Origin of the sequence: Mesorhizobium sp. CO1-1-8 (genome assembly GCF_020164875.1) — a bacterium.
Taxonomy (GTDB): Bacteria; Pseudomonadota; Alphaproteobacteria; order Rhizobiales; family Rhizobiaceae; genus Mesorhizobium.
On the sequence record NZ_JAIUGZ010000006.1, the window covers coordinates 345,488 to 401,013 of the forward strand.

General features: G+C 63.5%; 59 protein-coding genes (2 of these 59 running past the window's edge). 32 read left to right on the plus strand and 27 right to left on the minus strand.

The genetic code is table 11. From position 1 onward, the window contains the following. Window positions 1-1,410 carry the 5' portion of a sensor histidine kinase gene (locus tag LB558_RS15295; protein WP_318011644.1) on the minus strand. Its footprint begins 375 nt before the window's first position, so only the first 1,410 of its 1,785 coding nucleotides appear in the window; its start codon is at window positions 1,408-1,410; its stop codon lies beyond the left edge, outside the window. An 82-nt stretch (window positions 1,411-1,492) separates the two neighbouring features. Beyond that, window positions 1,493-2,194, minus strand: a complete 702-nt coding sequence (locus LB558_RS15300) for a response regulator transcription factor (RefSeq protein WP_013528337.1) — start codon at window positions 2,192-2,194, stop codon at window positions 1,493-1,495. Window positions 2,195-2,537: 343 nt separating this feature from the next. Between LB558_RS15300 and LB558_RS15305 the strand changes: the two genes are divergently transcribed. From LB558_RS15305 to LB558_RS15320, 4 genes are all read left to right on the plus strand, one after another. Next, the gene (locus tag LB558_RS15305; RefSeq protein ID WP_224698299.1) at window positions 2,538-4,163 is read left to right on the plus strand and encodes a phosphoenolpyruvate carboxykinase; all 1,626 of its coding nucleotides are present in this window, start codon (window positions 2,538-2,540) and stop codon (window positions 4,161-4,163) included. A gap of 86 nt (window positions 4,164-4,249) precedes the next feature. Next, a complete protein-coding gene (arfB, locus tag LB558_RS15310; RefSeq protein ID WP_224698300.1) occupies window positions 4,250-4,687 on the plus strand; it encodes an alternative ribosome rescue aminoacyl-tRNA hydrolase ArfB in 438 nt (145 codons plus the stop codon). Window positions 4,688-4,777: 90 nt separating this feature from the next. Continuing rightward, window positions 4,778-5,251, plus strand: coding sequence for a peptidoglycan-binding protein LysM (gene lysM / locus LB558_RS15315; protein WP_224698301.1), 474 nt, complete (start codon window positions 4,778-4,780; stop codon window positions 5,249-5,251). A gap of 101 nt (window positions 5,252-5,352) precedes the next feature. After that, window positions 5,353-5,997: an alpha-ketoglutarate-dependent dioxygenase AlkB family protein gene (locus LB558_RS15320; protein ID WP_224698302.1), complete on the plus strand. Its 645-nt coding sequence runs from the start codon at window positions 5,353-5,355 to the stop codon at window positions 5,995-5,997. On the opposite strand, the gene coaA is transcribed toward LB558_RS15320, so the two are convergent. The 9 genes from coaA to hisB form a co-directional block, all read right to left on the minus strand. Next, window positions 5,984-6,943 carry a type I pantothenate kinase gene (gene coaA / locus LB558_RS15325; protein ID WP_027039969.1) on the minus strand — a complete coding sequence of 320 codons (960 nt, stop codon included), beginning with the start codon at window positions 6,941-6,943 and terminating at the stop codon, window positions 5,984-5,986. The two genes, LB558_RS15320 and coaA, sit on opposite strands and share 14 nt — an antisense overlap. 23 nt (window positions 6,944-6,966) lie before the next feature. Next, window positions 6,967-7,290: a phosphoribosyl-ATP diphosphatase gene (locus LB558_RS15330; protein ID WP_224698303.1), complete on the minus strand. Its 324-nt coding sequence runs from the start codon at window positions 7,288-7,290 to the stop codon at window positions 6,967-6,969. Window positions 7,291-7,362: 72 nt separating this feature from the next. Further along, complete coding sequence (gene hisF / locus LB558_RS15335) at window positions 7,363-8,157, minus strand: imidazole glycerol phosphate synthase subunit HisF (protein ID WP_224698390.1); 795 nt, start codon at window positions 8,155-8,157, stop codon at window positions 7,363-7,365. Next, window positions 8,154-8,990: an arginase family protein gene (locus LB558_RS15340; protein WP_224698304.1), complete on the minus strand. Its 837-nt coding sequence runs from the start codon at window positions 8,988-8,990 to the stop codon at window positions 8,154-8,156. Before LB558_RS15340 ends, hisF begins: the two co-directional genes overlap by 4 nt. Further along, on the minus strand, window positions 8,987-9,736 hold the full coding sequence (gene hisA / locus LB558_RS15345; RefSeq protein ID WP_224698305.1) for a 1-(5-phosphoribosyl)-5-[(5-phosphoribosylamino)methylideneamino]imidazole-4-carboxamide isomerase: 750 nt from the start codon (window positions 9,734-9,736) through the stop codon (window positions 8,987-8,989). Before hisA ends, LB558_RS15340 begins: the two co-directional genes overlap by 4 nt. A gap of 4 nt (window positions 9,737-9,740) precedes the next feature. Further along, a complete protein-coding gene (locus tag LB558_RS15350) occupies window positions 9,741-10,031 on the minus strand; it encodes a DUF1330 domain-containing protein (RefSeq protein WP_013528347.1) in 291 nt (96 codons plus the stop codon). 5 nt (window positions 10,032-10,036) lie between these two features. After that, entirely contained in the window at window positions 10,037-10,687 is a 651-nt protein-coding gene (gene hisH / locus LB558_RS15355) for an imidazole glycerol phosphate synthase subunit HisH (RefSeq protein WP_224698306.1), read from the minus strand. A gap of 1 nt (window position 10,688) precedes the next feature. Beyond that, on the minus strand, window positions 10,689-11,165 hold the full coding sequence (locus LB558_RS15360) for a DUF2628 domain-containing protein (protein WP_224698307.1): 477 nt from the start codon (window positions 11,163-11,165) through the stop codon (window positions 10,689-10,691). A gap of 4 nt (window positions 11,166-11,169) precedes the next feature. Further along, a complete protein-coding gene (gene hisB, locus LB558_RS15365; protein WP_127259441.1) occupies window positions 11,170-11,769 on the minus strand; it encodes an imidazoleglycerol-phosphate dehydratase HisB in 600 nt (199 codons plus the stop codon). Between the two features lie 242 nt (window positions 11,770-12,011). Here hisB and hslV point away from each other — a divergent pair, with 242 nt between their 5' ends. The 6 genes from hslV (at window position 12,012) to LB558_RS15395 (ending at window position 17,386) form a co-directional block, all read left to right on the plus strand. Beyond that, window positions 12,012-12,563 (plus strand): ATP-dependent protease subunit HslV, encoded by a 552-nt coding sequence (gene hslV, locus LB558_RS15370; RefSeq protein ID WP_127259440.1) that lies wholly within the window; start codon window positions 12,012-12,014, stop codon window positions 12,561-12,563. After that, window positions 12,553-13,068 (plus strand): GNAT family N-acetyltransferase, encoded by a 516-nt coding sequence (locus LB558_RS15375; RefSeq protein WP_224698308.1) that lies wholly within the window; start codon window positions 12,553-12,555, stop codon window positions 13,066-13,068. The genes hslV and LB558_RS15375 overlap by 11 nt, the downstream gene beginning before the upstream one ends. Then, complete coding sequence (locus LB558_RS15380; protein WP_224698309.1) at window positions 13,065-14,225, plus strand: hypothetical protein; 1,161 nt, start codon at window positions 13,065-13,067, stop codon at window positions 14,223-14,225. Before LB558_RS15375 ends, LB558_RS15380 begins: the two co-directional genes overlap by 4 nt. Window positions 14,226-14,276: 51 nt before the next feature. Continuing rightward, a complete protein-coding gene (locus LB558_RS15385) occupies window positions 14,277-14,876 on the plus strand; it encodes a DUF2585 domain-containing protein (protein ID WP_224698310.1) in 600 nt (199 codons plus the stop codon). A gap of 4 nt (window positions 14,877-14,880) precedes the next feature. Then, window positions 14,881-16,194: an ATP-dependent protease ATPase subunit HslU gene (gene hslU, locus LB558_RS15390; protein WP_224698311.1), complete on the plus strand. Its 1,314-nt coding sequence runs from the start codon at window positions 14,881-14,883 to the stop codon at window positions 16,192-16,194. A gap of 232 nt (window positions 16,195-16,426) precedes the next feature. Next, a complete protein-coding gene (locus LB558_RS15395) occupies window positions 16,427-17,386 on the plus strand; it encodes a DUF1402 family protein (RefSeq protein WP_224698312.1) in 960 nt (319 codons plus the stop codon). A gap of 148 nt (window positions 17,387-17,534) precedes the next feature. Here LB558_RS15395 and LB558_RS15400 read toward each other — a convergent pair whose 3' ends face one another. From LB558_RS15400 to LB558_RS15410, 3 genes are all read right to left on the minus strand, one after another. After that, the gene (locus tag LB558_RS15400; protein ID WP_224698313.1) at window positions 17,535-18,773 is read right to left on the minus strand and encodes an NAD(P)/FAD-dependent oxidoreductase; all 1,239 of its coding nucleotides are present in this window, start codon (window positions 18,771-18,773) and stop codon (window positions 17,535-17,537) included. Then, complete coding sequence (locus tag LB558_RS15405; protein ID WP_027161041.1) at window positions 18,770-19,084, minus strand: MocE family 2Fe-2S type ferredoxin; 315 nt, start codon at window positions 19,082-19,084, stop codon at window positions 18,770-18,772. The genes LB558_RS15400 and LB558_RS15405 overlap by 4 nt, the downstream gene beginning before the upstream one ends. Before the next feature lie 98 nt (window positions 19,085-19,182). Beyond that, window positions 19,183-20,274, minus strand: coding sequence for a fatty acid desaturase family protein (locus tag LB558_RS15410; protein ID WP_224698314.1), 1,092 nt, complete (start codon window positions 20,272-20,274; stop codon window positions 19,183-19,185). A gap of 170 nt (window positions 20,275-20,444) precedes the next feature. Here LB558_RS15410 and LB558_RS15415 point away from each other — a divergent pair, with 170 nt between their 5' ends. The 9 genes from LB558_RS15415 (at window position 20,445) to LB558_RS15455 (ending at window position 28,703) form a co-directional block, all read left to right on the plus strand. Then, window positions 20,445-21,476 carry a LacI family DNA-binding transcriptional regulator gene (locus LB558_RS15415; protein WP_224698315.1) on the plus strand — a complete coding sequence of 344 codons (1,032 nt, stop codon included), beginning with the start codon at window positions 20,445-20,447 and terminating at the stop codon, window positions 21,474-21,476. Between the two features lie 300 nt (window positions 21,477-21,776). Beyond that, a complete protein-coding gene (locus LB558_RS15420; RefSeq protein WP_024502009.1) occupies window positions 21,777-22,718 on the plus strand; it encodes a sugar ABC transporter substrate-binding protein in 942 nt (313 codons plus the stop codon). A 112-nt stretch (window positions 22,719-22,830) separates the two neighbouring features. Continuing rightward, entirely contained in the window at window positions 22,831-23,907 is a 1,077-nt protein-coding gene (locus LB558_RS15425) for an ABC transporter permease (protein WP_127260810.1), read from the plus strand. A 2-nt stretch (window positions 23,908-23,909) separates the two neighbouring features. Beyond that, window positions 23,910-24,677 carry an ATP-binding cassette domain-containing protein gene (locus tag LB558_RS15430; RefSeq protein WP_127260811.1) on the plus strand — a complete coding sequence of 256 codons (768 nt, stop codon included), beginning with the start codon at window positions 23,910-23,912 and terminating at the stop codon, window positions 24,675-24,677. Between the two features lie 118 nt (window positions 24,678-24,795). Beyond that, on the plus strand, window positions 24,796-25,791 hold the full coding sequence (gene iolG, locus LB558_RS15435; protein ID WP_224698316.1) for an inositol 2-dehydrogenase: 996 nt from the start codon (window positions 24,796-24,798) through the stop codon (window positions 25,789-25,791). 34 nt (window positions 25,792-25,825) lie between these two features. Beyond that, the gene (locus LB558_RS15440; protein WP_224698317.1) at window positions 25,826-26,620 is read left to right on the plus strand and encodes an SDR family oxidoreductase; all 795 of its coding nucleotides are present in this window, start codon (window positions 25,826-25,828) and stop codon (window positions 26,618-26,620) included. 91 nt (window positions 26,621-26,711) lie between these two features. Next, window positions 26,712-26,975 (plus strand): type II toxin-antitoxin system Phd/YefM family antitoxin, encoded by a 264-nt coding sequence (locus tag LB558_RS15445; protein ID WP_224698318.1) that lies wholly within the window; start codon window positions 26,712-26,714, stop codon window positions 26,973-26,975. Further along, entirely contained in the window at window positions 26,972-27,394 is a 423-nt protein-coding gene (locus LB558_RS15450; RefSeq protein ID WP_224698319.1) for a type II toxin-antitoxin system VapC family toxin, read from the plus strand. The genes LB558_RS15445 and LB558_RS15450 overlap by 4 nt, the downstream gene beginning before the upstream one ends. A gap of 217 nt (window positions 27,395-27,611) precedes the next feature. Further along, complete coding sequence (locus LB558_RS15455) at window positions 27,612-28,703, plus strand: 3-deoxy-7-phosphoheptulonate synthase (RefSeq protein WP_224698320.1); 1,092 nt, start codon at window positions 27,612-27,614, stop codon at window positions 28,701-28,703. A gap of 198 nt (window positions 28,704-28,901) precedes the next feature. Here LB558_RS15455 and LB558_RS15460 read toward each other — a convergent pair whose 3' ends face one another. Further along, complete coding sequence (locus LB558_RS15460) at window positions 28,902-29,537, minus strand: LysE family translocator (RefSeq protein ID WP_224698321.1); 636 nt, start codon at window positions 29,535-29,537, stop codon at window positions 28,902-28,904. Between the two features lie 128 nt (window positions 29,538-29,665). Here LB558_RS15460 and LB558_RS15465 point away from each other — a divergent pair, with 128 nt between their 5' ends. After that, a complete protein-coding gene (locus LB558_RS15465) occupies window positions 29,666-30,367 on the plus strand; it encodes a helix-turn-helix transcriptional regulator (protein WP_224698322.1) in 702 nt (233 codons plus the stop codon). Between the two features lie 12 nt (window positions 30,368-30,379). Here LB558_RS15465 and LB558_RS15470 read toward each other — a convergent pair whose 3' ends face one another. Further along, entirely contained in the window at window positions 30,380-31,489 is a 1,110-nt protein-coding gene (locus LB558_RS15470) for a Gfo/Idh/MocA family protein (RefSeq protein WP_224698323.1), read from the minus strand. 155 nt (window positions 31,490-31,644) lie between these two features. On the opposite strand from LB558_RS15470, the gene LB558_RS15475 reads away from it, so the two are divergent. From LB558_RS15475 to LB558_RS15530, 12 genes are all read left to right on the plus strand, one after another. Then, window positions 31,645-32,490 (plus strand): MurR/RpiR family transcriptional regulator, encoded by an 846-nt coding sequence (locus LB558_RS15475; protein WP_164754402.1) that lies wholly within the window; start codon window positions 31,645-31,647, stop codon window positions 32,488-32,490. A gap of 140 nt (window positions 32,491-32,630) precedes the next feature. Continuing rightward, the gene (locus LB558_RS15480; RefSeq protein ID WP_224698324.1) at window positions 32,631-34,601 is read left to right on the plus strand and encodes a bifunctional 5-dehydro-2-deoxygluconokinase/5-dehydro-2-deoxyphosphogluconate aldolase; all 1,971 of its coding nucleotides are present in this window, start codon (window positions 32,631-32,633) and stop codon (window positions 34,599-34,601) included. Beyond that, window positions 34,598-36,448 (plus strand): 3D-(3,5/4)-trihydroxycyclohexane-1,2-dione acylhydrolase (decyclizing), encoded by a 1,851-nt coding sequence (iolD, locus tag LB558_RS15485; RefSeq protein WP_224698325.1) that lies wholly within the window; start codon window positions 34,598-34,600, stop codon window positions 36,446-36,448. The genes LB558_RS15480 and iolD overlap by 4 nt, the downstream gene beginning before the upstream one ends. 63 nt (window positions 36,449-36,511) lie before the next feature. Beyond that, window positions 36,512-37,429 (plus strand): myo-inosose-2 dehydratase, encoded by a 918-nt coding sequence (gene iolE / locus LB558_RS15490; RefSeq protein ID WP_224698326.1) that lies wholly within the window; start codon window positions 36,512-36,514, stop codon window positions 37,427-37,429. A 57-nt stretch (window positions 37,430-37,486) separates the two neighbouring features. Beyond that, entirely contained in the window at window positions 37,487-37,699 is a 213-nt protein-coding gene (locus LB558_RS15495; protein ID WP_224698327.1) for a DUF3329 domain-containing protein, read from the plus strand. Window positions 37,700-37,876: 177 nt separating this feature from the next. Next, window positions 37,877-38,689: a 5-deoxy-glucuronate isomerase gene (gene iolB, locus LB558_RS15500; RefSeq protein ID WP_224698328.1), complete on the plus strand. Its 813-nt coding sequence runs from the start codon at window positions 37,877-37,879 to the stop codon at window positions 38,687-38,689. A gap of 153 nt (window positions 38,690-38,842) precedes the next feature. Further along, window positions 38,843-39,550: a DUF1045 domain-containing protein gene (locus LB558_RS15505; protein ID WP_224698329.1), complete on the plus strand. Its 708-nt coding sequence runs from the start codon at window positions 38,843-38,845 to the stop codon at window positions 39,548-39,550. A 13-nt stretch (window positions 39,551-39,563) separates the two neighbouring features. Next, window positions 39,564-40,703, plus strand: coding sequence for an alpha-D-ribose 1-methylphosphonate 5-triphosphate diphosphatase (locus tag LB558_RS15510; RefSeq protein ID WP_224698330.1), 1,140 nt, complete (start codon window positions 39,564-39,566; stop codon window positions 40,701-40,703). Continuing rightward, the gene (gene phnN, locus LB558_RS15515) at window positions 40,700-41,329 is read left to right on the plus strand and encodes a phosphonate metabolism protein/1,5-bisphosphokinase (PRPP-forming) PhnN (RefSeq protein ID WP_224698331.1); all 630 of its coding nucleotides are present in this window, start codon (window positions 40,700-40,702) and stop codon (window positions 41,327-41,329) included. Before LB558_RS15510 ends, phnN begins: the two co-directional genes overlap by 4 nt. Window positions 41,330-41,652: 323 nt before the next feature. Next, the gene (locus LB558_RS15520) at window positions 41,653-42,462 is read left to right on the plus strand and encodes a transporter substrate-binding domain-containing protein (RefSeq protein ID WP_224698332.1); all 810 of its coding nucleotides are present in this window, start codon (window positions 41,653-41,655) and stop codon (window positions 42,460-42,462) included. A gap of 68 nt (window positions 42,463-42,530) precedes the next feature. After that, a complete protein-coding gene (locus tag LB558_RS15525) occupies window positions 42,531-43,196 on the plus strand; it encodes an amino acid ABC transporter permease (protein WP_224698333.1) in 666 nt (221 codons plus the stop codon). Continuing rightward, a complete protein-coding gene (locus tag LB558_RS15530; protein WP_224698334.1) occupies window positions 43,193-43,885 on the plus strand; it encodes an amino acid ABC transporter permease in 693 nt (230 codons plus the stop codon). Before LB558_RS15525 ends, LB558_RS15530 begins: the two co-directional genes overlap by 4 nt. Here the strand turns inward: LB558_RS15530 and LB558_RS33190 are convergent. The 11 genes from LB558_RS33190 to LB558_RS15585 form a co-directional block, all read right to left on the minus strand. Continuing rightward, window positions 43,869-44,171 carry a DUF6968 family protein gene (locus LB558_RS33190; RefSeq protein ID WP_412033468.1) on the minus strand — a complete coding sequence of 101 codons (303 nt, stop codon included), beginning with the start codon at window positions 44,169-44,171 and terminating at the stop codon, window positions 43,869-43,871. The two genes, LB558_RS15530 and LB558_RS33190, sit on opposite strands and share 17 nt — an antisense overlap. A gap of 90 nt (window positions 44,172-44,261) precedes the next feature. Beyond that, window positions 44,262-45,143, minus strand: coding sequence for an SMP-30/gluconolactonase/LRE family protein (locus LB558_RS15540; protein ID WP_224698336.1), 882 nt, complete (start codon window positions 45,141-45,143; stop codon window positions 44,262-44,264). Window positions 45,144-45,145: 2 nt separating this feature from the next. Next, window positions 45,146-46,114, minus strand: coding sequence for an ABC transporter permease (locus LB558_RS15545; protein ID WP_224698337.1), 969 nt, complete (start codon window positions 46,112-46,114; stop codon window positions 45,146-45,148). Continuing rightward, complete coding sequence (locus LB558_RS15550; protein ID WP_224698338.1) at window positions 46,111-47,109, minus strand: ABC transporter permease; 999 nt, start codon at window positions 47,107-47,109, stop codon at window positions 46,111-46,113. The genes LB558_RS15545 and LB558_RS15550 overlap by 4 nt, the downstream gene beginning before the upstream one ends. A 36-nt stretch (window positions 47,110-47,145) precedes the next feature. Further along, window positions 47,146-48,648 (minus strand): sugar ABC transporter ATP-binding protein, encoded by a 1,503-nt coding sequence (locus tag LB558_RS15555; protein WP_224698339.1) that lies wholly within the window; start codon window positions 48,646-48,648, stop codon window positions 47,146-47,148. 67 nt (window positions 48,649-48,715) lie between these two features. Then, window positions 48,716-49,783, minus strand: coding sequence for a substrate-binding domain-containing protein (locus LB558_RS15560; protein ID WP_224698340.1), 1,068 nt, complete (start codon window positions 49,781-49,783; stop codon window positions 48,716-48,718). 165 nt (window positions 49,784-49,948) lie between these two features. Continuing rightward, entirely contained in the window at window positions 49,949-51,013 is a 1,065-nt protein-coding gene (locus LB558_RS15565; RefSeq protein ID WP_224698341.1) for a sugar ABC transporter substrate-binding protein, read from the minus strand. Between the two features lie 295 nt (window positions 51,014-51,308). Beyond that, entirely contained in the window at window positions 51,309-52,079 is a 771-nt protein-coding gene (locus tag LB558_RS15570; protein WP_224698342.1) for a GntR family transcriptional regulator, read from the minus strand. Between the two features lie 82 nt (window positions 52,080-52,161). Then, window positions 52,162-52,878, minus strand: coding sequence for an E3 binding domain-containing protein (locus LB558_RS15575; protein WP_224698343.1), 717 nt, complete (start codon window positions 52,876-52,878; stop codon window positions 52,162-52,164). Then, complete coding sequence (locus LB558_RS15580; RefSeq protein WP_224698344.1) at window positions 52,875-53,885, minus strand: C-terminal binding protein; 1,011 nt, start codon at window positions 53,883-53,885, stop codon at window positions 52,875-52,877. Before LB558_RS15580 ends, LB558_RS15575 begins: the two co-directional genes overlap by 4 nt. 31 nt (window positions 53,886-53,916) lie before the next feature. Then, window positions 53,917-55,526, minus strand: the 3' portion of a protein-coding gene (locus tag LB558_RS15585) for a thiamine pyrophosphate-dependent enzyme (RefSeq protein ID WP_224698345.1). It continues 790 nt past the right edge of the window; only the last 1,610 of its 2,400 coding nucleotides appear in the window; its start codon lies off the right edge, out of view; its stop codon occupies window positions 53,917-53,919.

A 55,526-nucleotide genomic window follows, 5' to 3' on the forward strand; every position in this document is an offset into this window, starting at 1 on the left:
GCCTTTGATGCCCTGCGGCAGCTTGGCGGCCTTGAACTCGATCTCGACCGCCTTCTTGTTGCGCGTCGCTTCGCGCGAAACGGCGACGAGATCGGTGATGAATTTCTTCAAATCGACGGTGCCTGCATCTTCACGCGCGAGCTCCGCGTCCAGGCGCGATGCGTCGGAAATATCGGTGATGAGCCGGTCCAGCCGCCTGACATCGTGCTGGATGATATCCATCAGCCGGCCGCGCGAATCGTCGTTCTTGGCCAGCGGCAAGGTTTCCACCGCGCTGCGCAGCGAGGTCAGCGGGTTCTTCAGCTCGTGCGAGACATCCGCCGCGAAGCTTTCGATCGCCTCGATGCGGGCGTAGAGCGCGTTGGTCATGTCGCGTATTGCGATCGACAGATTGCCGATCTCATCCTGACGGTCGGAAAAGTCGGGGATCTCCTCACGGCTCTTGACGCCGCGCCGCACCCGCACCGCCGCCGCCGACAGCCGGCGCAGCGGATTGGCGATTGTGGAGGCAAGCAGCATCGACAGGATGGCCGTGACAAGGGCCGCGATGCCGAAGACGCGCAGGATCGCCTTGCGCTCGGCGGCGACGATCTTGTCGATGTCGCCGCCTTCGGTCGACAGCATCAGCACGCCGAGCACGGCGCGGAAACGCTGGATCGGCACCGCCACCGAAACGATCTGCTCGCCCTGCTCGCTGACGCGCACGATGGTCGACGGGCTGCCGGTGAGCGCCTTGACCACTTCCGGGAAAGCGGCGCCATTGCCGCCCGGCTGCTCGTGATAGACCGGCAGCTCGGTGTTGCGGAAGAAGTCGAAGACGAATTTCTGGATGCGCTCGACCAGATCGGGCTCTTCCTCCTCGACCGGCGGCAGGTCGTAGCGCAGGATCTGGCCACGCGAATAGAGGTGGCGCGAATCGAGCAGCAGATTGGCGTCGCGGTCATAGATGCGGGCGCGGGTCCTGGTCGGCGAGATCAGCCTTCGCAGCACCGGGGCGACCCGCTCCGGGTTGATCGGGAAATCGAGATTGTCGAGCTGGTCGGAGCCCGGTCCCAGGCTTTCGCCGGCCTGCAGCTCAAGCAGCTTTTCCGGGTCGATGCTGATCGAATCCGTCTCGACCGTCGCCGACGCGGCGATCGCACCGGCGATGATCTCACCCTGGGTCATCAGGCTTTCGACGCGGGCGTCGATCAGTCCGTCTCGGAAGGTGTTGAGATAGAGGATGCCGGTCACCAGGACGGCGAGGCCGGCAAGGTTGAGGAACAGGATACGCCGCGTCAGGCTGGAAAAGATGTGATGGCCAAGGAAGCGGCGCATCGGCACCGTGATCTTCGACACGAAGGACGGCATGATCCGCGACGGCCGCCTGGAGGCGCCCGCCGGTCTTGTTCGCTGTGCTTCCACTGCCATCGAATAGCAGCTCCCGCCTAGTCCTTGGCCTGGTGCATATCGTGGTCCCAAAACCGGGGCCACTTTTGGGCGACATGCATCATTACGCTTCGCGGAACCGGTATCCGACTCCGTAAAGGGTTTCGATCATCTCGAAGTCGTCGTCGACGGCCTTGAACTTCTTGCGCAGCCGCTTGATGTGGCTGTCGATGGTGCGATCGTCGACATAGACCTGTTCATCATAAGCCGAATCCATCAGCGCATCACGGCTTTTTACGACACCGGGACGCTGCGCCAGCGAATGCAGGATCAGGAACTCGGTGACGGTGAGCGTCACCGGCTCGCCTTTCCAGGTGCAGGTGTGGCGCTCCTGGTCCATGACGAGCTGGCCGCGCTCGAGCGAGCGGGCCTGCTGGCTTGGCGTCTTGGCGGCAGCCTCGCGGGCACTGGCGCGGCGCAGCACGGCGCGCACGCGCTCGACCAGCAGGCGTTGCGAGAAGGGTTTGCGGATGAAATCGTCGGCGCCCATCTTGAGACCGAACAATTCGTCGATCTCGTCGTCCTTGGAGGTCAGGAAGATCACCGGAAGGTCGGACTTCTGGCGCATGCGGCGCAGCAGTTCCATGCCGTCCATGCGCGGCATCTTGATGTCGAGGATGGCAAGATTCGGCGGGCGTGCCGCCAGGCCTTCCAGCGCCGACGCACCATCCGTGTAGGTCTCGACGCGATACCCCTCGGATTCGAGGGCGATCGACACCGATGTCAGAATGTTGCGGTCGTCATCGACAAGCGCGATTGTTGCCATTTCAAGCGGCTCCCTCATGAGCTGTCCCTTCTGTCGTAGAGAAGGGGCTTTTGCAGGACAAATTAGGTACAAAATGTGGCATAGGCCTTGTCCGCTGTCACGCGCGGCATGCCGGCGGCCACAATCCTACCTCGATATGGATTGGACGAACGTACATGGCCAATCCTTTGGGCAACCGCGAAACTTTTTGCACATATAAACGATTTAAACAACTTTCAAAATATTTAAATCGATTAATGATTTGATATCATTTGGCTTTTCTGGTTCTGACCATCTCAGCCCGCGTAGTGGGCGTGCCGGAAACGTGTCGGCAAAGATGCGGCAAATCCAAGAGGGACACTCGATGTCGGAAGTCGGCAAACGCAATTCCGCCTGCGCGATCGATCATATCGGCCTGAAAACCACCGGCGTGGTGCGCTATAATTTCGGTGCGGCTGCCCTTTATGAGGAATCGATCCGGCGCGGCGAAGCCCGCTTGACCGCACATGGCGCGCTGGTCGCCGAGACCGGACAGCACACCGGCCGCTCCCCCAGGGACAAGTTCGTCGTCCGCGACAGTGACACCGAACCACATGTCTGGTGGGACAACAACAAGGCGATCTCGCCGGCCCAGTTCGACGCGCTGCTGGCCGATTTCCAGGCGCATGCCGCGGACAAGGATCTATACGTCCAGGATCTGGTCGGCGGCGCCGATGCGGGACTGAAGCTGCCGACCAGGGTGGTCACCGAATTTGCCTGGCATTCGCTGTTCATCCGCAATCTGCTGATCCGCCCGGATGCCGCCGAACTCGAACAGTTCGTGCCTGACATGACGATCATCGACCTGCCGTCCTTCCGCGCCGATCCCCTCCGCCACGGCAGCCGCACCGAAACGGTGATCGCCGTGGATCTCACCCGCAAGATCGTGCTGATCGGCGGCACCTCCTATGCCGGCGAGATGAAGAAGTCGGTGTTCACCATGCTCAACTATCTGCTGCCGGCGAAAGGCGTGATGCCAATGCATTGCTCGGCCAACGAGGGTGCGGCCGGCGACGCCGCCATCTTCTTCGGCCTGTCGGGCACCGGCAAGACGACACTCTCGGCCGATCCCGCGCGCACGCTTGTCGGCGACGACGAGCATGGCTGGGGACCACATGGCATCTTCAATTTCGAAGGCGGCTGCTACGCCAAGACGATCAAGCTGTCGGCGGAAGCCGAGCCGGAAATCTTCGCCACCACGCAGCGCTTCGGCACGGTGCTGGAAAATGTCGTGCTCGACGCTGATGGCGTGCCGGATTTCAATGACGGAAGGCTGACCGAGAACACACGCTGCGCCTACCCGCTGGACTTCATCCCGAACGCCAGCAAGACCGGACGCGCCAGTCATCCGAAGAACATCATCATGCTGACCGCCGATGCGTTCGGCGTGATGCCGCCGATCGCGCGGCTGAGCCCGGCGCAGGCGATGTATCATTTCCTGTCCGGCTACACCGCCAAAGTGGCCGGAACCGAAAAGGGCGTGACCGAACCCGAAGCGACATTTTCGACCTGTTTCGGCGCGCCGTTCATGCCGCGCCATCCATCGGAATACGGCAATTTGCTGCGCGAGCTGATCGCCCGCCACGGCGCCGATTGCTGGCTGGTCAACACCGGCTGGACCGGCGGCGCCTACGGCACCGGCAAGCGCATGCCGATCAAGGCGACACGCGCCTTGCTTGCCGCCGCGCTCGACGGCTCGCTCAAGACCGCCGAGTTCCGCACCGACCCTCATTTCGGTTTCGAGGTGCCGGTGGCTGTCACGGGCGTCGACAGCGCCATTCTCGACCCGATGATTCTGGACCCCCGGGCGACCTGGGCGGACAAGGCCGGCTATGACCGGCAGGCGGCAAGGCTGGTCGGCATGTTCGCCGTCAACTTCGAGAAATTCGAAAGCCATGTCGACGCCGTGGTGCTGGGTGCGGCGCCGCGCATGCAGGAAGCGGCGGAGTAATCGCGCCATCGGGCTCAGCCTGTCGTTGAAAGGTCCGGTTTCGATCGGGCCTTTTCTTTTTCGAGCCGCCGCGCCATGACTGCGGCATGGCGAGCGACGACAACATCTTCATATCAGGCGATGCGGTGATCCATCCGGGCGACCTGCACGAGGATTTCATCCGCTCGTCCGGTCCCGGCGGCCAGAACGTCAACAAGGTGGCAACGGCGGTGCAGCTGCGCTTCGACGCGGCCAACGCAATGGGTCTGTCGGAGCGCGTGCGCGAGCGGACGATCAAGCTTGCCGGCCAGCGTGCCACCAAGGACGGTGTCATCGTCATCGAAGCAGGCCGCTTCCGCACCCAGGAACAGAACCGGGCGGACGCCCGGGCACGGCTTACGGCACTGGTCGCCAAGGCCGCCGAGCCGCCGCCGCCGCCGCGCAAGAAGACGCGGCCGTCGAAAGGCGCCGTGGAGCGGCGGCTGAAGAGCAAGGCCGGACGCGGCACGATCAAGAAACTGCGCGGCCGGGTGGAGAACGATTAAGCACCGCGAAGCTGCAACGCGCGGGTGGCTTCCAATTCTGGGTTGCAGATGGCAAGCTGCGATCACCCACCACAGCAATGGAGACCAACGATGGGCATGTTCGATTTCGTCAAGAGCGTCGGCAAGAAACTGGGCATCGGCGGTGACGACGAAGCCGCACCCACGGCCGACACACTCAAGAAGGAGCTCGATTCGCACAAGCTCGGCACCGATGGCGTCGAGGTCGTCGTCAAGGGCGATACGGCGGTGCTGAAGGGTGTGGTCAAGGATCAGTCGATCTTCGAGAAGGCGGTCATCGCCGTCGGCAACACGCTCGGCGTCTCCAAGGTGCAGGCGGACGAATTGCAGGTCGCGCCAGCACCTGGCACGGCCGCCGCCCCCGCCAAGGAGCCCAACTTTTACACCGTGAAAAAGGGCGACAATCTCTGGAAGATCGCCGAGAAAAGCTACGGCAAGGGCCAAGGCGTCAAGAACACGGTCATATTCGAGGCCAACAAGCCGATGCTGACCCATCCCGACAAGATTTATCCGGGCCAGGTGCTGCGCATCCCCGACCTCGCCTGATCGGCGGCTGCCAATTCGACAAGTGCGGCGGCTTTCGGGTCGCCGTTTTCATTTGATCGTGGCATTTTACGGTTCCGAACATTCAAGAGGTGACCGAACCCGTGCTCGTTCTGCCCAAAGGCATCCGCCACATGCCGGCCTACCTGTCACGCAGCGTGCAGGAAGAGCTGGTCGACGAGGTGAGACGGATCGTGCAGCAGGCGCCGCTGTTCGTGCCGGCCATGCCGCGCACCGGCAAGGAGATGAGCGTGCGCATGACCAATTGCGGGCCGCTGGGCTGGGTCACCGACAAGGAGCATGGCTATCGTTACCAGCCGGCGCATCCGGTAACCGGCGCGCCATGGCCGCCAATCCCGGAGGCGCTGCTCGACCTGTGGCGCGAGGTCTCGAGCTATCCGCACCCGCCGGAAGCCTGCCTCATCAATTTCTACACGCCGGACGCAAAAATGGGCCTTCATCAGGACCGCGACGAGGCCGACTTTTCGGCGCCGGTCGTCTCCGTCTCGCTCGGCGACGACTGCCTGTTCCGAGTCGGCCAAGTGACGGGCGAAGGGGCGACGCGTTACGGCGCCACCAAGTCGTTCAGACTGCAAAGCGGTGACGTCGTGGTGCTCGGCGGCGAGGGGCGGCTGTGCTTTCACGGCGTCGATCGGATCTATCCCTCGACCTCGGCACTGCTGAAAAACGGCGGGCGGATCAATCTGACATTGCGACGGGTGACGAAGCCGGCCGTCACAGCTTCCTGAGCGCCACTTCCTCGATCAGGTGATCGGCGCCCTTGCGCAGGATCAAGTCGGCGCGGGCCCGTGTCGGCAGGATATTCTCGCGCAGATTCTTCAGGTTGATGTTGGTCCACAGGCCTTCGGCGATGGCGCGCGCCGAACCCTCCGACAGCTGCGAATAGCGGTGAAAGAAGGAGTCCGGATTGCGGAAGGCGGTCTCGCGCAGCCGCATGAAGCGGGAAATGTACCAGTTGTGGATCAGCTTCTCGTCGGCATCGATATAGATGGCGAAGTCGAAGAAGTCCGACAGGAAGGGCACGATCTTGCCGTCCTGCGGCAGCTTGCCGGGCTGCAGGACATTGATGCCTTCGAAGATCAATATGTCGGGCCGGTCGATGGTGACGAACTCGCCGGGAATGACGTCATAGGTCAGGTGCGAATAGACCGGCGCGCGGACATCGGGCAGCGCCGACTTGATGCCCGACAGGAAGCGCAGCAGCGCACCGACATCGTAGCTGTCGGGAAAACCCTTGCGCTCCATCAGGTTCTCGCGCCGCAGGACCTCGTTGGGCAGCAGGAAGCCGTCGGTGGTGATGAGATCGACCTTGGGGCTCGAAGGCCAGCGCGCCAAAAGCTCCTTCAGCACGCGTGCGGTGGTCGATTTGCCGACCGCGACGGAACCGGCGATGCCGATGATGAAAGGCGTCTTGACCACATCAACCGCGTTGAAGAAGGCTTGGCGTTGCCGAAACAGCAGCTGGCTCGCTTCGACATGCGCCGACAGCAGCCGCGACAGCGACAGATAGATACGCGTGACCTCTTCGAGATCGACCGGATCATTGAGCGAGCGCAGGCGGCGGAATTCGTCCGCGCTCAGCGTCAGCGGCGTGTCGGCGCGGAATTGCGACCATTGATCGGCGGAGAAGAAACGAAAGGGGGAATATTTCTCGGTTGGCGCGAGCTGATCCATCGAGATACCTGCCCTCCTCGCGATCAGCCCTTGGGCCGTGACGCCTTCTCGGCGATGCCCGAACGCCCGGTGCGGCCTTCGAGTTCCCTAAGCACGTCGCTCAGCGGAACCCCGGAGAGGCCGAGAACGACGAGCCAATGATATATAAGATCCGCACTTTCCGAAACGAGGGCCTGTTTGTCGCCCTTGACGGCGGCAATCACCGTCTCGACCGCCTCCTCGCCGAGCTTCTGCGCCGCCTTGTCGATGCCGCGCGCGAACAGTTTTGCCGTCCACGAGTCCGGGTCGCCGGAATGGGCGCGTTCCCCGACGATTTTTTCCAGATCGGAAAGCGAAAACTCGGTCATAGCCGTCATCTATCTGCTTGTTTAAGCATGATCTTTTCCCGAAAACCGCTTCCCACTTTTCAGGATCATGCTTTAGGGCCGATTATTCACAGAGTCCAGCCGCATCGGCAGCCCGGCGGCGGCCATATGCGCCTTGGCCTGCGCTATCGTGTAGGTACCGAAATGGAAGATGGATGCCGCCAGCACCGCGCCGGCATGGCCGTCGCGAATGCCTTCGACCATGTGATCGAGCGTGCCGACGCCGCCGGAAGCGATGACCGGCGCGCGCACCGCGTCTGATATCGCGCGGGTCAGCGCGATATCGTAGCCGGCCTTGGTGCCGTCACGATCCATCGAGGTCAGCAGTATCTCGCCGGCGCCGCGATCGACCATTTGGCGCGCGAATTCGACCGCGTCGATGCCGGTCTTTTCGCGCCCGCCATGGGTGAAGATCTCCCAGCGATCGGCCTCACTGATGCCCGACACTTTCTTGGCGTCGATGGCGACGACGATGCACTGGTTGCCGAACTTATCGGCCGCCTCGGCAACGAAATCCGGGTTCTTCACCGCGGCCGTGTTGATCGACACCTTGTCGGCGCCGGCCAGCAGCAGCTTCCTGATGTCGGCGACCTGGCGCACGCCGCCACCAACGGTCAGCGGCATGAAACATTGTTCGGCGGTGCGTGCGATGACGTCGAAGATGGTCTCGCGATTGTCCGACGAAGCCGTGATGTCGAGGAAGCAGAGTTCGTCGGCGCCGGCCGCGTCATAGGCCTTGGCCGCCTCGACCGGATCGCCGGCGTCGACGAGATCGACGAAGTTGACGCCCTTGACGACACGGCCGTTCTTGACGTCGAGACAGGGGATGACACGGGCTTTCAGCATCAGCGGCCCTCTATCGTGGCAATGAGATCGTTGAGCAACTGGCCGACCAGCGGCGGAACATCGGCCTGGGCGTCGAAGGCCGGGTCGTAGGCGGAAACGGTGATGCCGACGACCGGCACCGCGAGCGCCATAGCGCAAGTGGCGTCGCGCAACTGCTCAGGACTCGGCCCGCCCGGAGCAATATAGCGGTTGGCCTGCAACTCCCGGGGATCGTGCACGTCCATGTCGAGATGCATGTGCACGCGTTTGGCGCCGGCGGCCTTCAGTCTCTCGGTCGCCTGGGCCACTCCGGGACATTCCGTCCGGATGATCGGCAATGTGTCGAGGACTTGCTTTTCCGCCGGGTCTAGATCGCGGGCGTTGACGAGCACGCTGCGTGAAGGATCGATCGGCTTGAAGCCGGGAATGGCCGACGCCATCGGCCGCCAGCACAGGCCAAGCACCGTCGCCAGCGCCATGCCGTCGAGAAAGCCATATGTGGATGTCTCAGGCGTGTTGAGGTCGCCATGCTGGTCGGCCCAGATGATCGCATCGGCGGCTTCGCCGGCGACAGCACCGGCTGATGTCAGGCAGTTTCCGGCAAGGACGATGGGAAACCGACCGGCCTCAAGGGCAAGGCGAACCTCGACCGCAACCGCGTTGCAGACCGCAAAGCCGGTGGCGATCTCGCGCTCCTGGATGTCTCCGACCTTGCCGATGTCTTCCACCGTAACGTCGTGGCCGGCCATGGTCAGGGCGTCGACGAGCCCGCCCGATATCAGCGCGTCCGGGCCCTGGCCCATGCCGCCATGGTAGTGGCCGCTGTCGTAGGAGGCCAGGATGATGGAGATTTTCACGGCCGCGTCTCCGCCGTCGCCCTGCCTTGCAGGATCGCCAGGGCCTCGGCCGGATCGATGCGGCCGTCATAGAGCGCGCGGCCGGAGATGGCGCCTTCGAGCTTTTGCGCATCGGGCATGGTCATGCGCACGATGTCGGCGATCGAGGCGAGCCCGCCCGACGCGATGACCGGGATCGACACGGCATCTGCGAGGTCGATGGTGGCGTCCCAATTGATGCCTGTCAAAACGCCGTCGCGGTCGATGTCGGTGTAGATGATGGCGGCGACGCCGGCGCCCTCGAATTTCCTTGCCAGTTCGATGACGCCGAGGCTCGACGCCTCGGCCCACCCCTCAACGGCGACCTTGCCGCCCTTGGCGTCGATGCCGACGGCCACCTTGCCCGGAAACGCCTTGCAGGCCTGTTTGACCAAGTCCGGATCGCGCACCGCCACCGTGCCGAGGATGACGCGGGCCAACCCGCGATCGAGCCAGTCCTCGATCTGCGCCAGCGTGCGGATGCCGCCGCCGAGCTGAACCGGGTTCTTCGTCGCCTTGAGGATGGCGCCGACCGCCGCGCTGTTGACGCTCTGGCCTTGGAAGGCGCCGTTGAGGTCGACGACATGCAGCCATTCGAAGCCCTGCTGCTCGAAGGCCTTGGCCTGCGCCGCCGGGTCGTCATTGTAGATGGTGGCGGTGGCCATGTCGCCGTGCCTGAGGCGCACGCACTGGCCGTCCTTGAGGTCGATGGCGGGGAAAAGGATCATACGTTCAGGCGCCTTCCACAATGGCGAAATGCGACGTCGAATAGAGGCGTCGGAACTTCAGCGCCGCCTGGTACTCGGGCGAATGGAAGCAGGCGAGTGCGACCGCGTAGCTCTCGAACTCGATGATGACATGGCGATTGCCCGACGACCCCTCCGGGCTCGACGACTGACCGCCGCGGGTCAGGAATTTTGCGCCATATTTGTCGAAAGCCGCTTTGTTGGCGGCAATGTATAGCGGGTAGTTTTCCGGATCGGTTACCTCGACCATCGCCATCCAGTAGCCCTTCTTGCTCATCGGTTTCAGGGCCTCCAGCGCAGGAAATTGGTGATCAGCGCCAGGCCGAGCGCCTGGCTCTTTTCGGGGTGGAACTGCGTGCCGACGAGATTGTCGCGAGCGACGGCCGCCGTCACCGGGCCGCCATAATCGGCGACCGCCAGAACCTCTTCCGCCTTGCCCGCATCGAGATGGTAGGAATGGACGAAATAGGCGTGCAGCCCGCTTGCGCCGGTCGGAATGCCGGCAAACAGCGGATGCTGGCGCTTGAGCTCGATCGTGTTCCAGCCGATCTGCGGGATCTTCAGTGCCGGATCGGTCGGCGTGATCTCCTTGACGTCGCCTGATATCCAGCCGAAGCCGTTGGTAATTGTCTTTTCGAGGCCGCGCTCAGACATCAGCTGCATGCCGACGCAGATGCCGAGGAACGGCCTGCCCTTGTCGATAGCCACCTCCTCGACGGCTTCCCACATGCCTTCGACGGCCTGCAGGCCGGCCGCGCAGTCGGCATAGGCGCCGACGCCGGGCAGGACGATGCGATCGGCCGTGCGCACCCGCTCGGCATCTGCGGTCAGGTCGATATCGGCCGATATGCCGGCTTCACGCGCGGCGCGCTCGAAAGCCTTGGTGGCCGAGCGCAAATTGCCCGAGCCGTAATCGATGATCGCAACCCGCATATCAGCTTCTTCCCGGAATGTGGGTCAGCCCTAGCGCCATGCCCGGCTGCGATGGCCGCGCGAGGGCAGCATCGGGGACCATGCGCGGCGCCGGCACAACCTCATCGGCAAGCGCTTCCGCCTCCAGCGCATATCGTGTGTCGGCATCGTCGAGCCAACCGGCTTCGACGGCGCCCCACTCATGCCAACCGCGCCGGCGAAGTGCCGCGATCCGCAGGCCTTGCCCCTCCAGGCCGACATAGAGCGAAACCAGCAACGACAGCAGCGACCCGGCCAGACCAAGGCCGAGCATCTGGCCCAGCATCGAAAGCAAGCCCATGACGACGAAGGCAAGCGCTGCCTCGATCCACAGCCGATGCCAGGCGAACCATAGCGGCGGCACCAGGAGGCCCAGCCAGGTGAAGCCATCGCGGACAAAGGCCGTGGCATCGGCCTTTTCGCTGCGACCTGGCGGTTCCATCACGACATAGGTTGCCATTGCCTTATCCCTTCAACGATCCCTTGGTGGAGGGAACCGCATCCGGCTGGCGCGGATCGCGTTCGAGAGCCGCGCGCAGCGCACGCGCCACCGCCTTGAAGCAGGTCTCGGCGATGTGATGGTTGTTGGCGCCGTAGTGGTTGGCGACATGCAGCGTGATGCCGGCATTCTGCGCCAGCGCCTGGAAGAATTCGCGCACCAGCTCGGTGTCGAAGGTGCCGATCTTCGGCGACGAGAAGGAAACGTTCCAGACCAGAAAGGGACGGCCGGACACGTCGATCGCGGCGCGCGTCAGCGTCTCGTCCATGGCAAGGTCGATCGAGGCATAACGCATGATGCCGCGCCGCTCGCCCAGTGCCTTGGCCAGCGCCTGGCCAAGCGCGATGCCGGTGTCCTCGACCGTGTGGTGATCGTCGATATGCAGGTCGCCCTTGGCCCTGACCGTCATGTCGATCAGGGAATGGCGCGAGAGCTGGTCCAGCATATGGTCGAAGAAGCCGACCCCCGTGGCGATATCCGACTTGCCGGAGCCGTCGACATGGACCGACACGGAGATCTCGGTTTCCTTGGTCTTGCGGCTTGCTTCGGCGGAACGGGGCGGCATCACTCTATCCTTGTCCCAGAGGTTCACATCGTGACCGGCTCAGAGGCTTCAAGCGCTCGCAGGCTTGAAAACGAAAGCCTTCTAGCAGCATGATCCGGCGATTGCCAGTTGCCTCCGACAGCGGTATCGGCCTTGCCAGAGAGCGATTTGCAATCACCGGCCCCATGCATACATATGGCCGATCAAAGTTACTCGTACCGCGCCAATCGCCTTATCGGGATGACGCTGCTCGGAGCCAGGAAATGTCGAATGAACTGACCATGCACGCCACGACCATCGTGACGGTGCGCAAGGGCAACAAGGTGGTGATCGCCGGCGACGGCCAGGTCAGCCTTGGCCAGACCATCATGAAGGGCAACGCCAAGAAGGTGCGCCGCATCGGCAAGGGCGGCAATGTGATTGCCGGTTTCGCCGGCGCCACCGCCGACGCCTTCACACTTCTGGAACGGCTCGAAGCCAAGCTCGAACAATATCCCGACCAGTTGACGCGCGCCTGTGTCGAGCTCGCCAAGGACTGGCGCACCGACCGCTATCTGCGCCGGCTGGAGGCGATGATGCTGGTGGCCGACAAGTCGGTTTCGCTGGCGCTGACCGGCACCGGTGACGTGCTCGAGCCCGAATTTGGCGTCATGGCCATCGGTTCGGGCGGCAATTACGCGCTGGCGGCGGCCCGCGCGCTGATGGACAGCGACAAGGACGCCGAGGAGATCGCCCGCAAGGCGATGCAGATCGCGTCCGACATCTGCGTCTACACCAACAACAGTTTCGTCATCGAAACGCTCGATGCCGCCTGAAGAGGTGGTGACCTATGATTTTCGGCCGGTGACGGAGAAAGACCTGCCGATGATCGCCGGCTGGCTCGCCGAGCCTGAAGTCGCCGAGTGGTGGGGCGATCCGGAGACGGAAATCGCCGACATTCGCGAGCATATCGACTCAATTTCCGTCGAGCCGCTGATCGTCGAGCTCGACGGCAAGCCGATCGCCTATCTGCAGAGCTACGATCCGCATCTGGAAGCCGACCATCCCTATGCCGACCAACCGTTCGGCACGCTCGGCATCGACGTGTCGATCGGCGTGCCGGAGCTGGTCGGGCGCGGCCATGGCTCGGCGATCGTGCGCCAATTCGTCGAACAGCTTTTCGAGGAAGGCGTGCCGCGCGTCATCATCGATCCGGACCCGGGCAATGCTCGGGCCATCCGGGCCTACGAAAAGGCTGGCTTTGTTGCCTTCGACACCAGAACATCGGAGTACGGGCCGGCGTTGATGATGGCGCGCGACGCGACCCAGGAGCCCAATTGATCAGCGCCGAAACCCTCGACAAGGCAATCGCGAAAGGTTTGATCTCGCAGACCCTGCGCGATCAGTTGGAGGCCATGGAACGTGCGGTCGCTCTCGCCCCCGAGGCCAGGCGCGCCGATGACGAGGGTGACGAGGAAAACCTGCGGCTGGTGGGCGGCGGCAACGATCTGTTCGTCACTGTCGGAACCGTTCTGCTCAGCGCCGGCTTCTTCTTTGTCCTCACCACCTTGCTTCCAGGCCAGACATTCTGGATCGCCGGCATCCTCGCGGTTTTCGCCTGGGGGCTTGCCGAAATCGTCACGCGTCAGCACCGGATGAAGTTATCGTCGTCCGTGCTTGCCCTGGTTTTCATGGCCGCCATTCTGGCCGCTCTGGCGCTACAAGTGGAGCGCAGCTTCGGCATACGCAAGCCGGAGACTATCTGGCAGCTATTGGCGTTGCGCCAGACGGCGTCCCGGGCCGGATATCTGTTCCTGGGCGGAGGAATAATCGCGGCGGCGATCTATTTCTGGCGCTTTCGCGTCCCCATCATTGCCGGGGCCATCGCCATCGCCTTCACACTGCTTGCCTTCCTGCAAACGGCGATAATCCTGTATGACAGCGTGACAACGGGCGCGATTGCTCCACCGCGCCTTGAGGATGTTCCCGAATTGCTTCGCGCAGCACTTTACATGCCGCTAATCTGCGGCCTGATCGTGTTCGCAACGGGTGTAGCTTTTGACATTTACGATAGGGATCGACGCAAGATCTGGTCCGATTGCGCTTTCTGGCTGCATGTCGTCTCGGCGCCCATGCTGGTGCATCCGCTCTTTATCATGGCAACCGGCCAGAACGTCGTATTCGGACATATCGCGCCGGATGCCAATGCAACCATCATGCTGACGATTCTGATCCTTGGCTTCCTCTATGTCGCGCTTGCCATAGACCGCCGTTCGCTTCTGGTTCCTACATTGGCTTACTTCGGCTCGCTGGGCATCTACTATCTGGTGAATTCCGCCTCCGATTCGACGGGTATCCCGCCTTTTGCCTTGATCCTGGTCGTTGTTGGCGCGCTGATTATTCTGTTCGGGGCTGGCTGGCAGCGTATCCGGCGGATTGTGGTCAAACCCACCTTGCCGGCGGCCGTGATCCGCCGGCTACCGCCGCTGAAGGCGTGACAGGGCTTGTGATGATCGACACGGCGACGCGAAACGAGGGGGAATGAACCGATGACGACACCGGCCACGGAGAACAGCTATTCGGCCTATGAAGACAGCTGGCGGATGGGGCTTCTGCTCGTCCTCGCCCTGATCATCTTCCAGGCCGGGACGCTCTACGGCATGGGACGAACGCCGATCTGCACCTGCGGCTATGTGAAACTCTGGCACGGCGTGGTGAACAGTTCGGAGAATTCCCAGCACATTTCGGACTGGTACACGTTCTCGCACATCATCCACGGCTTCCTGTTCTATGCCCTGGCGCGATTCCTATTCCCGCGCTCGCCGATCGGCTTGAGGCTGGCGTTCGCCGTCCTCATCGAGGGCGGCTGGGAACTGCTCGAGAACAGCCCGTTCATCATCGAGCGCTACCGCGCCGGCACCATCTCGCTCGACTATTACGGCGACAGCATCATCAATTCGGTGTCCGACACACTGGCCATGGTGCTGGGATTTGTGATGGCGCGAAAGCTACCTATATGGGTGATCGTCAGCCTCGCCATCATCTTCGAACTCGGTACCGGCTATCTCATCCGGGACAATCTGACACTCAACGTGATCATGCTGCTGCATCCGTTCGAGGCCATCAAGCAGTGGCAAAGTGGAATTTAGTGATATGAGCACCTTCTCTCCCCGCGAAATCGTTTCGGAACTCGACCGCTTCATCATCGGCCAGAAAGACGCCAAGCGCGCCGTGGCCATCGCCTTGCGCAACCGCTGGCGCCGCCAGCAGCTGGAAGGCCAGATGCGCGAAGAGGTGATGCCGAAGAACATCCTGATGATCGGGCCGACCGGCGTCGGCAAGACCGAGATTTCGCGCCGCCTGGCACGGCTCGCCGGTGCGCCTTTCGTCAAGGTCGAGGCGACCAAGTTCACCGAGGTCGGCTATGTCGGCCGCGATGTCGAGCAGATCATCCGCGACCTGGTCGAGATCGCCATCGGCCTGGTGCGTGAGAAGATGCGCGAGGACGTCAAGGCGCGCGCCCACGTCAACGCCGAGGAACGCGTGCTGGAAGCGCTTGTCGGCAAGACGGCGAGCCCGGCCACCCGCGACAGTTTCCGCAAGAAGCTGCGCGACGGCGAACTCGACGACAAGGAGATCGAAGTCGAGGTTGCCGACACCGGCACTGGCGGCATGCCCGGTTTCGAGATTCCCGGCATGCCGGGCGCCAATATCGGCGTGCTCAACATCAACGACATGCTGTCGAAGGCGATGGGCGGCAAGAAGACCAAGATGCGCAAGACGACGGTGAAGGAATCCTACGACCTGCTGGTCAATGACGAGTCCGACAAGCTGCTCGACCAGGACGAAGTTGTGCGCCGGGCGCTCGATGCGACGGAGAATGACGGCATCGTCTTCCTCGACGAGATCGACAAGATCGCGTCGCGTGAAGGCGGCATGGGCGCCGGCGTTTCCCGCGAAGGCGTGCAGCGCGACCTGCTGCCGCTGATCGAAGGCACCACGGTGGCGACCAAATACGGACCGCTGAAGACCGACCACATCCTGTTCATCGCCTCCGGCGCCTTCCACGTCTCGAAACCGTCAGACCTGTTGCCGGAATTGCAAGGCCGCCTGCCGATCCGCGTCGAGCTGCGGGCGCTGGAGAAGGACGATTTCGTGCGCATCCTGACCGAGACGGAAGCCAGCTTGATCAAGCAGTATATCGCGCTGATGAAGACCGAAGGCGTCGACCTGACCTTCACCGACGATGCCATCGATTCGCTGGCAGGCATTGCCGTCGACCTCAACGCCAGCGTCGAGAATATCGGCGCAAGGCGGCTGCAGACGGTGATGGAACGGGTGCTGGACGAAATCTCCTACGACGCCCCCGACCGCAACGGAACGAGCGTCACCATCGACGCCGCCTATGTCGAAAAGCATGTCGGCGACCTCTCCAGGAATACCGACCTGTCGCGCTTCATCCTTTAAACGACGGCGCCGGAACGTTCCGGCGCCGGTCCAGGCAACATTTTCCGGCAAGCAAAATCATGTGTGGCCAGATGGTACCATCTGGCCGCCTTTCGTAGTGCCGGGTGAAGGGGCGCTCTCGACTCGACCAAGAGCTTTACCTAGTTTGCGCGGCAATTCTCGATCTCTTGGTTTGACGCAATTCCGGAAAACCGTTTCACACTTTTCCTGGAATTGCTTGGGCGGCGGGTGCATGAAAAAACTGATCCTGGTCATTCTCGGCTTGACGCTGGCGGCGACGCTGTTCGCCGCCGAGGCAGCGACATTGGTGCCGCCGGGAAATCGCAATGTTGTGCAGCCCGACATTCCGGGCGCCTCCAGCCGGCGCACGCAGGCGACCAACACCAGCTTCCAGGCGAAGTACCGCAAGGTTTACGCCCTGCTGCAGAACGACGCCGATCTGCGCGGCAAGATCAAGAAGGCAGCCGCCGCCTACGGCATCGATCCCTTGCACATCGTCGGCGCCATCGTCGGCGAGCACACCTACAATGTCGATGCCTATGACCGGCTGCAGACCTACTACGTCAAGGCGATCTCCTATCTCTCCAGCAAGCTGTCCTTCGCCTATGACGGCGAGGACATCACCGATTTCGTGCAGCGGCCGGAATTCAAGAAATGCGCGGGGATGTCCGACAGCTATGATCTGTGGGAATGCCGCGAGCAGGTGTGGAACCGTTCGTTTCGCGGCAAGAGCGTCGGCGGGACGAGCTTTCCCGACGACCGTTTCGGCGCCACCTTCTTCCAGCCCTATTATGCCGGCCAGACCTTCGGCCTCGGCCAGCTCAATCCGCTGACCGCCCTGCAGATGAGCGATCTCGTACACAAGGTTTCCGGCCTGCCGAAGCTCGACGTCGGCGATCCCAATTCGGTCTACAAGACCATCATGGATCCCGATTTGACGCTGCCTTACGTCGCCGCGACGATCAGGAAATCGATCGATGCCTACAAAAGCATTGCCGGCTTCGACATTTCGGGCAATCCGGGAGTCACGGCCACCCTCTACAATGTCGGCAATCCAGAGCAGCGCGCCTATGCCTTGAAGGCGGAGAACGACAGGCGCCGCGCCGCCGGCGAGCCGGAAAAGCTGCCGGAAGAGAATTACTATGGCTGGCTGGTCAACGACAAATTGGCGGAGCTGAAGGCGCTGTTTTAGAGCAATTCTAGGAAAAGTGTGAAGCGGTTTTCCGTCTAGAATTGCGTCAAAACAAAGAGTTGAGCAACTCGCCGTTTCCGTGAAACGGCGAGTTGCTCTAGCGGGTTTGAGCTCAGGCCTCTACCTCCCGCTTGTGGGAAGGGTAGACTCAAGCCGCCAGCAGCGACTTCAGCTTCACATCCTGCGACCCCAACGCTTCCCGCGACGGCTTCGCGCGCCTGCCGATCAGCATTTCGGCCAGCCTGATGTCGCGGGCGACCGCATTGCCGGGGCCGATGCCGCTGGCCGCCACCAGCCTGCCGTCTTGCGCCAAATGGAAGAGGATGAAAGCGCCGTCGCCGAGGTCGCGGCGCACAGTGCTGCTGCCTTCGTCGGAGAGCCCGGCGATCTGCAGGGACAGACCATATTGATCCGACCAGAACCACGGCACCGCCGCATGCGCCTCGCCGGCACCGAGCATGTTCCTGGCCGCCAGCGCGCCCTGTTCCTGGGCGTTGCGCCAGGCTTCCAGCCGTACGCGGCGGCCGCCATAGACGGCGAGCGGAAACGAGCAGCAATCGCCGGCGGCAAAGATGTCGGGATCGCTGCTGCGCAGCTCGGCATCGACAGCAATGCCGTTGTCGATCGCCAGGCCGGCTTCGCCCGCAAGCCCGGTCACCGGCACGGCGCCGATGCCGATGATCGCGAGGTCGGCTGATATCTCCCGTCCGCCGGCAAGGGTGACGCGCACCTCTTTGCCATCGTCGGAGATGGACGCGATGCCGTCGCCGCACAGGATATCGGCGCCCTCGGCGATATGCGCATCATGGATGATTTCTGCGATCTCCGCCGGCACGCCGCGCATAAGGATACGCGGCTGCGCCTCGATGACCGTGACCGCGGCACCAAGTTTGCGCGCCGCGGCGGCGAGTTCGAGGCCGATGAAGCCGCCGCCGATGATGGCGATACGGTTGCCGGCAGTGAGATGCGCGCGAATGGCGAGCGCATCGGCAAAGGTGCGGAGATAGACGCAGCGCGGACCCAACCCCGGCATCGGCAATTTGCGCGGCGTCGAACCGGTTGCCAGCAGGAGCTTGTCGTAGGGCAGGACCGATCCGTCCGACAGGCGCACCGCATGCGCCGCGCGATCGATCGCCACGCCCTGGACGGAATGGATATGCCGGATCGAACGCTCGGCCAGAATTGCGTCGCTGGCGATCGCCTTGATCTCGGGCGCATCGCTGGCCATCGCCTCCTTGGACAGAGGCGGGCGCTCATAAGGCAGATGCGGCTCGTCGCCGACCAGCGTCACCGGCCCGTCATAGCCCAGTTCGCGCAGCGCCAATGCCGCCCGCCCGCCGCATTCGCCGGCGCCGATGATGAGCATCCCCCCCGCCATGTCAGTCATCCGATCTGGATCAGCACTTTGCCGGCATCGACCTTGACCGGGTAGGTCTTGAGATTGACGCAGACCGGGGCGCCGCGGGCGTCGCCCGTCTTGTAGTTGAAGCGGCCATTGTGCTTGGGGCATTCGATGATGTCATCCATCACCAGCCCGTCGGCCAGGTGCACCTTTTCATGCGTGCAAAGGCCGTCGGTGGCGAAGAACTCATCGTCGGGGCTGCGATAGATGGCGAAGGTGCGGCCGCCATGGTCGAAGCGCATCACATCCTCCTCGTCTATGTCGCCGGTGGCGCAGGCCTCGACCCAGTCGCTCATTCAAGTCCTCCCCAAAGGCAAATCCAGGAAAAGTGCGCAGCGGCTTTCCGTCCGGAATTGCGTTAAAAATAAATAGCCTAGATCGGATGGAAGCACGATCATTCCGCCGCGGCGGCGATAATGTCGTTGTGGAATTCTTCGCGATATGGCCGTGCGGTCGGCGGCAGCTCGCGCTTGAGGAAATAGTCCTCGTTGCGCAGCTGGCGCAGGAAGACCGGGATCATCTCGCGGTAGCCGGCCAGGATCGACGGTGTCGGCTCCGGCAGATCGTGCTTGATCAGTTCGTGCAGCCTCGGCAGCGCATGATAGGGCACCATCGGAAACATGTGATGCTCGACATGGTAGTTCATGTTCCAGTAGATGAAGCGGCTGATCGGGTTCATGTAGACGGTGCGGCTGTTCAGCCTATGGTCGGTGACATTGTCGGCAAGGCCGCCATGCTGCAGCAGCCCGACCATGACATGGTGCCAGGCGCCGTAGAGCCTGGGCAGGCCGACCAGCATCAGCGGCAGGAACGAACCGGTGTAGAGCGCCAGCCCGACGGTGGCGGCATAGATCGCCGTCCAGATGCGGGCGACGCGGATCGCCTTGGGCCGTTCCTGTTCGGGAATGAAGGTCTTTTCGGCGGCGCTGACGGTGCCGGCGGCGTTGCGCAGCATGTCTGACATCGCATGCCAGGCGTCGAGCACGCCAACGAAGCCCAGCATGGCGCGAACCAGATCAGGCGGCCGCATGACCGAGATTTCCGGATCGCGGCCGACGATGACGGTGTCGGTGTGGTGGCGCGTGTGGCTCCAGCGCCAGGTCACCGGATTGCGCATGATCATGAAGCAGGCGATCTGATAGACCGCATCGTTCATCCACTGCGTTCGGAAGGCGGTGCCATGACCGCATTCGTGCCAGCGTGAATCCGTCGAGGAGCCGTAGAGCACGCCATAGACGAAGAAGAACGGCACGCACCACCAACTGCCCCAGAACCAGGCGCCGCCGGCGCCGCTGACGATCAGCGCGGCGAACCAGATTGCCGTATCGCGGATCGCCGGCCCGTCGGAGCGCTGCATCAGCTCCTTCATCTGCTTGCGCGGTACGTCGGTGTGATACCACTCGGCCGCCGACAGGCCGGTCTCGACGGCGAGCTTGGCGTCGCGGCCGATCAGGCTGTAGTCACGCCGGGACGGCGCAGTGGACATGGTTGCCTCCCTCGGCAATGGCATCCGTCAAGGCGGATGCCATGAAATCCCTTGGCTTCGAGCATCAAAGTAACGCCGACCGATGATGGACTCAACATCACGAAGATAGTTTCTATCATTTCCCATCAGGATGATGTACGGAGGCTCAAAGCAAACCCGACGAGGCAAGCATGGTGAAGCGGCCGACAATATCCGATCTGGCGCGCATCTCGGGCGTCAGTGTCGCCACCGTCGACCGCGTGCTGAACAACCGGCTGCCGGTGCGCGAAGAGACGGCGCGCCGCGTGTACGAGACCGCTACCGATATCGGCTACCACGCCGCCGGCCTTATCAAGCAGCGCATGCGCCAGGAATTGCCGGAGTACCGGCTGGGCTTCCTGCTGCTGCGGGGCAATGATGCCTTCTACGGTGACTTCGCGCGGGAACTCGAACTGGCCATCTCGCACTCGCAACGCTTCCGTGGCGCTGCGACCATCGATTTCGCCAGTTCCCTTGCTCCCGACGAGATCGCCTCGCAGATGCGCAGGCTGGCGGCGAAATCGAGGGCCATCGCCGTTGTCGGTCCGGACCATCCGACCCTGACAGCGGTCGTGGAAACCTTGAAGGCGCGAGGGCAGCCGGTCTTTTCGGTGCTGTCCGACTTTGCCGCCGGCATCCGAGAGGGCTATATCGGCCTCGACAACCGCAAGGTCGGTCGCACCGCCGCATGGATGATCTCCAAAGCAGCCAAGCGGCCCGGCAAGGTCGCCCTTTTCGTCGGCAGCCACCGCTTCCACGGCCATGAGCTGCGCGAGATCGGCTTTCGCTCCTTCTTCCGCGAGCATGCGCCGGAGTTCAGCGTGCTTGAAACGCTGGTCAATCTGGAAGCCAACAAGGTGACCCATGACGCGATGATCGATCTTCTGGCGCGTTATCCGGATCTTGCCGGCTGCTACGTCGCCGGCGGTGGCATGGAAGGCGCGGTCTCGGCGCTGCGGGCAGCGAAGCCCGCGACCATGCCTGTGGTGGTCTGCAACGAGATCAACGCCGAATCGCGCGCGGCACTCGCCGACAACATTCTCACCATGGTGATCTCGACCCCGCTCGCCGCTTTGTGCCGTGAGCTCGTCGACCTGATGGCGCATGCCATCGAAACCGGCGCCGCCAATGCTCCGGGCCAGACCTTCCTGCCCTTTGACATCTACCTGCCGGAAAACATCTAGCCCGCCGCCGCGCAAGCCCGCCGAGGCAAATGATAGAATCCATCAGAGCGATGCGTAAATCGGCCCGAAGGCCGTGGAATCGCCCTTGACGCCTCGATGTTAAATGGAATAAATATTTCATCATCTGTATATTTTGGTTCTTTCGTTCCGTAGTATCTGTTACAAACGGAGGGTTTGACGTTCCAGCCAATGGCAAGCGTCATCGGGAACAGAAAGGCCGTCGGGAGAGATTCCCCGGGGAGATCGGGGATTCCGGATAAATCGGTGAAACCGGACACCAATATGTGGAGGAGAAACACAATGAAGAAATTGATTTTGGGCGTCGCTTTCGCGGCGCTGATGAGCTCATCCGCCTTGGCCGCCAAGGTTGGCGTGTCGATGGCCAAGTTCGACGACAACTTCCTGACCGTGCTGCGCAACGGCATGATCGAGCAGGCCAAGGGCATGAGCGGCGTCGAGCTGCAAGTCGAGGACGCACAGAACGACGTCGCCAAGCAGCTTGACCAGATCAAGAACTTCGCCGCCTCCGGCGTCGATGCCATCATCGTCAACCCGGTCGACACTTCGGCCACGCAGGCGATGTCGGACGCCGCCGCGGCAGCCAAGATCCCGCTGGTCTATGTCAACCGCGAGCCGGTCAATGTCGACACGCTGCCCGACAACCAGGCCTTCGTCGCCTCGAACGAAGCCGATTCCGGCACGCTCGAGACCAAGGAAGTCTGCCGCCTGTTCAAGGAAGCCGGCAAGAAGGAAGCCAATGTCTATGTGATCATGGGCGAGCTTTCCAACCAGGCCGCCGTGCAGCGCACCAAGGACATCGACGATGTGATCGCGACGCCGGATTGCAGCTTCATCAAGATTATCGACAAGCAGACGTCGAACTGGAACCGCGACGAGGCGCAGAACCTGATGACCAACTGGCTGTCGACCGGCAAGCCGTTCGACGGCGTCATCGCCAACAATGACGAAAGCGCCATCGGCGCCATCCAGGCGATGAAGGCCGGCAACATCGACATGAAGGCGGTTGTCGTCGGCGGCGTCGATGCCACCCAGGACGCGCTAGCGGCCATGCAGGCGGGCGACCTCGACGTAACCGTGTTCCAGGACGCCGCCGGCCAGGGCGCCGGCGCTCTCGATGCGGCGCTCAAGCTTTCCAAGGGCGAGAAGGTCGAGCACAAGGTCTACGTGCCCTTCCAACTGGTGACGCCAGCCAACATCGACAAGTTCCTGAAGAAGAACTGAGCCGCCAACGGTTCGATACGGAGCGGCGCTCTCGATCAAGACGGCGCCGCTCCCCTCTCTCCCTCAGCGCCGCAGGCGCAAGGGCGACCGCGGCTGATGGAGGACAGAATACGTGGCACAGACATCTCATGGCGTCGGCGGCGTCGGTTATGATGCGAGGAAGCGCACATGGCCGGCCGAGTTCAATGTTTTCCTCGCACTGGTCATTCTCGTCGTCATCTTCGAACTGATCGGCCGCGTCTTTCTCGGCGACAGTTTCCTGTTCAACACACGCAGCGACGTCGGCGGCATCTTCAACGAAGCGCGTCTGCAGATCATCATCCTGCAGGTGTCGATCGTCGGCATCATCGCCATCGGCGTGACGCAAGTGATCATCACCGGCGGCATCGACCTGTCCTCGGGCTCGATCGTCGGCGCGACCGCCATGATCGCCATGAGCTTCGCCCAGGTGGCGACGGTCAACGGCAACCCCAATCCCAAGGCGATGTTCCTGGCGCAGGGCTGGACGGACCTGCCTGTCATCGTGCCGCTGCTGGTGGCGATCGCCTGCGGCCTGTTCGCCGGCCTCGTCAATGGCGCGCTGATCGCCTACACGCGCATTCCGCCGTTCATCGCCACGCTCGGCATGATGGTGACCGCGCGCGGCATCGCCAAATGGTGGTCCAAGGGCCAGCCGATCTCGTTTCCCACCGAGAGTTTCGCCAGCATCGGCAAAGGCCTGATGCCCGTCGTCATCTTCCTGTCGCTGGCCATCCTGTTCCAGCTGATCATGACCTACACGAGGTACGGTAAGCACTGTTATGCGATCGGCTCCAACGAGGACGCCGCGCGCATGTCCGGCATCAAGATCGCTAACCACAAGATCCTGGTCTACGTCATCGCCGGCATTCTCGCAGCGCTCGCCGCCGTGGTGCTGAGCTCCAAGAACCTGACCGCGCAGTCCGGCATGGGGGTGATGTACGAGCTCGACGCCATCGCCATGGCGGTCATCGGCGGCGTCTCCCTGTCGGGCGGCCGCGGCTCGATCATCGGCACGGTGATCGGCTCGCTGATCTTCGGCGTCATCATCTCCGGCTTCACCTTCCTGCGCCTCGACGCCTACTACCAGGAGATGGTCAAGGGTGTGATCATCGTCGGTGCGGTGGTTCTCGACCAGTGGCGCCAACGCCTGCGGGCAATGAGGGCATGACCATGTCAGACATCGTCCTGAAGACCGAAAACCTGACTAAGCGCTATGGCGGCGTGCACGCGCTGGAAGGCGCTGACTTCGAGCTGCGCAAGGGCGAGCATGTCGCCATCATGGGCGACAACGGCGCCGGCAAGTCGACCTTCGTGCGCCAGATCACCGGCGTCGAGCAGCGTACCAGCGGCCAGATCTGGTTCGACGGCAAGGAAGTGAATTTCGCCGGGCCGATCGAGGCCCGCACGGCGGGCATCGAGACCGTGTTCCAGAACCTGGCGCTGGCCGACGATCTCGACGTGCCTTCGAACCTGTTCCTCGGCCGCGAGAAGGTTTTGTTCAACCTCGGCCCGTTCTCGATCCTCGACCGCAAATACATGCGCAAGGCGACCGAGGCGGCATTGGTCCGCACGGCGGTGAAGATCCCCAATCTGTCCAACACCATCCGCCACATGTCGGGCGGCCAGCGCCAGTGCGTGGCGATCGCGCGGACCGCGACCTTCGCCTCCAAGCTGATCATCATGGACGAGCCTACCGCCGCCCTTGGCGTGCAGGAGACAGCGCAGGTCGAGAACATCATCCGCACGCTCAAGGACAATGGCGAGCCGCTGATCCTGATCAGCCACAATATGCGCCAGGTGTTCGATCTCTGCGACCGCATCGTCGTGTTCCGGCGCGGCCGCATCGTCGCCAATCTGCGCAAGGAGAACACCGACGGCAACGACATCGTCTCCTACATTACCGGCGCCAAGACCGGCGAGGCGGAACTCGCGGCCTAAAACAGGACGATCACCCTGTTTTAGGGACGATATGCGTGCTTGAAACAATCTGCCCCCTTCCTCAGGGAAGGTGCGGACACAACTCTCTCTCTAACCCATCCCCCTAGAGGAAATACCCATGACCGTTCGCTTCGCTCTCCTCGGTGCCGGCCGCATCGGCAAGGTCCACGCCCGCGCCGTCGGCTCCAACCCGCAGGCCAAATTGGTTGCCGTTGCCGATGCGTTCGAGAAGGCGGCAACCGAGCTGGCGAGCGCCTATGGCGCCGAAGTGCGCACCATCGACGCCATCGAAAAATCCAAGGATATCGACGCCGTCGTCATCTGCACGCCGACCGACACCCATGCCGACCTGATCGAACGTTTCGCCAAGGCCGGCAAGGCGATCTTCTGCGAGAAGCCGATCGACCTCAACGTCAAGCGCGTGGAGAAGTGCCTGGCTGTGGTCGAGAAGACCAAGGCGACGCTGATGGTTGGCTTCAACCGCCGCTTCGATCCGCATTTCGCTGCCGTGCGCAAGACGATCGACGACGGCGCCATCGGCACCGTCGAGATGGTCACCATCACCTCGCGCGACCCCGGCGCGCCGCCGATCGACTACATCAAGCGCTCGGGCGGCATTTTTCGCGATATGACCATCCATGATTTCGACATGGCGCGCTTCCTGCTCGGCGAAGAGGTCGTGGCGGTCAGCGCCCATGCCTCGGTTCTGGTCGACAAGAAGATCGGCGCGGCCGGCGATTTCGATAGCGTCAGCGTCATCCTGGAAACCGCTTCCGGCAAACAGGCCGTCATCTCCAACTCGCGCCGCGCCACCTATGGCTACGACCAGCGCATCGAGGTGCATGGCTCGAAAGGCATGATCGCGGCCGAGAACCAGCGCCCGGTGTCGATCGAACTGGCCAACGAGAAGGGCTACACCCGCCCGCCGCTGCACGACTTCTTCATGACCCGCTACCTCGACGCCTATGCCATTGAGATCGCCGCGTTCATCACAGCCGCGACCTCGGGCAAGAAAGCGTCGCCTAGCGGCGCGGATGGGCTGGTGGCGCTGAAGCTGGCCGACGCGGCGCTGAAATCAGCAACGACCGGCAAGACCGTCCGCCTCGACAAGTAAGAACCCCTTAGGAAGAACCCACAGGAGCAGAGCGATGAGCGGAACAGCCGATCGCAATTCACAGACACGCGCCATCGTCACCGGTGGCGCCCAGGGCATCGGCTTCGCCGTTGCCGAAGCGCTGGCCGACGAAGGTTGCCGGGCGCTGGCGCTCATCGGCCGCTCGCAGGAGAAGGGCGACAAGGCTGTCGCTCATTTCAAGAAAGCGGGCGTCGACGCCATCTTCATCAGCGCCGACGTCTCTAAAGTGGCCGACTGCAAGCGCGCCGTTGCCACCGCGATCTCGCATTTCGGCACCATCAACGCGCTGGTCAATGCCGCCGCGACATCGGCGCGCGGTTCACTGGTCGAAACCAGCGAAGAGCTTTTCGACACCATCTTCGACACCAATGTGCGCGGGCCGTTTTTCCTGATGCAGGGCGTGGTGGCGCATCTGCTGGAGAAGAAGGCGCCCGGCTCGATGGTCAACGTGCTGTCGATGTCGGCGCATACCGGCCAGTCGTTCCTGACGCCCTATTCGACCAGCAAGGGGGCGTTGATGACGCTGACCAAGAACGTCGCCAATGCCTATCGCTACAACCGCATCCGCTGCAACGCGGTGCTGCCCGGCTGGATGGACACCGAGGGTGAGGACATCGTCCAGAAGAAATGGCACGACGCGCCAGACGACTGGCTCCAGAAGGCCGAAGCCGCGCAGCCGATGGGCCAGTTGGTCAAGCCGGACCAGCTTGCACGGCTGATCAGCTACATGGTCAGCCCGCAGTCCGGTGTCATGACCGGATCGCTGGTCGACTACGACCAGAGCATCGCTGGGGCGTCACCCGAGTAGGCCTCACCTCCAGGAGCAACTCAGGCCCTGTTGCCGCCGCATCTCCAATCCCATATAGTCAAGATAGTCAGACTAGTCATGAAGATTGAAAATGCAGCCTGCACCCAAAGATACCAACTGGACGGTCGCCGGGGCAAAGGCCCGACTCTCGGAGGTTATCGAGCGCGCGCAGTCTTCGCCGCAGACGATCACCAGAAACGGCAAACCAAGCGTGGTTGTCGTTTCGGCCGAGGAATGGCAACGGAAGACCGCGCGCAAGGGTACGCTTGCGGAGTTCCTGCTGGAGTCGCCGCTGCGCGGCGCCGATCTCGACCTTGAGCGTCAGCGCGACGAACCGCGTGACCTGCCGCTGTGAGGCTTCTGCTCGATACGAATGTCCTGTCCGAGGTGACAAGGCTGGCGCCGGACGCGCGCGTTCTGGACTGGCTGGACGGACTTGATGAGGACCGCTCATTCATCAGCGTCGTCTCGATCGCCGAGATCCGGCGCGGCGTCGCCCTCATGGATGAGGGCCGAAAACGTGAGGCCCTGGCCGAATGGCTCGCTCGCGACCTGCCGCAGCGCTTCGAGCAGAGGGTTCTTCCGGTGGACGACCAAGTTGCCTTGGCCTGGGGCGACCTGATGGGGCTTGCGAAACGCCGCGGTCGCGGTCTGTCGTCGATGGACGGCCTGATCGCAGCCACTGCGATTGCGCAGGAGCTCACCTTGGCCACGCGAAATACGAAGGATTTCGAAGGCTATGGAATTGAACTCTTCGATCCCTGGACTGCATGACGACAGCAGCCTCATCAGGGCACGTGACAAGCGCCTCCGCTTCGACTATATGAGCCTCATGATCAACCTGACCGCCACGTATTGGTACTTTAGGAGCTCGCTGGCGGCGGGAGGATTGCGCTCGATCTGAAGATTGCAGCAACAAGATCCGAACAGCCGCCATACCTGGCGGCTTTTTTGTTTCAGCCGGCAGGTTCCCAAACAGGAGCAGAAAGCCGTGTTGACCACCACAGACGACCTCCGGGTCAAGGAAATCCGAGAACTGAGTACGCCGGACGAGGTGATGCGGGAGATCCCGCGCACTTTGACGGCGACGCGCACCGTCAGCGCGTCTCGCAACGCAACCCATGCCATCTTGAACGGGACCGACGACCGGCTGCTCGTCATTGTCGGCCCGTGTTCGATCCACGATCCGGTCGCAGCCGTCGACTATGCCAGCCGTCTGGCGGCGCTGCGCGAGAGCCTGTCGGACCGGCTGGAGATCGTGATGCGGGTCTATTTCGAAAAGCCGCGCACGACGGTCGGCTGGAAAGGCCTGATCAACGATCCCGACCTCGACGGCTCCTTCAACATCGACAAGGGGCTGCGGATGGCGCGCAACGTGCTGTCGGCCGTCAACAATCTAGGCCTGCCGGCAGCGACCGAGTTCCTCGACATGACCACCCCGCAATACATTGCCGACCTCGTCGCCTGGGGCGCGATCGGCGCGCGCACGACCGAGAGCCAGATCCACCGCGAGCTCGCCTCGGGCCTTTCCTGCCCGGTCGGCTTCAAGAACGGCACCGACGGAAATCTCAGGATTGCCGCCGAAGCGGTGAAATCGGCCGCCCAGCCGCATCATTTCATGGCGGTGACCAAGGGCGGGCGCAGCGGTATCGCCACGACCACGGGCAATGAGGACTGCCACGTCATCCTGCGCGGCGGCGTTCAGCCCAACTATGACGCGGCGAGCGTCGAAGCCGCCGCTGTGGAACTCGCCCGCATCGGTGTCGCGTCCCGTCTGATGATCGATGTCAGCCACGCCAACTCGGCCAAGAAGCCCGAGAACCAGCCCAAGGTCGCGGCAGATGTCGCCAGCCAGGTCGCGGCAGGCGACGAGCGCATCATCGGCCTGATGATCGAGAGCAATCTCGTCGCCGGCCGGCAGGACGTGGTGCCAGGCAAGCCGCTGGTCTATGGCCAGAGCATCACCGATGGCTGCATCGACTGGGCGACCACCGAGACGGTGCTGCACGGCCTTGCCGGCGCCGTCGAATGGCGCCGCTCGGCTCGCCGCGCCATGATCGACAACCTGCAAGGAGCGGCTTGAGCCACTATAGCCGGCCTTTGCCCGGCACGGACCCCACCCCTAGCCCCTCCCCACAAGGGGAGGGAGACTTCCGTAGGCGCCGACCTAGGCGAATCGCTTGTCTTTTCGCGGCCAAAGAAGAAATGAAAGGCGCGCGGCAGCATTCCCCCCCTTGTGGGGAGGGATAGGGCGGGGTCTTCTTCGCAAGAAATCCATATCCTACGCTGCCCTCAGCCCATCCCATGCGGTGAACACCGACACGGCAAAGAGCAGCAGTCCGGCCGCCCGGCCGGCAAAAATGGTCGCCCGCGGATTGGCGATCAGAAGGTTGCGGCTGCGGCCGGCCGTGATCGCCAGCCCGCCATAGATCGCAGCCTGCGTGACCACGGTCAGCAGCCCCATGATCGTCGCCTGCATCCAGATCGGACCGTAGTCCGGTTTCAGGAACTGAGGGTAGACGGCAAGCACGAACAGGTATGCCTTCGGGTTGATCAGGCAGGTCACAAAACCCTGGCGAAAGGCCTTCCATGCGGAACGGCTGCCGGCAGGCCCCTCCTGGCCGACGGTGATGGAGCTGCGCATCAGCGTGATACCGATGAAGGCCATGTAGGCGGCGCCGGCAAGCAGCAGCGGCTTGAACAGGATCGGCACGAAATGCATCAGCAGGCCGACGCCGATCGCGCCGTTCAGCGTATGCACCATGCCGCCGACCATGATGCCGCCGGTCGCGGCGAGACCCCTGTCGCGTCCGCCGGTCAGTGCATTGGCAAGCACGAAGAGCATGTCCATGCCCGGAACGGCGATGATGCCGAACAGCAGGATAAAGAAAAGCCAGAGATTTTCCGCATAGCCCATGTCAGTTGCCTGTCGCCCCGCTCCGCCAAACCGTAGCGGAACCTGTTGATTTTCAATTCGATAGGCGCTCCTATAGATCAGCCCAACTGACAATGGTGTGTCAGTTGGGCGCGGAACCCTGGGTAAAAATGCGCAAGGCGTCACGCCTGTTCGAGATCATCCAGATCGTGCGGCTGGCGCGGCAGCCGGTGACGGCAGCGACGATTGCCGAGCGGCTGGAAGTGACGGTACGCTCGATCTATCGCGACATCGCAGCGCTGCAGGCGATGCGCGTGCCGATCGAGGGCGGGCGTGGCATCGGCTATATCCTGCGCCCCGGCTTCGACCTGCCGCCGCTGATGTTCTCGATCGAGGAGATGGAGGCGATCGTCCTGTCACTGGCGCTGCTGGAGCGCACGGGCGACAGCGAGCTCAAGCAGGCGGCCAAGCGCGTCAGCGCCAAGATCGCCGGCGCCGTGCCACCACCCTTGCGCCAGGTATTCGACGCCAATGCGCTGCATGCCTGGGGATTCGCCGCGCCCTCGACCGGCGCGATCGACCTGGCGCTGGTGCGGCGCGCCATCCGCGACGAGGAGAAGCTCGACCTCTCCTATCGCGACGAAATGGGCCGCGCCTCCGAGCGCCTTATCCGCCCGATCGCGCTCATCTACTACGCCGAAACCGCCAACATCGTCGCCTGGTGCGAGCTGCGCCAGGCGATCCGCAATTTCCGCAGCGACCGGATCGAGGATTGCCAGGCGACGGGGCTGCGCTTCAAGGGCGAAGGCGACCGCTTGCGGCAGGTCTGGGTCAATGGCTGGGAGACGAACGTCGCTGCCACCGTCGTCTGAAGCGGGCTTATATTACCGCACGTCCACCCAGCGTTTTTCCTCGAAGGAGCGCGCCATCGCGTGCACGGTGCGCTCGATCTCCAGCCCTTCGGCAAACTCGATGAGCCGTGCCGGCTTGCCTTCAAGCCGCGTCAGCAATTCGTGGCACTCGATGATCTTGAGGTCGTTGAAGCCGAGGCCATGGCCCGGCGCCGGCACGAAGAGGTCATAGGGCTTGTGGTGCGGCGCCACCAGAATGGTGCGGTAGCCCTGCTCGGTCGGCCGATCTGATGTGAGGTAAAGCTGGAATTCGTTCGATCGCTCCTGGTCGAACAGGATCGAGCCTTTCGAACCGAAAATCTGGACGGCGATGCGGCCCTTGCGGCCCCACGCCGAGCGGTTGACCAGCAGCGTGCCGGCAATGCCGTTTTCCAGATGCATCAGCACGCTGGCTATGTCGTAGGTTTCGACCGCGCGACGGCCGCCGCTGGCCAGCTTGCGATCGGCATAGGGTTTGGCCATGTCGCAGATGACACTGGCGACGCGGCCGAACAGGGCGGAAACCAGCGACAGCGGATGCACGGCGAAATCATCGAGCGCGCCATAGCCTGACGCGGCCTCGTGCTTCCAGAAGAACAGCGCTTCGGGGTCGGCCATGAAATCCTCGTCCATCTCGATGCGCAGATGGTTGACCTCGCCGATGATCTTTTCGTCGAGCAGTGCGCCGATATGGCGGATGGCCGGGCTCTGGATGTAGTTGTAGCCGAGCGCCGCGACCTTGCCGGAGTTTCTCGCCGCCGCAGCCATCGCCTCGGCCTCGGCAAAGCTCGGCGCCATCGGCTTTTCGCACCACAGATGCTTGCCGGCTTCCAGGATGGCGATGGCCATTTCCGGATGGAACTGGTTGGGCGTTGTCAGCGAGACGATATCGACTTCGGGATCGTTGACGACGGCGCGCCAGTCGCCCGACGCCTTGGCGAAACCGAACTCGCCCGCCTTGCGCCGGGCAAGCTCTTCATTAACCTCGCCGAGATGGACCAGCCGTGGCTTGGCAACGTCGGGAAAGACGGCGCTGACGGCACTCCATGCGATGGCGTGGCACTTGCCCATGAAACCCGTGCCTATGAGACCGACGCCGACCATTTCCGTTTCTCCACTGCCTGAAGCGTTGCGTGGATGAATTAGTCCATTTTCTTATGGAATGGAATGTCTGCCTCATTTTTTATGGCGTTCTTGCGCAGGCTCGCTATGATGAGGCACAGAGGGACGCTTCACGCATGAGCTTGGACAGAGCGACGATGGACGAACGGGTACCTCGCGATTTCGAGACACTGCGCACCACCATCCTGGAGCGGCGCGAAAGCCTGCCGAAGCGCATCGCCCAGATCGCCGCCCATGCGCTCGACAATCCCGACGATATCGCCTTCGGCACCGCCGCCAGCATCGCCGCTTCGGCCGGCGTGCAGCCTTCGACCCTGATCCGATTTGCCCAGCAGCTTGGCTTCGATGGTTTCACCAGCCTGCAGCAGGTGTTTCGCGAACGGCTGCGCGAGCGCAACTCATCCTATGACGAAAGGCTGCAGGCGTTGCGCGCCAAGGCAGAGGGCGGCGCCGGCCACCGGGCGATCTTCGACGGCTTCGTTGCCGCCGCCAGCACCTCGCTCAACGACATTTCGCGCACGCTTGACGAAGCGCATCTGGAAGACGCTATTTCCCTGCTGGCAAAGGCGGAAACCATCTATGTGCTGGCCAAGCGGCGTTCCTATCCGGTGGCGTCCTACATCGCCTATGCGCTGGGCAAGCTGAAGATCCGCAACCAGCTCATCGAATCGGCTGCCGGGCTGAATGCCGAGATGATCGGCTTCGCCACGCCGGCGGATGCCGTCATCGCCATCTCCTTCTCGCCCTATGCGCCTGCCACGATCGAGGAAGCGCGCAGCATTTCGGAACAGGGCGTGCCGATCGTCGCCATCACCGACAGCTCGTTTTCGCCACTCGCCCAGTTCGCCAAAGTCTGGTTCGAGGTTGCAGAGGCCGATTTCGCCGGCTTCCGCTCGCTATCGGCGACAATGGCGCTGGCCATGGCGCTGACCGTCGGCGTCGGCGAGAAGCGGCGCGACACGAGCCGCAAGCGCAAAGCCTGATCCACCGCCGAAAGGTACTTTTCGCCGAAGGAACACTCATTCCATATTGACTATGTATTGGAATTATTATTTCATATTCCCGGCGCCACGCTGTCGCTAGCGCGTGTACCCCAACACAACAAGGCCGACGGGAGGTTCCAATGAGCGAAGCCGTGGACGCTGAATACGCGCCGCTCGACGTCATCACCATCGGTCGCGCTTCTGTCGACCTTTACGGCCAGCAGATCGGCTCGCGGCTGGAGGACATCACCTCCTTCGCCAAGTCGGTCGGCGGCTGCCCGGCCAATATCTCTGTCGGCACCGCCAGGCTCGGCCTGCGCTCGGCGCTGCTCACCCGCGTCGGCGACGAGCAGATGGGCCGCTTCATCCGCGAGCAGCTGACGCGTGAAGGCGTCAATGTCGACGGCCTGAAGACCGACAAGGAGCGGCTGACCGCACTGGTGCTCCTGTCGGTCGAGGACGAAGGCGTCTCGCCGATGATCTTCTATCGCTCGGACTGCGCCGACATGGCGCTGGCGCCGGAAGACATCGACGAGGCCTTCATCGCCTCGGCCCGCTCGATCGTCGTTACCGGCACGCATTTTTCCAGGCCTAACAGCGATGCCGCGCAGCGCAAGGCGATCCGCATCATGAAGGCCAAGGGGGGCAAGGTGGTGTTCGACATCGACTACCGGCCCAATCTGTGGGGCCTCGCCGGCCATGCCGAAGGGTTCGAGCGCTATGTGAAATCGGACCGGGTCTCGGCGCAGCTGAAGACGGTGTTGCCCGACTGCGACCTCATCGTCGGCACCGAGGAAGAGATCATGATCGCGTCGGGCGCCGACGACTGCCTGAGCGCCTTGAAGACGATCCGCTCGCTGTCGTCCGCCACCATCGTCCTGAAGCGCGGCGCCATGGGCTGCATCGTCTATGACGGACCGATCAGCGACGATCTCGAGGACGGCGTCGTCGGCAAGGGGTTTCCGATCGAGATCTACAATGTGCTCGGCGCCGGCGATGCCTTCATGTCCGGCTTCCTGCGCGGCTGGCTGGGCGGTGAGAACCATGCGACGGCGGCGACCTGGGCCAATGCCTGCGGCGCTTTCGCCGTGTCGCGGCTGCTCTGCGCGCCGGAATATCCGACCTTCGAGGAGCTGCGGTTCTTCCTCAAGAACGGCAGCAAGCATCTGGCGTTGCGCAAGGACGAGGCGATCAACCACATCCACTGGGCAACGACGCGCCGGCGCGACATTCCCTCGCTGATGGCGCTCGCCTGCGACCACCGCGTGCAGCTCGAGGATGTGGCGGCGAAGGCCGGTGCCGATCCGGCGCGGATCGAAGAATTCAAGGTGCTGGCGGTCAAGGCCGCGGCGAAGGTTGCCGCCGGCCGCGACGGCTACGGCATGCTGATCGACGAGAAACACGGCCGCAAGGCGATGTTTGAATTCGCTAGGCATTCCTTCGCCTGGCTCGGGCGGCCGGTGGAGTTGCCGGGTTCGCGGCCGCTGCGCTTCGAATTCTCGCAGGACATCGGCTCGCAGCTCACCGGGTGGCCGGTCGACCACTGCATCAAGTGCCTCTGCTTCTACCATCCCGACGATCCGGCGGCGCTGAAGGAAGAACAGCAGCAGAAGCTGCGTGCGCTGTTCGAGGCCGCACGCAAGGTCGGCCGGGAACTTCTCATCGAGATCATCGCCGGCAAGCATGGCAAGCTCGACGACACGACGATCCCGTGCGCGCTGGAAGAACTGTATGCGCTCGGCATCAAGCCGGACTGGTGGAAGCTCGAGCCGCAGGCGTCGAGCGGCGCCTGGGCGAAGATCGAGGCCGTGATCCTGGAGCACGACGCCTGGTGCCGCGGCGTCGTGCTGCTTGGCCTGGAAGCGCCGCAGGACGAGCTGGAAGCGGCGTTCGCCGCCACTGCCAAGGCGCCCATCGTCAAGGGCTTTGCCGTCGGCCGGACCATCTTCGTCCATGCGGCCGAACAATGGCTGGCCGGCAAGATGTCGGATGACGAGGCGATCGCGGACATGGCGCAGCGCTTCGAACAGTTGACGGATGCGTGGCTTGCCGCGCGGCCGCAAGGCGGCATAAGAAGGCGCGGAATAGGACTGCGGAGGAAACCACCATGACCAAGACAATCCGCCTGACGATGGCGCAGGCGCTGACTCGCTTCCTGTCGTGCCAGATGACCGAGATCGACGGCAGCAAAGTCCCGATCTTCGGCGGCGTCTGGGCGATCTTCGGCCACGGCAATGTCGCCGGCATCGGCGAGGCGCTCTATCAGGTGCGCGACGAACTGCCGACCTTCCGCGCTCATAATGAACAGGCGATGGCGCATGCGGCGATCGCCTACGCCAAGGCCAATTTCCGCCGCCGCTTCATGGCCGCGACCTCTTCGATCGGCCCCGGCGCGCTCAACATGGTGACGGCGGCAGCGCTCGCCCATGTAAACAGGTTGCCCGTCCTGTTTTTGCCGGGCGACGTCTTCGCCAACCGCATTCCCGACCCGGTGCTGCAGCAGGCCGAGGATTTCTCCGACGGCACCGCAACGGTCAACGACTGCTTCCGTCCGGTTTCGCGCTATTTCGACCGCATCACCCGGCCGGAGCAGATCATTCCTGCGCTCAGCCGCGCCATGGCCGTGCTGACCGATCCGGCCGAATGCGGCCCGGTGACCCTGTCGCTGTGCCAGGACGTCCAGGCCGAGGCCTACGATTACCCCGTGAGCTTCTTTGCCGAGCGGGTCTGGCACCAGCGCCGGCCGCGCCCGGACCGCCAGGAACTGGCCGCCGCGTTGGCGGCGCTCAAAGGTGCAAAAAAACCGCTGGTGATCGCCGGCGGCGGTGTCCTCTATTCACAGGCGTCGGACGAGCTGGCGAAATTCGTGGACGGCGCCGGCATCCCGGTCTGCGAGACGCAAGGCGGCAAATCCTCGCTGCCGGACGATCATCCGCTCAACATGGCGGCGGTCGGCGTCACCGGCACTTCTGCCGCCAACCGGCTGGCTGAGGAAGCCGATGTCGTGCTGGCCATCGGCACGCGTCTGCAGGATTTCACCACCGGTTCGTGGGCGCTGTTCAAGAATTCGGGCAAGACCATCATCGGGCTCAACGTGCAGCCCTTCGACGCCGGCAAGCACCGCGCCCTGCCATTGGTGGCCGATGCGGCCGAGGGCCTGGCCGAACTCGGTGCTGCGCTGAAGGGCTGGAAGGCGCCGGCAACCTGGACCGACAATGCGTCCTCCGGCAAGAAGACCTGGCAGGCCGAGGCGGCCAAGGTGACGGCGTCGACCAATGCGGCCTACCCGTCCGACGCACAGGTGATCGGCGCCGTGCAGCGCGCCATGGGCTCCGGTGTGACGCTGCTGAATGCCTCCGGCGGGTTGCCTGGCGAATTGCACAAACTCTGGCAGGCTGGCGCGCCCGGCTCGTACCATGGCGAATATGGCTTCTCGACCATGGGCTACGAGATCGCCGGCGGGCTCGGCGCCAAGATGGCGAAGCCCGTTCAGGAGATCGTCGTCATGATCGGCGACGGCTCCTATCTGATGATGAATTCGGAGATCGCCACCTCGGTGATGCTCGGCCTCAAGCTCACCATCGTTCTGCTGGACAACCGCGGCTATGGCTGCATCAACCGGCTGCAGATGGCGACCGGCGGCGCCAACTTCAACAATCTCCTGAAAGACTCGCGCCACGAGGTTCTGCCCGACATCGACTTTGCCGCGCATGCGGCGAGCCTGGGGGCGATCGCCGAGAAGGTGCCGTCGATCGCCGGGCTGGAAAACGCGCTGGCACAAGCCAAGAAGAATACGCGCACCACGGTGCTCGTCATCGACACCGACCCGCTGGTTTCCACCGATGCCGGGGGCCATTGGTGGGACGTGGCGGTGCCGGAAGTGTCTGTGCGGCCGCAGGTCAACGCGGCGCGCAAGGCGTATGACGAGAAGCGGAAGATGCAGACCGTCGGCGATTGATAGAGGCGCTGCCACCCCTACCTCCCCCTTGTGGGAGGGTTAACAAGAAACCGGAGTGACGACTTGAAAGCCAAACTGGGCATGTCCCCCATTGCATGGTGGAACGACGATCTTGCGGAGCTCAGCGATGACGTGTCGCTGGAGGAATGCCTGCGCCAGTCGCGCTCGGCCGGCTTCACCGGCATGGAGATGGGCCGGCGTTTTCCCAATGACCCCGAAATCATGCTGCCGATCCTGAAGGCCGCCGACGTCACGCTGTGCGGTGGCTGGTTCTCGGGCACGCTGGTTGACGAGGAGATGGCCGGCAACAAGGATCGCATCCAGCCGATGATCGACCTGTTCAAGGCGGTGAATGCGCCTTGCATCGTCTATGGCGAGGTCGGCCGTTCGATCCAGGGCGACCGCTCGAAGCCGCTGGCCACCAAGCCGAAGCTGTCGGACGACGAGATGAAGGCCTATGCGAAACGCCTGACCGAATTTGGCGAATGGTGCGCCGAACAGGGCATGCCGCTGTCTTATCACCACCACATGGCGGCGGTGGTCGAGACCGAGCCGGAACTCGATGCCTTCATGCGCCATTCCGGAACCGGCATTCCGTTGCTGCTCGATGCAGGCCATCTGGCCTTCGCCGGCGGCGACGTGCTGCGCGCCATCGACAACCACCATACCCGGATCAGCCATGTGCATGTGAAGGACGTGCGCATGGGGGTGATCGAACAGCTCGATCGCACCAAACAATCCTTCCTCGACGCCGTGGCGCTCGGCGCCTTCACCGTGCCGGGCGACGGTTCGCTGGATTTCGGCGCCATCGTGCAGCGCTTCGCCGACCATGGCTATGAGGGCTGGTTCGTGGTCGAGGCCGAGCAGGACCCGAAGAAGAACCCGCCGCTCAGGATGGCGCAAGTTGGCTATAAGGAATTGATGCGCGTCATGACGGCGGCCGGCTACACGGTCGAGACGCAAGGCTTTCCCAATGCCTGATCAAGGGAGCCTGATGCGACGGGTTCCCGGCGAGACCGATTGCTGTAGATTGGCCCGATGAAAGATTCCGAGCACCCCTTCTTCCGGCCTTTGTGGCGGCGTGTCGCCATCGTCGCGGTCTGCGTCATCTGGTCGATCATCGAGTTCGCCACCGGCACGCCGTTCTGGGGCATGATCGCGCTCGGCTTCGCCGGCTACGCCGTCTGGCAGTTTTTTTATCTCTACAAGCCCGCTGACGAGGCGAAGCCTCCGGTCGAGCCGAAGGAATAAAGCGGCCCATGGCGCAGAAGGCTTACGGGTCGGGCACTGTGCGCATGACGGGTCGCGTTGTTGGAGACTCACAGCGAGGCCTCCAGCTTCGTCCTCCACGGGCGGAGCAAGGAGCGTAGCGACGCGACTTGGCCTTACAGGCCTGCAACCGTCAGACCACTGGAATAGGAGACAAAAATGTCGAAGCTGCTCGTCAAAGCCGACAAAGGCCACGGCCGCGTTGCCCACGTGACGCCGAAAAGCGCAGGCTGGACCTATGTCGGTTTCGACCTGCATCGGCTGAAGCACGGCGAGAGCGCCTCCGGCAGGACCGATGACCGCGAAGTCTGCCTGGTGTTCGTCACCGGCAAGGGCAAGGCCAAGGCCGGCGGCAAGGAACTCGGTCTGCTCGGCGAGCGCATGTCGCCGTTCGAGAGCAAGCCGTGGTCGGTCTATGTGCCTGAGGGATCGGACTGGTCGGTGACGGCGGATACCGAGCTGGAACTCGCGGTCTGCTCGGCGCCGGGCCTTGGCGGCGGCCTGCCGGTGCGGGTGATCGCACCGGACGATCTCGGCCAGGAGGTGCGCGGCAAGGGCACCAACACGCGCTACGTCACCAACATCCTGCCGGAGGGCAAGCCGGCCGATTCGCTGCTGGTGGTCGAGGTCATCACGCCTGGCGGCCACACGTCGAGCTATCCGCCGCACAAGCACGACCAGGACAATCTTCCCGCCGAATCCTATCTCGAGGAAACCTACTATCACCGCCTCAACCCGCCGCAGGGCTTTGCCTTCCAGCGCGTCTACACCGACGCCGACAAGAATGGCCATCGCGCGCTGGATGAAGCGATGGCGATCGAGGATGGCGATGTCGTGCTGGTGCCCGAGGGCTATCATCCCTGCGCCGCCTGCCACGGCTACGACCTCTATTATCTCAACGTGATGGCCGGGCCGAAGCGGACGTGGAAATTCCACAATGCGCCTGAGCACGAGTGGCTGATGAAGGCCTGACCGGTCGCTGCGTTAGCACTCGCTCCCTGGTCCAGCACGAAAAAATCGTCGGCTAATGACCCCGCCGCAGCGTTTTGTTACCTGAAAGCCAGCAAGGCTTCGTCAATTCGTCATGCAAATCACCTATGGCAGCGAAGCTGACAAGGACTTTCCATGCGTTATGCCATCTATTTCACTCCCCGGCAGGACGAGCCACTGGCGCGGATCGCCGCCGACTGGCTCGGCCGCGACCCATTTGGCGCCGCGACGAGGCCGGTCGAAGCGGTGGCCGACCTGTCGGCGGCGGAAGTCGCTTTCCACACCGCTTCGGCGCGTCGCTATGGTTTCCACGCGACGCTGAAAGCCCCCTTCCGCCTGGCTGCCGACGAGACGGAAACCTCGCTGCGCGCCGCACTCGACCATTTTGCCGAGGTGACGCCGGTGGTGACGATCCCGCGTCTCGTCGTCAGCCAGATCGACGGCTTCTTTGCGCTGGTGCCGGAAGGGCCGCTGCCGGCGCTCAACCGCTTCGCCGATGATGTCGTGCGCGACTTCGACCGGTTTCGCGCACCGCTGAGCGAGGCGGAAATCGAGCGGCGCAGCCCGGATTCGCTGAAGCCGGCCGAGTTCCGCAACCTCTGCCAATGGGGCTACCCCTATGTCTTCGAAACCTTTCGCTTCCACATGACGCTCTCCGGCCGGGCGGGGTCACAGGAAAGCCCTCGTTTGCGCGCAGCGATCGACAGCCTGTTCGCGGAAGTGCTGCAACAGCCGGTGCTGGTGGATACGCTGACCCTGTTTGTCGAAACCGAACCGGGTGCACCGTTCATGGTGCTCTCGCATCACGCGCTCGGGCGCCGCCCGGCCAGAAAAACCGCCTGAAGGACTGCCTGAAATGACCGCCGAGACCGTTCTCCACAATGCCCGCATCGTGCTTGCCAACGAGATCGTCGAGGGTTCGCTGGTGCTGCGCGACGGCTTTATAGCCGGCATCGAAGCCGGCACCAGCCACATCGGCGAGGATATGGGCGGCGACTATATCATTCCGGGGCTGGTCGAATTGCACACCGACCATCTTGAAGGCCATTACGCGCCGCGGCCCAAGGTGCGCTGGAATCCGATCGCCGCGGTGCTCGCCCATGACGCGCAGGTGGCAACCGCCGGCATCACCACCGTGCTCGACGCCTTGCGCGTCGGCATGGACGAAGACGCCGACCTGACATCGGCCGACATCCGCAAGCTGGCCGACGCGATCGAGGACAGTGTGAAGCAGGACCGTCTGCGCGCCGACCATTTCATCCATCTGCGCTGCGAGGTTTCGGCGCCGGACTGCCTCAGGGCTTTCGCCAATTTCGACGGCGACGAGCGGGTCAAGCTGGCATCGCTGATGGACCATGCCCCAGGCCAGCGCCAGTTCGTCAACCTCGAAACCTATGCCTACTATTACCAGCGCAAGCTGAAGCTGACCGATCGCGACTTCAAGGTGTTCTGCGAAAAGCGGATGGCCGAATCGGCGCGCAATTCGGCGCCGAACCGGGCGGTGATCGCCGCCGCCTGCCAGGAGCGCGGCATCGTGCTGGCCAGCCACGACGACGCCACATCAGGCCATGTCGACGAGGCGATCGAACAGGGCGTCCGGGTCGCCGAATTCCCTACCACGGAAGAGGCCGCCAGGGCCTCTAAAGAGGCCGGGATGGGTGTGCTGATGGGCGCGCCCAACGTCATGCGCGGCGCCTCGCATTCGGGCAATGTTTCGGCCCGTACGCTGGCCAGCGACGGCCTGCTCGACATCTTGTCGTCCGACTACATCCCCTTCAGCCTGATCCAGTCGGCGTTCTTCCTCGGCGATGTCGTCGAAGGCATTTCCCTGCCGCAGGCGGTCGCCATGGTTTCGAAAAACCCGGCCGATGCGGTTGGCCTGACCGACCGCGGCGTCATCGAGCAGGGCCGCCGCGCCGATCTGGTGCGGGTGCGTGTCGACGACCATGTCCCAGTCGTGCGCACCGTCTGGCGGCAGGGACGCCGGGTGGCATGATGGTGTCGGCGTCGATCGAGCGGGAACTGTCGGCCGAGACGTTTCCGATCCGCGATGGCGTTTTTGTCGCCGTGGTCGGCCCAAGCGGCGCCGGCAAGGACACGGTGATCGGCTACGCCCGCAGCCATTTTGCCGATGAGACAAGGCTGGAGTTCGTCCGCCGGGTCATCACCAGGCCGAGCGATGTGGCCAGCGAGGATCACGACACGCTGGCGGATGCCGCCTTCGTCGAAGCCGAAGCCGACGGAGCCTTCGCCATCTCCTGGCAAGCGCACGGCTTGCGCTACGGCATCCCCGCCGATGTCGACTGGTCTGTCGCCAATGGCCGTGTCGCTGTCGCCAATGTGTCGCGCGCGATCATCCCCTCCTTGCGCGAACGCTATGCCAATCTGGCCATCGTCGAGATCACCGCCTCACCTGAAGTGCTGGCCGAGCGCCTGGCGATGCGCGGCCGCGAGTCACGCGGCGAAGTGCTGGCGCGGCTGGCACGCAGCGCCAATGTCACTCTGTCCGGGCCCGGCGTCACCTCGATCGACAACAGTGGCCCGCGCGAGGCGGCCGGCGAACGCTTCACCGAGGTGCTGCGCAAGGCGATGGCATTTTCAGACATGTCGGGCCTGATCTAGACTAGGTCGACCGCCTCTGGCTTTGGTGAAAGACGCCAAGCCCGGCTTTGCGCCGGGCGCCAAATCCAATCATCGCAACGACTTGACCGCATGCATAAAATGGAAAAATATGGTACCGGTACCAGCCAAACTGCTCGTGCGCTCGTAGACAGCCTCAATGTATTATAATAGCATACCATTATAAGTCGCGGAGGAGCGCTGCGCCCCGTTTTTGCAATGGGAAGCCAGCGAGCGAAATACCGATCCTGCTTTGCGTCGTCGAGCGGCTGCGCCCCGCGCGAACGACCCCGACACAAGGCGCTAGAAATGCATGGGAGGAAAACATGCGGACTTTCCTGAGAGGGCCCAGTGCCTTGCTGGCGGGCATTGTGCTGGCGCTTGCGGCACTCAAGCCGTCGGTCGCTTCGGCGCAGACGGTCGACGAGATCATCTCGCGCGGCAAGCTGGTCGTCGCGGTGGACACCACGACGCCGCCCTACGGCTTTCTTGACGCCAATCTGAAGCCGACGGGCTTCGACATCGAGGTTGCCAACAAGATGGGCGAGGCGCTCGGCGTGCCGGTTGAATTCGTCACCGTCACCTCGCCCGGCCGCATTCCGGCGCTGCTGACCAAGCAGGTCGATGCCGTGATCTCGATCTTCTCGATCACGCCGGCTCGCGCCATCCAGATCGACTATTCTATCCCCTATGCCGGGCAGTCGGCGGTGGTGATCGCGCCGAAGAGCACCAGCATCAAGGGTGTCGCCGACCTCGTCGGCAAGAAGGTCGGCCTGACGCGCGGCACCGGCGAGGACGGCCTGCTGACCAAGGCCGCCGAAGCCAATCCGGGCATCGAGATCCTGCGTTTCGACGACTACTCCTCGCTGCTGCAAGCCATGGTGTCGGGCCAGATCGACGCCATGGGCGGCGGCGACTATGGCGAGATCTATCTGAAGAAGGCGCAGAACGGCGATGCGTTCGAGCAGAAATACGTTCTCAAGACCTTCTATTTCGGCATCGGCGTCGCCAAGGGCAACGACAATCTGCGCCAGTGGATCAACACCTGGCTGTTCACCATGAAGACCGACGGAGCGCTGGATGCACTGTCGATGAAATACCGCAACCAGCCGCTGCCGACGCTGCCGGTGTTCTGATCGCCTTGTCCCGTGGCGGGGCCGCCATAGCATCGGCCCCGCTTGCCTGACCTCGTGACGGGATGCCCATGCAAACCGCCCTGCAATTCGGCCCGATCCTCATCCATCTCGACCTGCTGCTGCGCGGCCTGGCGAAGAGCATCCAGCTGGCTGCCCTGTCGATCCTGTTCGGCACCGCCATCGGCATACTCGGTGCCGTCGGCCGCAGCTTCGGCCCGCGCTTGCTGTCGTGGCCAATCGCCTGGTATGTCGAGCTGATCCGCAACACGCCGCTCTTGATCCAGCTCTATTTCGTTTTCTTCTCGCTGCCGCTGTTCGGCTTCAAGCTGTCGAGCAACATTGCAGCCGTCGTAGCACTCTCGATCCATCTCGGCGCCTACGCCACCGAGATCCTGCGCGCCGGTATCGAATCCATTCCCGAAGGGCAGATCGAGGCGGCCAAGTCGCTTGGCCTCAGCCGCTGCCTTATCATCCGCCATGTCATCCTGGTGCCGGCGGCGCGCGCCGTCTACCCGTCGCTGTCGGCGCAGTTCATCCTGCAGATCATGGGCACCTCGATCGTAGGCGCCATTGCGGCCGAGGAGCTGACTGCGGTCGCCAACAACCTTGTCATGCAGACCTTCCGCAGCTTCGAGGTCTACATCGTCATCGCCATCATCTATTTTGCGCTGGTGCAGGCCGCCAGCCTGCTCTTCGCCGGCATCGGCAAGCTCATGTTCAGGTGGAAGCTATGAGCCTGCGCGATTTCGGCCCCAACGAATTGATGTTCCTGCTTTTGGCAACGCGCTGGACGATCCTGCTGGCGCTGATCGCCTTTGCCGGCGGCGGCCTGATCGGCCTCGTGGTGGCCGCGATCCGCGTGGCGCCGGCGCGGCCGCTGCGCTGGCTGGCCGCCGGCTACATCCAGTTCTTCATGGGCACGCCGATCCTGATCCAGCTGTTCATGGCCTATTACGGCTCGTCGTTCCTTGGCTACCGGCCGGACCCCTGGGTGGCCGCGTCCGTGACCTTTTCCCTCAATGGCGGCGCCTTCTTCGGCGAGATTTTTCGCGGCGCCATCGAGGCGATCCCGAAGGGGCAATGGGAGGCAGCAACGGCCCTCGGATTTCGCTTCACCCGCACGCTGCGGCTGGTGATCATCCCGCAGGCGGTGCGGCTGATGCTGCCGCCGACCGTCGGCTTCATGGTGCAGATCGTCAAGACGACATCGATCGCCTCGCTGATCGGGCTGACCGAGCTCGCCCGCGCCGCCACGCAGGTCAACACCGTGACCTTCCAGCCGGTGATGGTGTTCGGCACCGTGTCGCTGATCTACTTCGCACTGTGCTGGCCGCTGTCGCTCTATGCCGGCCATCTGGAGCGTCGTTTCGCGACCGGAACGACGCGCAAGGTCGAGACACCGCTGGTCATGTCGGCGGCGTAGTCAGACCGCCTGCCAAGGGAAGCCCAAGGTCTCGCATACCAAGCCACGTCAGCCCTTGGTTCTTATACTCATCCGATACAAGGAGATATGCGTGGGCCATCTGCATAGCCAGAAGCAGCGCTTGCACTTCATCAATGCCGAAGGCCCGAAATGCCCGCTTCCTTGCTGGAAAAACGATCTGATAGTCACAGCGACAATCCTCATCTCCACGGATCGGTCGCTGGAATCGACATACGACCTCATGCGCACCCATGGCGAATGTCCGTGACACAAACGGTTGATCCATTGAAACTTTGCCTCCGCTAAGCAGGGCAACTTAGCCGTTGAACCAAAGATCGTAAAATGGATCAAAGCCTGAGCGGACTGGGGTTGAATCTTAACCCTTGAACGCCGGCAAGGTGAGGCCCTTGACGCCGACGTCGAGCGCGAACAGCCCACCCGGATTCTTCTGGCCGACGAAATGGCTGGCGGGGCGCCGGAGCACCGCCGAAGTGACATAGAGGATGTCGAGGTCCTTGCCGCCGAATTCGCAGCAGGTCGGCAGGTCTGTCGGCAGCAGCACCGTCTGCATCAGGCGGCCATCGGGATCGTAGCGGCAGACCTTGCTGGTCACCGGAATGGTCACCCAGTAGCAGCCCTCGGCATCGACGGTGGCGCCGTCGGCGAGACCGCCGGTCACCGTCATGTCGATGAAGGTGCGGCGGTTTTCGATGTCGCCGGTGGCGGCATCGAAATCATAGGCCCAGACCGCCCCGGCATGGCTGTCGGAGAAGTACATGACCTTCGAATCCGGGCTCCAGGCCAGCCCGTTGGAGCAGCCGATGCCGTCGATCATCCTGTGCACCGACAGATCGGGATCGAGCCGGTAGAGCGCGCCGATGAATTCGATCGGCTGTCCCGGCACCTCGAACATCGAGCCCGACCAGAACCTGCCCTGGCGGTCCGGCTTGCCGTCGTTGAAGCGGGTCTTCGGCATATGCGCTTCCGGGTCGACGATCGCCTCGAATATGCCGGTCGCCGGATCGAAGAAATGGAAGCCGTCGGTCATCGTCAGCACGAGGCCGCCCTTCTCGCGCAGGCCGAGGCAGCCGGGATAGTGCGGCGTCTGGAAGACATCGTCCTTGCCGGTCGAGGGGTCGTAGCGGTGGATCAGCTTCTTCCAGATGTCGATCCACCAGAGCACGCCGGCCTTGGGGTCCCAGAGCGTGCCCTCGCCGAGTTCGGCTCCGGCATCGACGACACAAGTGATTTCGACCATGGTCAGCCCTCTTTCCTGCGCAGCCTGCCGCCAAGCCCGGCGAAGGTCTCGCTGCCGATCGACACGGTGAGCAGGATCACCGCGCCGTAGACGATGAGCAGAGCGCCGCTGGACAGGTTCAGTGCCGGCAGCAGGCCGGTGAGGATTGTCAGCACCATGGCGCCGGCGACGGTGCCGAGATAATGGCCGCTGCCGCCGAGGATCGAGGCGCCGCCGATGGCGACAGCCGCGATCGAGGTGAACAGATAGGCGTCGCCCATGCCGAGATAGGCCTGGCCGGAATAGCCGGTCAGAAGCATGCCGGCGAAGGCGGCGGTGAGGCCCGAGATGACATAGGTCAGGATGGTGGTGCGCACTGTGGGCACGCCGGAGAATTCGGCGACCGTGGCGCTGGTGCCGAGCGCATAGAGGTGACGGCCGAACGCCGCCTTGGAGAGCAGCAGGGTCGCCAACAGCGTCAGCGCCAGCCAGATCAGCGCGATGACCGGGAATCCGCCAATGCGCCCGACCGACAGGAACTGGATCAGCGCCGGCGCCGAGGGCGTCGGCGAGCCCCCGGTCAGCACCAGGATCAAACCTTGCAGGATGACGTTGGTGGCCAGCGTCATGATGATCGGCGGTACGCCGAAATGGGCGACGCCGACGCCGTTGATCAGGCCGATGAAAGCGCCGCCGGCGAGCAGCAGCGGCATGACCCAGACCAGCGGCAGGTCCTGGCCGCCGCACAGCAGCGCCATGACGATGGCCGCCGAATTGAGCACCCATGGCACCGACAGGTCGATACCGCCGCCGATGATGACGAAGGTCTGGCCGAGCGCAACGATGCCGACAAAGGCCGCCAGCACCACGGTGGAGCGCATGTTGGAGACCGACAGGAAGCCCGGCGAGAACAAAGCGGTGACCAGGAGCAGCACGACCATGCCGGCATAAGCGAGCACGATCAGCCGGTTACGGGCGAGGAAGGCGTTCATTGGACACGCTTCCTTGCAGCCTTTTCGGCGACGGAACTGGCCAGCACCGAGAGCAGCAGGATGACGCCGGAGGCGACCGGCTGCCAGTAGCTCGACACATGCAGGACGAAGACCAGATTGCCGATCAGGGTCAGCACGAAGGCGCCGATGAGCGTGCCGGAAAGATGTCCGCGGCCGCCGAACAGGCTGACACCACCGATGACCGCCGCCGCCACCGAAGGCAGGATGTAGTCCTTGCCGATGGTCGGCGAACCGGCGCCTGTCTGCGTCGTCAGATAGAGTGCGGCACCCGCCGCGAACAGGCCCGACAGGCCATAGGTGATGACGTTGACCCGGGTGATCGAGACGCCCGATAGGAAGGCCGACTTTTCGTTGGAGCCCGTCGCCTGGATGGTGATGCCGATCCGCGTTGCGCGGAACCACCACCAGAACAGCAGCAGCGCCAGCAGCATCCAGACCGGGCTGGTCAGGCCGAACAGCTGGGCATAGCCGAAGCCGACCCACCAGCCGGGAACGCTGCCGCCATCGGTCGGCAGGATGATCATGGCGACGCCGTCGAGGATCGACCAGGTCGCGAGCGTGACCAGGAACGGCTGCAGCTTGAGCAGCGAGATCAGCAGGCCATTGAACGCGCCAATCAGGAAGCCGAGGGCCAGAATGACCAGCGCCCACAAGGCCACGGTCGACGGATCGTCGGTGAAGCGTGTCGCCGCGATCACCGTGCCGAGGCTGATCATGCCGCCGATCGACAGGTCGATGCCGCCGCGCACCAGCACGATGGTCTGGCCGGTTGCCGCCAGCATCAGCGTCATCGCGGCCGCCGTGTCGAGGTTGATCTCGTCCAGCGAGAAGACACCGGATTGCAGGTTGCCGTAGATGGCAACGATCAAGGCTAGCATCAGGCATGCGACCAGGAACGGCGCGCGGTCGAGCGCGCGGCCGCGCCAATCGATGCCCTGCCCGGCGGGTTTCAGTTCGGCTGGCCTTTGCGCCATCTCAACAGGTCTCTCTGCGACTGACATCACCATGCCTCAGGCCGCCTCACTTTCAAGCATGGCGGCGCGCAAAATGCCTGCTTCCGAGATACGCTCACCCTCCAGAGTGGCTGCAATGCCGCCATTGCGCATCACCAGCACACGGTCGGCGACATGGACGAGTTCCGGCATGTCGCTGGAATGGAACAGGATTGCATAGCCCTTGGCCGCGAGATCGCGCATCAGCTGGAATATCTCCCCCTTGGTGCCGACGTCGACGCCGCGTGTCGGGTCGTAGAGCAACAGCACGCGCGCTTGCGTGAGCAGCATCTTGCCGAAGATCACCTTCTGCTGGTTGCCGCCCGACAGCGTGCCGGCAAGCTGTTCCGGTGTGCCGGCCTTGATGCGCAGGAAATCGACCATCTCCTTGACGAGGGCAGCTTCCTTTTGCCGGCTCAGCAAGCCGTTTTCGGTGAAGCGCCTGATGACCGACAGGGTCAGGTTCTCGCGCACGCTCTTGGTCAGAAGCAGGCCCTGCCCGCGCCGGTCCTCCGGCACCAGCGCGATGCCGTCCTTGCCGGTCAGCGCCTGGCGTGGATTGCCGATCGAAACCGGCTTGCCCCACAGCTCGACGGTGCCGCTCGCCTTGCTGGCGCCGAACAGCGACTGGAACAGTTCGCGCTGGCCGTGACCTTGCAAGCCGCCGACGCCGAGCACCTCGCCCTCGCGCAGCGCGAAGTCGACGCCGGAGAGCCGGCTGCCGCTGGAAAAACCCTTGACCTTCAGCGCGATGCGATCGGTCGCAGTGGCAATCCGTTCGGGATAGAGCCGGTCGAGATGCCGGCCGATCATCTGGGTGACGATCTCGTTGTCGGACACCGCGTTGGCCTCATGCACGGCGATGGTGCTGCCATTGCGGAAGATGGTCAGCCGGTCGGCGATGGCGCGCACCTCGGCCATGCGGTGCGAAATGAAGATGACCAGCCTGCCCTCGGCGGCCAGCTGCCGGGTGAGCTTGAGAAGCCATTCGGCTTCGCGCGCCGGCAGCGCCGAGGTCGCCTCATCGAGGATCAGGATGCGCGGATCCTTGGCCAGCCCCTTGGCGATCTCGACGATCTGCCGCTCGGCCAATGTCAGCCGCCGCAACTCCTGCTCGGGGCGCAGCGCCGGGAAATTGTACTTGTCGAGCAGCGCCAGCGTCTTGCGGCGCGTCTCGGCGCGATTGATGGTGCGCAGAAACGTCCTCGGCTCATGGCGGAACCAGATGTTCTGCTCGACGCTGAGGTCGGGGATCAGCGACAGTTCCTGGAAGACTGCGGCGATGCCGCGCGCCTGGGCAGCATCCGGATTGGCCGGGCGATAGTCCTGGCCGTCGACCAGGATCGAGCCGCCATCATGCCGCACCGCGCCGGACAGGATCTGGATGAAGGTGCTCTTTCCGGCGCCGTTTTCGCCGAGCAGTGCGTGCACCTCGCCGGCGCGGGCACTGAATGTCGCTTCGCTCAGCGCGACAATGCCGCCATAGCGTTTGGACAGGCCTTTGACGGTGACGAGGTCCATGAATGCGCCTTCGAAAAACTCTCCCGACATCTCGCGATGCCGGGAGACAGGGTCGTGGTCACGGATGTTACTTGCTGCCGGCGGCTTCCGCAGCGGTGATCTCGACCCAGTCGGGCGTGATCGGCAGCGTCAGGCCGGGCGCCTGGTCGGGGAAGGCGTTCTCGCCGACCGCGATCTTGATCATCTTGGTGCCCGGATAGAGCTTGGACTCGAAGGGATCGGTGGTGACGAAGTCACCCTTGACCGAGATCGAGCGTTCGGCCGGCTTCTTGCCGGTGTCGAGAATTTCGACCGCCAATTTGATCGCTTCCGAAGAGAGATAGGCCGGATTCGAGCCGAGGATGCACTTGGCGCCTTTGGTCTGCGCGCAGGTGAGGGCGGCGACGTTATAGGAGAAGCCGACGACCGGGACGATCGGCCGGCCGGCATCCTTGAGCGCCTGGATGGCGCCAGAGCCATAGCCTTGCGTCATGATGCCGTCAATCTGCGGATTGGCGGCAAGCAAGGCGGCGACCCCGGACTGCTCCGGTCCGAGCGCGTAGTTGCCGTTGTAATAGCCGACGACCTTGATGTCGGGATATTTGGCCAGCACCTTCTCATAGCCCTGCTGCAGTTGGGCTGAAATCGGCGCGCCGGCAAGGCCGCGGTCGAGGATGATGTTGCCCTTGCCGCCAAGCTGCACGGCCATCCACTCGGCCATGACCGAGGGGATACGGTCCCAGTCGGAAGCGACGGCATAGGCGCAGGGCTCGGTCACCACCTGGTCAAAGCTGATGACGACGATGCCGGCGTCGCAGGCCTTCTTGATGGTCGGGTTCAAGGCCGAATCCGAACCGGCATCGACGAGGATGGCGTCCGGCTTCTGGCGGATGATGTTGTTGAGCGAGTTTATCTGCGCCTGAACGGTGTTCTCGACATTCTCGATCTTGAGGTCGACGCGACCCTTCAGCGGTCCCTTGTTGACCGAAACGGTGGCGACGCGCTCCATCTGCTGGCGCCAGTCATTGCCGACGAAATTGTTCGAGAGATAGATGGTGTAGGGCTTCTTGTCCTCGGCACGGCTCGGCGCTGTGCCGATGGCGATTGCAGACATGGCAAGAGCTGCCACTCCGATGCAACCTGTCTTCAGTTTCATGGTCTCTCCTCCTTCGTGTTTCCTGCATCAGCCAGCGACGGACTTCGCCATCTTGGTGGGTGCTGCAGGCAAATTGATACCGGTACCAATACGCCTTGTCAATTTAAGCCAAGGCGCATTGGGGACGCTTCGAGGCGACCATTCGCCACCGATTTGCAGAGTCGCTCATTTCGCGCCGGCGGCCTCGGCAGGAGTGATTTCAACCCAGTCCGGGCTGACCGGAAGAAACAGACCGGGAGCCATGTCCGGAAAGGCGTTCTTGCCGACCTCGATCTTCTGCATGGCCGCGTCGGGGTACAATTCGGACGCGATCGGATCGGTGGTGAGGAAGGCATTGCGCAGCAGGATCTTCTTCTGCGCCGGCTTCTTGCCGTCGAGGATCTCGACCGCCAGCTTCAGGGCCTCGGCCGACAGATAGGCAGGGTTGGGCGCCAGGATGCACTGGGCGCCTGCCGTCTGGGCACAGGTCGTCGTCGTCAGGTTGAACGGACTGCCGGTGATCGGAACGATCGGACGGCCGGCATCCTGCAGCGCCTTGATCGCTCCGGCGCCGTAGCCCTGGACGAAGATGGCGTCGACTTGCGGATGGGCCGCCAGCAGGCTGGCGACGCCGGCCTGTTCCGGTCCGAGCGCATAGTCGCCGTTGAAGTAACCGACCACTTCAATGCCGGGATATTTCTTGATGACTTCTTCGAAACCGCCCTGCAGCTGAGCGGAGATCGGAGCACCGGCAAGCCCGCGATCGACGAGGATCTTGCCCTTGCCGCCGAGTTTCTTGACCAGCCATTCGGCCTCGACGCGCGGCGCCCGGCCCCAGTCGGACTCCATGGTGTAGGCGCAGGGCGCGCTGACGATCTGGTCGAAGGCGATGACCACAATACCGGCTTTGCAGGCCTTTTCGATCGTCGGGTTGAGGGCTTCTCCGGAGCCTGCATCGATGACGATGGCATCGGGCTTGTTGCGGATGATGTTGTTGAGGGAATTGATCTGCGCCTGGACGGTGGTTTCGACCACTTCGACCTTCAGATCGACGCGACCGGCGAGCGGCGGTTTTTTCACCGCGATGTCGGCACTGCGCAGCATCTGCTGGCGCCAGTCATTGCCGACGAAATTGTTGGAGAGATAGATGGTGTAGGGCTTCTTGTCCTGTGCGTTGGCCGGCACGGCATCGATCGACAGCAACGTCGTCGCGATCACCGCAAGGCCGGCGAAAAATGCGCCTGCTTTCATGATTTGCTCCTCCCATGTTTGTTGCCGGCCGCGAACGCCGCCGCCTATCATGTGCCTTCCAGGCACACCCCCTTATGAACAGACCTTGTTTCGTGCATGCCGTTACCCCGGAACCGCTGCGCGCTTTCGGGCATGCAATGCTCGACATCGGACGGGGTCGCGCACCCACGTTCGATCGTGGTTTCGTCGCGGCCACTATCCTAGCTATAATGCTATTATAATTTTATAAAGCTGTCCATGGGCGGGACGGGAAAATCCGCGTGGACGATCGCGCCGATCGGCCCGCCGATCCGGTTCAGACCAGGTCGTTCGGCGCGTCATAGCTGATGCTGAAGAGATCGGCCGGATGCCGGGCAATGGTGAACTCGATGCTCTGCAGGTCGGCCGATTGGTAGAGCATCTCCACGCTCAGGACCGCACTGCCGAGAGCGACGCCGAGGTCTTCGGCGATGGCCTCGTCGGCGATCTCGGCGCGGACCGTGACATGCGCGACGTCCAGCCGCAGGCCGAGATGCCGTTGCACCGAGCGAAAGATCAGCACGTCGGAAAAATCGTCCCGCTTCAGCTTGGCTCCGACAGCAGGCGGGAAATAGCTGGTGATCTGCGCCTTCTTCTGCTCGCCCACCGACAGGATGCCGCGCAGGCAGTAGCCCGCCTCGTCCTTAGCCATGCCGAAATGGCGCTGGAGCACGGGGGAAACCTCCTTGCGATAGGATTTCACCGTCAGCTGCGCGTCCTTGGTGAACGCCGCCATGTCGGCAAAATTCTTGAATTTCCAGCTCAGATTGACTGACGGATTGCGCGCCGTGACCACAGCCGGTTTCGCCGACCGTTTTCTGATCAAGCCGTCGGCCTCGAGGTCCCGCAGCGCTTGCCGCACGGTGATCAGGCTGACGCCGAAATGCTCGGCGATGGTCGCCTCCTTCGGCAGTTCGCCGCCGACCGGGAAGGTGCCGTCGCCGATCGGCTCGCGGAGGATGTCGGCGAGCTGGCGATAGAGCGGCCCGTTCGAGCGGCCGAGCGTGCGCCGGGGAAGACTGTCGATGGTGGGAACGGAGTTGTCCATGAGCCTCGTCGCGCCTGTGTCGAAGCTTTTATAATAGCTTCTTTGGCCCGAGGCTAGGCGATGCCGACGACGATCGGCAACGTCAGACGAAGAGCCGGAGCGGATGTTCGATCGCCGATTTCAGGGCGGCGAGCCACGCTGCGGCGGCAATCTCGTCAACGCCTGCCGCGTCCGTGACGAGCAGGCATTCGGCATGGTCGCCTGTGCTACTGACCGAGACAGCCAGGCGCATGGCGCGGCCCGGCAGCAGCGGCAGCATCACCGGCCGGATGTCGCCCGCCGGCAGCAGGCGGATGGAAAGCAGCGCCGGCATTTCCGCGTCGTCGCGACTGTCGGCCAAAGCTGCTAGCCGCGTTGTGCGCAGCGACGTCAGCGGCGCTTCAGGAACGGTCGCAAACACCGCTTGCCGGCCTGCCAGTTCCAGCGCCACCGGCGCGTCGCCGGTCTTGGCGGCATCCGCGATCTCACCGCATACACGACCCGCCGCGCGCAGCAGCACGTCGTCGAGGTCGAACGCTCTCCCCGTGCTCTCCAGCGCGGCCAGCAGGTCTCGCAGCGCGGTCAGCGCGACCGACGCCGCAAAGGCGGCGATGCGGGGAGCCGCAACAGAAGGGGCGACGACATCGGGCAAATTTGCGGGCGCGGCAGCCGCAACGAAGCCCAGCACGTCGGCGGCCAGGATGCGGCCGCCGGGACCGCTGCCGCGAAGGGTTTCCAGCGGAAGAGCGCGCTCGCGCGCCAGGCGGCGCGCATAGGGCGAAACAGCCAGCCGCGGGGTCTGCGCCACTGCCATGTTCATTTGAGATACTCTGCATTGACGCAGTTGGTGAGCCGGCCCTCGGCGAGATAGGCGTGCACGACCTCGATCGATTTCAGCCTGAGGTCGCGCATCGATGCCGGGCTGTAGAAGGCCGCGTGCGGGGTGACGATCAGCCGGTTGGCGATCCAAGGCTCGCGGCGGCACCATGCCGCCAGCAGCGGATGATCGAGATCGCCGGGTTCGTTCTGCAGCACATCGAGCCCCGCTCCCGCGACCGTACCCTTGCGCATCGCGGCTTCCAGTGCATCGAGATCGACGATCGGGCCGCGCGCGGTGTTGATGAGGACAAGGCCGGGCTTGGCGGCGGCGAAGGCGGCCGCGCCGAGCAGCTTGCGGGTCTCCTCGCTCAACGGCGTGTGGACGCTGACGACATCCGCCCGCCCCATCAGCTCGGCCAGCGAATGAACCCGCTCGTAGCCGGTCGAGAGGTCGACGCCGGACAGAAGATGCGGGTCGTAGAAAACAACCTTCATGTCGAAGGCGGCGGCGCGACGCGCTGTGGCCAGCCCGATGCGGCCAAGCCCGACAATGCCGAAAATGGCGCCCTTGTGCCGGCGCACCAGCGGCGCCTTGGAGAAATGCCAGCCTTCAGTGCCATGGCCGGAAAGCTCCGCGCCATAGGCGGAGGTGCCGCGCGTCAGCGCCAGCATCAGGCCGATGGCGTGGTCGGCGACTTCGGTGGTGCCATAGTCCGGCACATTGCAGGCGGGGATCCCGCGCGCGCCCCAGCCTGCCGTATTGATGTTGTCAAAGCCGACGCCGGAGCGCACCGCGATCCTCGCCTTGGGAAAGGCTAACGGAGCGGCCGCGACATTGTGGGTCGGCGAATAGTTGATGACGGCATCGACCGTCTCGCAGACAGCCGGATCGAGACTGGCGGCCTTGTCGTTGGTCGACCGGGCGAGGATGAGTTCGATGTCGGGATAGTGCTCACGCTCGAGTTCGGCTTCGTCGGCGGCTTGCCAGTTGGCGCACAGGATCTTCATGCTTGCCCTTCGGAATGGTTGGGAACGAGAACTATTTCTTGATGCCGCCTATGCGGCCGCCCATCGGTACGACGGCGCCGACCGGCTGGTCGATCGCACTGAGCGTACCGCTGATCGGCGCCTCGATCTCGACGACGGCCTTGTCGGTCTCGATCTCGGCGATCAGCTCGCCTTCCTTGACCGCATCGCCGACCGCCTTCAGCCATTTGACGACGGTGCCTTCACTGACGGTGAGGTCACCGAACGGCATTGTTATCGGCTCGTCGTCGCTGGCGGCAGGTGCAGTCGTTGGCGCTAGCGTGGCGGGCTGCGGCCTGGCCGCAACAGGTCCAGGCTTAGCCGGCGCAGCACTTTTCAAGCCGACCGTGTACCAGTGATCCGGCACCGGCGGCTTGCCCGCGATGACGTCGCGCACGCCCTGGACGATGCGCGCCGTGTCGACCAGCATGGCGCGCTCCAGCACCGGCGCGAAGGGGTGCGAAGTCGGCGCCGTGTGCAGCCTTCCGGGCGGTGCGTCGAGCTCGTCGAAAGCGAGTTCGTTGATGGCTTGCGCGATCTCGCCGCCAAGGCCGCACATCGCCCAGGCTTCGTCGACGATCAGCAGACGATGAGTCTTGCGCACGCTGGCGACGATCGTGTCGATGTCGAGCGGCATGATGGTGCGCGGATCGATGACTTCAACCTCGATACCCTCAATGGCCAGCGCTTGCGCCGCCTCCAGCGCGCGCTGCACCATCTGGCCGGCGGCGACGATGGTGATGTCGATGCCGGCTCGCGCGATGCGCGCGACGCCGAACGGCACATAATGTTCGCCGACCGGCACCTCGCCCTTGGACGCGAACAGCGCCTTGGGTTCGAGCATGATGACGGGATCCCCGGCCCTGAGCGCCGTCTTCATCAACCCCTTGGCATCGGCCGGGGTCGAGGGCACGCAAACGATGAGGCCCGGCATGTGGGCGAAGATTGGGTGATAGATGCCGCTGTGATGCGGGCCGGAACTGCGCAGCGCTCCAGCGCCGACGCGCACCACCATCGGCGCGCTCATCAGGCCGCTGGTCATGTAGCGCAGCTTTGCTGCCTGCAAAAAGATCTGCCCGGCGGTCTCGAAGGCGAAGTCGGCAAACATCAGGTCCGAGACAGTGCGCGCGCCGGTGGCCGAGGCGCCGACGGCAGCGGCGGTAAAGCCCTGTTCGGAAATCGGCGTGTCGACCATCCGCTCGGCGCCGAACTCCTGCCAGAGATTCTTGGTGTGGGCGAAGCTGCCGCCGCGTTCACCGGTACCCTCGCCGAAATAGAGGATCGCCGGATTGGCGCGCATCTCCTCGGCGAGGCCGTCGCGCACCGCTTCGAGCCAGCCTTGCGTGCGCGTCTCGCCGATGGCGCGCGGTTGCAAGGCGGCCGGCGGATTGATCGGGTCGGCAAAGACATGCAGGCGCACTGTCGCCGGATCAGGCTCGGGCGAGTTGCGGGCGAAGGCCAGCGCCTCCTCGACCACCTTCTCGATCCGGCCTTCGATGGCTGCCAACGCTTGCGCATCGGCAATGCCATACTCCTCGACCAGCTTCTTGCGGAACATGTCGATCGGATCGCGCTTGATCCAGGCGTCGAGTTCCTCCTGCGTCCGGTAGGTGCCGATAACCG

Bases quoted from the DNA above. Each gene is read 5' to 3' on its own strand.
- LB558_RS15555 (WP_224698339.1), bottom strand. From the start codon at position 48,648: ATGGACCTCGTCACCGTCAAAGGCCTGTCCAAACGCTATGGCGGCATT.
- LB558_RS15495 (WP_224698327.1), top strand. From the start codon at position 37,487: ATGAAAGATTCCGAGCACCCCTTCTTCCGGCCTTTGTGGCGGCGTGTC.
- LB558_RS15405 (WP_027161041.1), bottom strand. From the start codon at position 19,084: ATGAGCGACTGGGTCGAGGCCTGCGCCACCGGCGACATAGACGAGGAG.
- LB558_RS15375 (WP_224698308.1), top strand. From the start codon at position 12,553: ATGCCGCCTGAAGAGGTGGTGACCTATGATTTTCGGCCGGTGACGGAG.
- LB558_RS15505 (WP_224698329.1), top strand. From the start codon at position 38,843: ATGCGTTATGCCATCTATTTCACTCCCCGGCAGGACGAGCCACTGGCG.
- LB558_RS15330 (WP_224698303.1), bottom strand. From the start codon at position 7,290: ATGACCGAGTTTTCGCTTTCCGATCTGGAAAAAATCGTCGGGGAACGC.
- LB558_RS15545 (WP_224698337.1), bottom strand. From the start codon at position 46,114: ATGAACGCCTTCCTCGCCCGTAACCGGCTGATCGTGCTCGCTTATGCC.
- LB558_RS15385 (WP_224698310.1), top strand. From the start codon at position 14,277: ATGACGACACCGGCCACGGAGAACAGCTATTCGGCCTATGAAGACAGC.
- hisB (WP_127259441.1), bottom strand. From the start codon at position 11,769: ATGCCGCCCCGTTCCGCCGAAGCAAGCCGCAAGACCAAGGAAACCGAG.
- LB558_RS15440 (WP_224698317.1), top strand. From the start codon at position 25,826: ATGAGCGGAACAGCCGATCGCAATTCACAGACACGCGCCATCGTCACC.
- LB558_RS15580 (WP_224698344.1), bottom strand. From the start codon at position 53,885: ATGAAGATCCTGTGCGCCAACTGGCAAGCCGCCGACGAAGCCGAACTC.
- LB558_RS15525 (WP_224698333.1), top strand. From the start codon at position 42,531: ATGCAAACCGCCCTGCAATTCGGCCCGATCCTCATCCATCTCGACCTG.
- LB558_RS15305 (WP_224698299.1), top strand. From the start codon at position 2,538: ATGTCGGAAGTCGGCAAACGCAATTCCGCCTGCGCGATCGATCATATC.
- LB558_RS15540 (WP_224698336.1), bottom strand. From the start codon at position 45,143: ATGGTCGAAATCACTTGTGTCGTCGATGCCGGAGCCGAACTCGGCGAG.
- LB558_RS15465 (WP_224698322.1), top strand. From the start codon at position 29,666: ATGCGCAAGGCGTCACGCCTGTTCGAGATCATCCAGATCGTGCGGCTG.
- iolB (WP_224698328.1), top strand. From the start codon at position 37,877: ATGTCGAAGCTGCTCGTCAAAGCCGACAAAGGCCACGGCCGCGTTGCC.
- LB558_RS15560 (WP_224698340.1), bottom strand. From the start codon at position 49,783: ATGAAACTGAAGACAGGTTGCATCGGAGTGGCAGCTCTTGCCATGTCT.
- arfB (WP_224698300.1), top strand. From the start codon at position 4,250: ATGGCGAGCGACGACAACATCTTCATATCAGGCGATGCGGTGATCCAT.
- LB558_RS15400 (WP_224698313.1), bottom strand. From the start codon at position 18,773: ATGACTGACATGGCGGGGGGGATGCTCATCATCGGCGCCGGCGAATGC.
- LB558_RS15470 (WP_224698323.1), bottom strand. From the start codon at position 31,489: ATGGTCGGCGTCGGTCTCATAGGCACGGGTTTCATGGGCAAGTGCCAC.
- LB558_RS15415 (WP_224698315.1), top strand. From the start codon at position 20,445: ATGGTGAAGCGGCCGACAATATCCGATCTGGCGCGCATCTCGGGCGTC.
- iolD (WP_224698325.1), top strand. From the start codon at position 34,598: ATGACCAAGACAATCCGCCTGACGATGGCGCAGGCGCTGACTCGCTTC.
- hslU (WP_224698311.1), top strand. From the start codon at position 14,881: ATGAGCACCTTCTCTCCCCGCGAAATCGTTTCGGAACTCGACCGCTTC.
- hslV (WP_127259440.1), top strand. From the start codon at position 12,012: ATGTCGAATGAACTGACCATGCACGCCACGACCATCGTGACGGTGCGC.
- iolG (WP_224698316.1), top strand. From the start codon at position 24,796: ATGACCGTTCGCTTCGCTCTCCTCGGTGCCGGCCGCATCGGCAAGGTC.
- coaA (WP_027039969.1), bottom strand. From the start codon at position 6,943: ATGGATCAGCTCGCGCCAACCGAGAAATATTCCCCCTTTCGTTTCTTC.
- LB558_RS15475 (WP_164754402.1), top strand. From the start codon at position 31,645: ATGGACGAACGGGTACCTCGCGATTTCGAGACACTGCGCACCACCATC.
- LB558_RS15575 (WP_224698343.1), bottom strand. From the start codon at position 52,878: ATGAACATGGCAGTGGCGCAGACCCCGCGGCTGGCTGTTTCGCCCTAT.
- LB558_RS15350 (WP_013528347.1), bottom strand. From the start codon at position 10,031: ATGAGCAAGAAGGGCTACTGGATGGCGATGGTCGAGGTAACCGATCCG.
- LB558_RS15420 (WP_024502009.1), top strand. From the start codon at position 21,777: ATGAAGAAATTGATTTTGGGCGTCGCTTTCGCGGCGCTGATGAGCTCA.
- LB558_RS15530 (WP_224698334.1), top strand. From the start codon at position 43,193: ATGAGCCTGCGCGATTTCGGCCCCAACGAATTGATGTTCCTGCTTTTG.
- LB558_RS15360 (WP_224698307.1), bottom strand. From the start codon at position 11,165: ATGGCAACCTATGTCGTGATGGAACCGCCAGGTCGCAGCGAAAAGGCC.
- LB558_RS15395 (WP_224698312.1), top strand. From the start codon at position 16,427: ATGAAAAAACTGATCCTGGTCATTCTCGGCTTGACGCTGGCGGCGACG.
- LB558_RS15550 (WP_224698338.1), bottom strand. From the start codon at position 47,109: ATGGCGCAAAGGCCAGCCGAACTGAAACCCGCCGGGCAGGGCATCGAT.
- hisA (WP_224698305.1), bottom strand. From the start codon at position 9,736: ATGATCCTTTTCCCCGCCATCGACCTCAAGGACGGCCAGTGCGTGCGC.
- LB558_RS15520 (WP_224698332.1), top strand. From the start codon at position 41,653: ATGCGGACTTTCCTGAGAGGGCCCAGTGCCTTGCTGGCGGGCATTGTG.
- phnN (WP_224698331.1), top strand. From the start codon at position 40,700: ATGATGGTGTCGGCGTCGATCGAGCGGGAACTGTCGGCCGAGACGTTT.
- LB558_RS15460 (WP_224698321.1), bottom strand. From the start codon at position 29,537: ATGGGCTATGCGGAAAATCTCTGGCTTTTCTTTATCCTGCTGTTCGGC.
- LB558_RS15510 (WP_224698330.1), top strand. From the start codon at position 39,564: ATGACCGCCGAGACCGTTCTCCACAATGCCCGCATCGTGCTTGCCAAC.
- LB558_RS15565 (WP_224698341.1), bottom strand. From the start codon at position 51,013: ATGAAAGCAGGCGCATTTTTCGCCGGCCTTGCGGTGATCGCGACGACG.
- LB558_RS15480 (WP_224698324.1), top strand. From the start codon at position 32,631: ATGAGCGAAGCCGTGGACGCTGAATACGCGCCGCTCGACGTCATCACC.
- LB558_RS15445 (WP_224698318.1), top strand. From the start codon at position 26,712: ATGCAGCCTGCACCCAAAGATACCAACTGGACGGTCGCCGGGGCAAAG.
- LB558_RS15430 (WP_127260811.1), top strand. From the start codon at position 23,910: ATGTCAGACATCGTCCTGAAGACCGAAAACCTGACTAAGCGCTATGGC.
- LB558_RS15410 (WP_224698314.1), bottom strand. From the start codon at position 20,274: ATGTCCACTGCGCCGTCCCGGCGTGACTACAGCCTGATCGGCCGCGAC.
- hisH (WP_224698306.1), bottom strand. From the start codon at position 10,687: ATGCGGGTTGCGATCATCGATTACGGCTCGGGCAATTTGCGCTCGGCC.
- LB558_RS15300 (WP_013528337.1), bottom strand. From the start codon at position 2,194: ATGGCAACAATCGCGCTTGTCGATGACGACCGCAACATTCTGACATCG.
- lysM (WP_224698301.1), top strand. From the start codon at position 4,778: ATGGGCATGTTCGATTTCGTCAAGAGCGTCGGCAAGAAACTGGGCATC.
- LB558_RS15570 (WP_224698342.1), bottom strand. From the start codon at position 52,079: ATGGACAACTCCGTTCCCACCATCGACAGTCTTCCCCGGCGCACGCTC.
- LB558_RS33190 (WP_412033468.1), bottom strand. From the start codon at position 44,171: ATGGATCAACCGTTTGTGTCACGGACATTCGCCATGGGTGCGCATGAG.